The following is a 57,671-nucleotide window of genomic DNA, read 5'->3' as shown; positions in this document are numbered from 1 at the left end:
TGATCGGCGAATCGGCGGCGAACACCTTGGCCAGCTGGCCGCTGCGTTCATAGTTGAGTGCCAGGGCCAACTCCAACTGGTCGCGTTGCAGCGGCAAGTTGGCCAGCGGCAGCAGTTGCAGCCACAGGTCCTGTGCGCCTTTCCAGTCTTGCTTGGCCTCCAGGGCCAGGGCGCGCAGGGTTTGTTGGCTGAAGGCGAAGTAGTTCAGGCTCGACGGCACGCTGTGCGGCAACTGCTTCAAGGCGGCATCCGGTTGATGCTCGACGTACAGCGCGCTCACGGCTAACAAGTAGTCGTAAAACGCCGGTTCATCGGCAAACGCTGCTTTTTGCTTCTCAAGGTCTGCGCGGCTGAGGGCCGGCTGGTTGCCGCCACGCATGACCATCAGGTCGCTGACGAGTTGGATCATCGGCGTCTTGACCGTGTCGCTATTGACCATCAACAGCTTGAGGTCGGCCTCTTCGACCAATTCATCCACCGACACATTGCGCTGCTCGTCGGTAGCCTGAGTCAGTTGCCAGGCAAAGGCCTCGGCGAGTTTTTCGTTGTCGTCCGCCAGCCAGTACACCCGGCGCAGCAAGCCGCGCGCGGAGGCGCTGTACTCGCCCTGTGGATAAGTTTTCAGATAAGCGTCGAAACCCTTTTCGGCCTCGGCAAGCGCGGGTTTATCCACACGGTCAAGGTGCGGCACGCCGTCTTCGTCATAGGTGTTGGCCTGGGCCTGGTTGAGTGCGTTGCGCGCGGTCATGTACAGCGCGGTTTCTTTCAGCCAGGGCGAAGCGGCGTTCTGGGTGGCGACGAAGCCAGGCCCGGAGTCGGTGAAACGACCTGCGTAGAAATCGGCGGCGGCTTGCAGGTACGTGCGAAACAACTGACCTTCGGTCGACTGGATATCTTGCGACGGCTCCACCACCGGGCCTGTCCATTCACAGGTGGTGAGCAATTGCAGGCGCGCCTTCACCAGCAGATTGCGTTCGGCGGCCGGCATGTCGGCTTTGACCACCTGGCTGATAAACGCGGCGGCGCTGTTGTCGTCGTTGCTGCGGCAGCGGCTGCCCTCGCCATTGAGGAACGCATCGCCAGCAGCTTTAACGTCGTCGCGCTTGATGCCCAGCGGTTCAAGCAGTGCATCGAGCGGCGAGGTTTTGGGGGTGTCGGGCGTGCTGGCGGGCTCGGCTTCGCCACGCGGCACTAGGCGATACACCGGGAACGGCACCGGGCCAAAACCCTCTGCCAGGTCATCTTCGCTCAAGGCATTGGGCGTCAGCGGCGCGGCTTTCTTGTCGGCCAGCAACAAGCGCAGGTTGGCCCGGCTGTCATTGCCAGGGCTCAGGAATGGCAGATTGTTGCAGGGGTCCAGCGTGTCACGCGACACCCGCCAGTCGGGGTAACACGAGTCGTCCGAACTGGCCTGGGCCGGTAGGGAAATGCCGGCAAGCAGGGCCAGTGCCAGGGGTGACAAAAAACCGATGCGCATGACGTGTCCTTGATCCTGAGTCCTTGGAGGGTGCTAATCATAGCTTGATCCGACAGCCGCTTCGGTGAAGGCCTACACAAATTGCTGATTTGTCCGATTTTTGGCCGTGGCAATGCTCAGCGAAACCCAGGTGCAGTCGCAGGTCCATCAGGTACCAGTCAAGTGCTGCAGCGTGCCGCCCAACGGTTGTAAAACAGCGAGCGAAAACGGGGCTTTTGTCCTAGAGTGGCGCTTGTTTGCGCATGTGCAGGTTTTTCCCGGAAACGGGCAGTATCAGGGGAATTGAGGTGCGACGGTCTGTGGTAGAGCAAGACGACAAAGTTGGGGCATTTCACGCGGTCAATCGCCTCTCGGGCGCCTGGGAAGGCGCCGGTTGGCTCAGCCGGTTGTGGTGGGTGCCGATTCTGGCGCTGGCCATGGCCGTGCGTTTCTATGGCCTGACCGCTTCGGCGATCTGGGGCGACGAAGCGTCGAGCCTGCTGCTCAGCGAATACGCCATGGAGGACCTGTGGTTTCACGCCGCCCATGATGTGCACCCGCCGCTGTACTTCTTCATGCTGCGCGGTTGGATCGAGCTGTTTGGCGATGGTATCTGGTCGATTCGCGGCATGAGTGCTCTGCCCGGCGCAGCGGCGGTGGGGCTGGGCATCTGGCTCACGCGACAGCTGTCCACGCGTCGTGCGGCGGTGCTGGCCGGTGTGCTGCTGGCGTTGTTTCCGACGGCGGTGCGTTACAGCCAGGAAGTGCGCATGTACTCACTGCTGGCCGTGTGGTTGCTGGGCGCCACGCTGGCGCTGGTGTACTGGACGCGACAGCCCGAGCGCACGCGTTACCTGGCCGTCTATGTAGTGCTGATGGCGGCCGGGTTCTACACCCACTATTTCACCGCGCTGTGCGTGTTGGTGCACTGGGCATACCTGGGCGTGTTGTGCCGCTCACAGGCGCCCGGCCAACGCTTGATCATTCGCCCGTCGTGGTGGTGCGCCAATGCGCTCATTGTGGTGTTGTACCTGCCGTGGCTGCCGAACCTGCTGGACCTGACGCAGCACATTGAACAGCTCAAGGTTGGCGGTGATATTGGCTGGGAAGACCCGGTTTCGCTGATTTCCGTGCCGTCGATGGTCTGGCAGTTCATGCTTCAGGATGAAGGCATCGGCTTTTGGCCGCCGCTGTTCTGGCTGTTCCCGCTGCTGTTGATCGCCGTCGTGGGCATCGCGGCTTGGCGTGATCGTGAGCGGTATCGCCCGGCATGCCTGCTGGCGCTGTTTTTTCTGCTGCCGCTGTTGCTGGTGTACGGCGTCTCTTTCATTTCCCCGGTATTTATCGAGCGCTACCTCACGGTCTACGCACTCGGGTTGCCGATCCTGATGGCCCTGGCCATCGACCGCCTGCCCAAACGCCTGGCATGGTTGGGCGCGGCGTTGTTTGTGTTGTTCGTGGGTGTGGAACTGCTGGGGTTGAAGAACAACGCCACCGTGGATGCGCATGATCAATTCAACGTGCCGGTGGAGTTCGTTAACCGCAACTATCAGGAAGACGACCGCATCGTCCTCAGCGATATGCTGTGGTACTTGCCCTACGTGTATTACGACGAAACCGACGCCCAATTGCAGCTCTACACGCCCCCCAAACCCGACGGCACGCCGACCCGGCCGAACGCCTACGGTTTCGGCACGTTGGTGGATCAGGACGGCGGGCGTATTTACCTGGACCGTTTGTCGGCATTACCGGCCGATACGCACCGTGTGTGGCTGATCAGCAGCACGGAAATGCCGGATGAGTTCGCGCCGATTCCTGCCGACTGGCGCCAGCTTTTGCAGCAGGACGGCGGCGGGGCACGGGCGCGCTTGTTTGTGCTGTGTCGCGGGCCAGAGCCCTCGCAGCCCGAGGGTTGCCGTTAATCAAGCATCGGTATTAAGTACATGCCCGGAACGCCTGTCCCGGGCCAACCCCTTCGAAAACACTCAGCGGGTTTACGACTTCGTTGATGGCACAGCGGTGCGTCACGCGGTTGTTGGCCTGGCTGGCGCCTGGACTAGACTCACAGAAACCCTCTTCATAGGAGCCTGCCATGGAATCGCCAGTGCACAGCTTGCCGTCACTGTTCAAACAGCTGGGGCTGCCGGATGACCCGGTGAGTATCGAGCAGTTTGTGACCGTTCATTCACCGCTCAAGCCTGAGCTGCATCTGGCGGATGCGTTTTTCTGGACGGCCAGTCAGCGAGCGTTTTTGCGCGAAGAGATTTTGGAGGATGCCGATTGGGCGGAAGTGGTGGAGCAGCTGAGTGTGTTGTTGCGCACGGGGCGTGAGGGGTAAAAATATCGGCCTCAGCGGCGTTGGGATTTTGCCGACGGCTTGTACCGATGACCTTCAGGTGCGACGCCAACGCTGACCCAACGTGGGAGCCAAAGTGGAAAAACCAGCACACTCACTCAAACCCGCTTTACTTACCCACAGCACCCCGCGCCACCCATCAAAAATTTGTTTCAAAACTTGACTGCTTTGGATGCATCCACCATATTGATAGTTAGCAAACTAACTGTATGCGAACAATCCAGTGCCTCATACCCTCGAACAACTCCAGATGAACCTCAGCAGCAGCATGGTGGTGGGCGCCCGCAATTGGCGCAAAATCTGCCAGACCACGCTGGTGAGCTACGGTATTTCCGAAGCCTGCGCCGTGCCCTTGTTGATGATCGGCCGCTTGGGCGACGGTGTGCACCAAGTAAAAGTCGCCCAGGCCTCCGGCATGGAAAGCCCCTCGCTGGTGCGCCTGCTCGACCAGCTGTGCAGCGGCGGCTACGTGTGCCGGACCGAAGACGTGCATGACCGTCGCGCCAAGGCCTTGAGCCTCACCGAGCGCGGCCGCGAGCTGGTGCAAGCGGTGGAAGCGCAGCTGGTGCGCCTGCGTCAGGAAGTGCTGGCGGACATTGCCCACAGCGACCTTGAAGCCGCCCTGCGCGTGCTGCGGGCGTTCGAAGCGGCTGGGGTTGCATCGCCTTGAACGGATTTTTTACCGGTTTTCCGCCAGCCCGCGATTGGTTCTACGGGGTACGTACGTTCGCAGCGTCAATGATCGCGTTGTACATCGCCATGCTCATGCAAATGCCACGTCCGTACTGGGCGATGGCCACGGTGTATATCGTCTCGAGCCCGTTTGTCGGTCCTACCAGTTCCAAGGCGCTGTACCGCGCCATCGGCACCTTCATGGGTGCAGCGGCGGCGGTGGTGTTTGTGCCGATGTTTGTGCAGGCGCCGTACGTGCTGGTGGTGGTGATTGCGTTGTGGACGGGCATTTTGCTGTTCCTGTCCATGCACCTGCGCACCGCGAATAACTACGCGCTGATGCTGGCCGGCTACACCTTGCCGCTGATCGCGTTGCCGGTGGTGGATAACCCGCTGGCGGTGTGGGATGTGGCCGAGGCGCGCACCGAGGAGATCTTTCTCGGTATCGCCGTGGCGGCGGTGGTGGGCGCGATGTTCTGGCCGCGCCGCCTGATGCCGGTGTTCGATGGCTCGGTGACCAAATGGTTTGCCGATGCCCAGGTCTACAGCCTGCGGTTTTTGACGCGCAACGTGCAGCCGGAAGAGGTCAGCACCTTGCGCGGCGGCATGGTCGCCACCTTCAACACCCTGGAATTGATGATCGGCCAGTTGCCCCACGAAGGCGCGCGGCCGCAGACCGTGCGCAACACCAAGGAACTGCGCGGGCGCATGATTCACTTGCTGCCCGTGGTGGATGCGCTCGACGACGCACTGTACGCCGTCGAACACCGCGCGCCGGAGTTTCTCGACCGACTCACGCCGGTGCTGGAGGCAAGCCGGCAGTGGCTGGAAAGCACCGTTGAAACCGCCCCGCTGGAAAGCTGGCGCGTGCTGCGTGATCAGGTCGATGCCCTGCAGCCCCAAGGCGAAGCGCTGGATGATCGCCACACGTTGCTGTACTCCAACGCGCTGTATCGCCTCGGCGAGTGGATCGATCTGTGGCAAGACTGTCGCAGCCTGCAGGCCGCCATCCAGTGCGAAAGCCAGGACACCTGGCGCGCGGTGTACCGCCACTGGCGCCTGGGCCGGCTGACGCCATTTCTCGACCGGGGCTTGATGTTCTATTCGGCGTTTTCCACCGTTACCGCGATCATCGTCGCCTCAGTGCTGTGGATTTTGCTGGGCTGGACCGACGGCGGCAGCGCGGTGATCCTGGCCGCCGTGGCCTGCAGTTTTTTTGCCTCGATGGACGACCCGGCGCCGCAGATCTACCGGTTCTTTTTCTGGACCGCAATGTCGGTGCTGTTCGCCAGTCTTTATCTGTTTCTGGTGCTGCCTAACCTGCATGATTTTCCGATGCTGGTGCTGGCGTTTGCCGTGCCGTTTATTTGCATCGGCACGCTCACCGTGCAGCCGCGTTTCTACCTCGGCATGCTGCTGACGCTGGTCAATACCTCCTCGTTCATCAGCATTCAGGGCGCCTATGACGCAGACTTCCTGAACTTCGCCAACGTTAACCTGGCCGGCCCCGTGGGTTTGTTGTTTGCCTTTGTGTGGACGTTGATTGCGCGGCCGTTCGGCGCCGAACTGGCGGCCAAGCGCCTGACCCGTTTCAGTTGGCGCGACATCGTCACCCTGACCGAACCTGCGACCCTCGCCGAACACCGGCACATGGCCGCGCAAATGCTCGACCGCCTGATGCAGCACCTGCCGCGCCTGGCCCTCACCGGCCAGGACACCGGCATCGCCCTGCGCGATTTGCGTGTGGCGCTGAACCTGCTCGACCTGCTGGCCTACTCGCCGCGTATCTACGGCGTGCCTCGGGTATTGCTCAACCAGGTGGTGGAAGGTGTGGGCGGTTACTTCAAGGCCTGCCTGAAGGCGGGTGAACGCTTGCCCGCGCCGAGCGGTCTGCTGATGACCCTGGACCGCACGCGCCGCGCCCTCAACGGGCAAGGCCTGCAAGACGAAGACGACACCCGCCTGCATCTGCTGCACGCACTGGCCGGCTTGCGCCTGTCGTTGCTGCCTGGCGTGGAATTTATTGGCGGCACCGAAATGGAAGCGCCGCTGCCTGATGGAGCGCCTTTATGATCGGTGATCTGGATATCAGCGGGGTGTTCCTGCCCACGCTGCTGGTGCTGATGGGCATTACGTACGTGTTGTTTCTGGTGGTGCACGGGCTGTTGACGCGCATTCACTTCTATCGCCTGGTCTGGCACCGGGCATTGTTCAATGTGGGGCTCTACGCGCTGTTGCTGGGCGCGGTGGACTCACTCAGTCGATATCTGATGACATGAAAAAACCTTTTTTGACCATCGGCCGTGTTGTCCTGACGTTATTGATAGTGACCTTCGCTGTCGTCGTTGTGTGGCGCATGGTCATGTACTACATGTTTGCGCCCTGGACCCGTGACGGGCATATCCGTGCCGACATCGTGCAGATCGCCCCGGACGTGTCCGGGTTGATCCAGCAAGTCGACGTGCGCGACAACCAGTTGGTGACCAAGGGCCAGGTGCTGTTTGCCGTGGACCAGGACCGCTTCAAGCTGGCCCTGCGCCAGGCCCAGGCCGCCGTGGCCGACCGCCAGGAAACCCTGGCCCAGGCCAACCGCGAGTACAAGCGTAACCGCGGTCTGGGCAACCTGGTGCCAAGTGAGCAACTGGAAGAAAGCCAGTCCCGCGTGGCCCGCGCCCAATCGGCCCTGGCCGAGGCGCAGGTGACGGTGGACGCCGCCCAGCTCAACCTCGACCGCTCGGTGATCCGCAGCCCCGTGGACGGCTACGTCAACGACCGTGCGCCGCGCAATCAGGAGTTCGTCACCGCCGGGCGCCCGGTGCTGTCGGTGGTCGACAGCAACTCCTTCCACATCGACGGTTACTTTGAAGAGACCAAGCTCGACGGCATTCACGTCGGCATGGCCGTGGATATTCGTGTGATCGGCGACAACGCGCGCTTGCGTGGCCATGTGCAAAGCATCGTTGCCGGTATCGAAGACCGTGACCGCACCAGTGGCTCCAACCTGCTGCCCAACGTCAACCCGGCGTTCAGCTGGGTGCGCCTGGCCCAGCGGATTCCGGTGCGCATTGCCTTTGATGACGTGCCGGCGGACTTTCGCATGATCGCCGGGCGCACAGCCACGGTGTCGATCATCGATGACAAGACCGCCGCCAAAGACAACGCGCAGCAGGGAGAAACACCATGAAACCGGCGGCGTTGCTGGCCACGGCTGGCTTGGGTTTGCTGCTGTCGGCCTGCCAGGTGGTAGGCCCGGATTACCAATTGCCGGACAAGGCCGCTATCAACCGTGGCGACCTGCAAGGGCAGATCGCGGGCGAGGGCCACAACGTGGTGTCGGCGCCGGTGCCGGCGGACTGGTGGAAGCTCTACAAAGACCCACGCCTGGATGAGCTGGTGCGTCAGGCCATGGCCTCCAACACCGACCTGCGGGTGGCTGCCGCCAACCTGCAACGCGCGCGTTTCCAGACCCAGGAGGCTGAATCGGCAGGCGGCTGGAGTGCCGGCGCCAAGGCTGAGGCCCAACGCTTGCAGGAATCAGGTGAAGCGTTTTTGCTGACTGAAAAAGTCCCGGTTGGCAACATCGGCAGCGCCAGCATCAGCACCTCTTACCAGTTCGACCTGTTCGGCACCCTGCAGCGCGGCATCGAAAGCGCCCAGGCCACCACTGACGCCGCCCAGGCCGCCGCTGACATCGCGCGCATCACGCTGGTAGCGGATGTGGTGCGCTCCTACACCCAGGTGTGCGCGGCCAACGAAGAACTGGCGATCGCCAACGAGTCCCTCGACCTGCAGGCCCAGAGCACCAAACTGACCCAGCGCCTGCGCGACGCCGGGCGCGGTGATGAAACCCAGGTGACGCGTTCGCAAACCCAATACAAATCGTTGCGCGCCGACATGCCGCGCTACGAAGCATTGCGCCAGGCGGGCTTGTTCCGGTTGTCGATGCTGCTGGCCAAGCCGGTAGACCAACTGCCAGCGGGCACCGGCACCTGCGCCGAGCTGCCGCACATCGCCCAGTTGCTGCCGGTGGGCGACGGCGCGACCCTGCTCAAACGTCGCCCCGATGTGCGCCAGGCTGAGCGCCAACTGGCCGCCGCCACCGCGCGTATCGGCGTGGCCACCGGCGCGTTGTACCCGGACATCAGTATCGGCGCCACCGTGGGCACAGTGGGTCTGCTCGATGACTTGGGCACGCCGGCCACCAACCGCTGGGGCTTTGGCCCGTTGATCAGTTGGTCGGTGCCGACCAACGGCGCGCGTGCGCGCATTCATGAAGCCGAAGCCGCAACCCAGGGCGCCCTGGCGCACTTCGACGGCGTGGTGCTCAATGCCATCCGCGAAACCCAGACCGGCCTTGCGCAATACACCGCGCAGTTGCAACGCCGCGACGCGTTGGCCGATGCCGGCCAGTCTGCCAAGGAGGCGTCGGAGCAGACGCACCGCTTCTTCCAGGCCGGGCGCGCCTCGTTCCTGGCCGACCTGCAAGCCACGCGCACCTACACCGATGTGCGCGCGCAGCTGGCGGCGGCGAACACCCAGGTTGCCATGAGCCAGATCGATCTGTTCCTGGCCTTGGGCGGTGGTTGGGAAAGCGGACGAACGCAAGCGTCACAGGCCAGCAAACCCTGAGCTAAAAGCTATGCTTTGTCAGTGAGTCGCGGTGGCGGCTCACCTGACACTGCTCGCGTTTGCTCATGGGGATTCCAATAATGAAAAACCCTTATGCTCCCGCTTTCTGGTGCGTGTGCTTCGCACTGGTGTTGTTATCGGCTGCCTATTTCTACGGCGTCATGCTTGCCCATCAAATCGACAAGGCCATGGTGTTTCTCGACAGCGCGTGCCTGGTGATTGGCACGTTGTCCATTGGCGTGGTGGCGTGGGCGTCGTATCAAAATCAACGGGTGAAGAAAAAACTGCTCGAACAAGGCAAGACCCGCGTGGCGATCTGGGACACCAAAGTTGCCTTGCGCCGCGTCGAAACCGTGTTCGACCGCTATTTCTGGGGCAGCTACTGGCAGCCTGGGCGGACCTTCCAGGAAGTCATGGGCGAACTCACCGGCACCCCGCTGGAAAAAAGCCTCGAAGCCCTGAAAAAACAGTGTGTGCTGCTCGACCAGCAGGTAGCCGACGGTAGGCATTGGCTGAATAACGCACGGGAATTGTCCGACGTGGCCAACGCCATGGCACGCGAGCGCTACCAACTGGACTTCTGTAACCCCAAGGCCGACACCCCGGGAAACGCTGTCATACACCGCGAATTCGAGGTGTTGGTGTACACCTGGACCGCCCGTTTGAAGAGTTTTGATCATCAACTCGATGAGATTGAATTGGAGTACTCGTGAACCAACGGTTGACCTGACCCCTCTGAAAAGCTGGGCCGTTCGCGGCCGCCAGTGCTAATCTTCCCCCGTTTTCGGCGGGTTTGAGCCAACCCCTCTTGGGGGTTCAAGGAAGACAGCCCACTTCTCACAGGATTTGATCAGGTCACTTCATGAATAAGCCAGCAGTTGTTCTTTTGGGTTTCGTTGTCGCCGTCGGCGTCGTCAGTGCAGGCGGCGCCTGGTACACCGGTAAGCAACTGGAGCCGGTGCTGCAGACCGCGATCCAGAACGCCAACAAAGAACTGCAGACCTCCATGGCCGGCGTTGACGGCAGCGTGAACCTGGAGCTGGTGTCCCTGGACCGTGGCCTGTTCAGCAGCACCGCCCACTACCGCCTCAAGGGTCAAAGCAGCGTATTCGGCGAAGAAAACCCGAACCCTGAGCTGCTGTTTGTCGACCACATCGAACACGGCCCGCTGCCGTTTTCGCGTCTGGTGTCGCTGAAATGGCTGCCGGTCATGGCCACCAGTCACTATGAGCTGGAAAAGAACGCCACCACCGAGAAATGGTTCGCCGCCAGCAAAGACGTGTCGCCGCTCAGAGGCGTGGCCAATATCGGTTACAACCGTTCGGTCGATGGCAACGTCGAACTGCTGCCTCTGGAACTCAAGGACGACAAGTCCTCGGTGAGCTTCTCCGGCGCCAACCTGGACTTCGACGGCACCGCCGAAGGCCAGAAGGTCAAGGCTGAAGGTTATATGAACAGCCTCAAGGTTGCGGTGATCGATGCCAACGGCGCGCCTTTTGAAGCCGAACTGTCCGGCCTGACCGTGGCCAGCAACCTGGAGAAGACCACATTTGGTTTCTACACCGGGCAAAACACCGTTGAGCTGACCGACACCAAAGTGACCTTCGGCCCGCAGAAAGCCGTGCTGACCCTCAAGGGCTTCGAGCAGAAAGACACCAGCGAGACCAAGGACAACAACCTGGCCGGCCGCGTCGATTACAAAATCGATGAGATCGGTTACCAGGGCAAGCCTGTCGGTTCGGCCGCCATGGCCCTGAGCATGAAAAACGTCGACATCCCGGCCATGCTGGTACTGACCAAGCTTTATCAAGACAAGATGCAACCGGTGCAAGCCGCCGCCGCTGCCGGCCAGCCCGTACCTGAGCTGCAACTGACCGAAGCCGAGCAGACCCTGGCCGAGGCCAACGTCAACCAGGTGCTGGCTGCCAAGCCACAAGTGGCGGTGGAAAACCTGTCGTTGAAAACCACCCACGGCGAAAGCAAATTCAACCTGGTGGTCGACCTGACCAAGCCGGCCTCGATGGAGCTGCCGCCGGTTGAACTGGGCAAGCAAGTCATCGCGCTGCTGGATGCCAACCTGACCCTGTCCAAGCCAATGATCGGTGACGTCGCTGCACTGCAAGCGCAAGTGGGCGGCGTGACCGACCCTAAAGCCATCGAGCAGCAATCGCAGATGGCGGCCGAGATGGTCAGCGGCATGGCCGTCGGCACCCAGTTGGCTACCCTGGTGGGCACGGATGTGGTCTCCAAGCTGCATTACGCCAACAATGAAGTGACCTTCAACGGCCAGAAGATGACGGTTGAGCAATTCATTGGGTTTGTGATGGCCAAAGCCGGCGCGGTCAGCGGCGCGCAGTAAGATTTCTTACATCAGTAAGAAATAAGTAATGGGGGAGCAGGGTTGCCTGGGGCAGCGGTCAAACAGTCGGCATACGGGCCGGTGGTGACCGGTCAGCCCAGGCAAGTCTGCTCCCCCATTGGCTTTTCTGTTGCCGGGACAATTCTGAACAATTGTTCCGAATTGGACTTTTCCCTACATTCATAGGGGATAGTTCCTACAGGAAAGCTAGGCCGGGTCATCAGACGCCGGCACCCTGATGCAAACCGCTCAGGACCACCTATCGTTACAGCTTTCCGCGTGTAAGGAAGCTCACGATATGTTGCGAAACCTACCCATCAGTGCTTCAGGCCGGTTGCGACTGCTCATCGGGGCTGCCTTGTGCAGTCAATTGCTGATGCCCGGCCTCGCCCTGGCCGATCCGGCCTACGACGCGTTGATTATTCAGGCGCGTAACGGCAACTTCACGCCGGCCCTTACCCAACTGCGCCAATTACCTGCCGAACGCCAGACGCCAGGCCAGATCAGCGATCACATTGTGATTGCCGGCTGGGCCGGGCAAGACGCCGAAGTGCTGAAGGTGTACGAGGCGCAAGGTAAGAATCGCAACCTGACTACCCAGGCGCTGGCCACGGTTGCCCGTACCTATCGCAATCAAAAGCAGTGGCCACAGGCCCTGGCGGTTTATCAGCAGGCGCTGCTGCGTGAGCCGAATAATATCGACCTGCAACTGGGCCAGGCCCTGACCCAGGCCGACGGTGGCCAAACCAACGAAGCGGTGCAACGCACCCGCGCTTTGGTGGCGGCGCAACCCAATGACCCCAACCGCCGCATGGCCCTGGGCTACGCGCTGACCCGCGCGGGCTTGAACTACGACGCGCTGTTTGAGTTCGACCAGGCTTTTATCCGCGCGGGTGACAAACCCGAAGTGGTGCGCGAATACATCGTCGCCCTGCAAAAGGCCCGTTTGCCGGAGCCGGCCCTGCGCCTGTCGGCCAAGCATCCAGGCGTGCTCGATGTTGTGACCCAGCGCCGCCTGGAAGGCGACCTCGCCGCCGAACGTGTGCGCATGGCCGAGTACGCCACGCGCACCGAGAAAGAACGTTATGTGGTCGCTGATCGCGCCCTCAGCGACTACGACACGCTGCTCGCCCGCTGGACCCCTGACCAGAGCGCCCATGACGACGTGGTGCGCTGGCGCATCGACCGCCTGGGCGCCCTCAAGGCACGCGCGCGCACCGCAGAGGTGATCCGCGAGTACGAAACCCTCACTGGCGAAGGCGTGCAGTTACCGACCTACGCCTTGCGCTGGGTGGCTGCGTCCTACCTCGACCAGCGCCAGCCGGAAAAAGCCGAGCCGTTGTACCGCCAGGCGCTGACGGCACCGGATGCCGATCCCGGTGACCACGTCGAAGACAGCACCGCATTGTTTTACGCCTTGCTCGAAAGCGACAAGGTGATGCAAGCGCGCGAAGTCGCCAATAACCTGGCCACCAACCAGAAGCCTCGCGTTGAACTCAAGGGCTTGCCCATCGGCAACCCCAACGACAGCTGGATGGACGCGCAGCAACTGGCGGCCCAGGCAGGCACTTACGGCGGTGACCTGCCAGGCAGCGAAACCGGGCTGGAAGCCCTGGTGGCGAAAGCCCCTGGCAACATCGGCCTGCGCCTGGCCCAGGCCGATATGTACCGCGCGCGTGATTGGCCGCGCCGCGCCGAAGGCTCGCTCAAGGAAGTTGAAACCCAGGCCCCGCGTGATATCGGCCTGGAAGTGTCCCAGGCCTACACCGCCATGGACCTGCAGGAATGGCGGCAAATGGACGCGCTGACCGATGACGTGCTGGCGCGCAACCCCGACAGCCGCCAGGTGCAGCGCCTCAGCCGCCTGCGCGACGTACACGACATGGCCGAACTGCGCGTCGAAGCCTACACCGGCAAAAGCTACGGCGGTGGTGGTAACAATGATGTCGGCGCAGTGGCGGGCAGCCGGGACTGGGGCATCGAAAGCGTGCTTTACAGCCCGCCCATCGATGAAGTCTGGCGCGTCTTCGCCGGCGCCGGTTACGCCACCGCAGACTTTACCGAAGGCACCGGCCAGCATCGTTTTCAGCGCGTCGGCGTCGAGCAGCGCACCCGCGACATGACCCTGGAAGCCGAGGTGTCCAACCACTCCTACGGTTATGGCTCCAAGCAAGGCGCGAGCGTGTCGATTGCCCGCGACATCAATGACAACTGGCAGTACGGCGGCAGCCTCGGTTACCTCCTGGCGACCACGCCGCTGCGCGCATTGAATGCCGATGTCACGGCCAACGGCGGCAGTGGCTTTGTCCGCTGGCGCGAGAATGAGAGCCGCGAATGGAAGCTGTCCCTGAGCCCGTCGCATTTCAGTGACGGCAACAACCGGCTCGAAGCGCTGCTTACCGGTCGCGAGGGCATCTACAGCTCGCCGCATGTGCAAGTGGACCTGGGCCTGGAGGTCGGCGCCAGCCGCAACACGAAGGAAGACGTGGTGTATTTCAACCCGAAATCGGACTTCAGCGTGTTGCCCACCATGACGGTCAATCACGTGCTTTATCACCGCTATGAGACCCAGTGGAGTCAGCAGTTCCAGGTCGGTGCGGGCACCTATAGCCAGCGCGATTATTCCACCAGTGGGGTCGGCCTGATCGGCTACGGCCAACGTTTTCGCTGGAACGACGTGCTGGAAACCGGCGCCAACCTGAGCCTGATCAGCCGCACCTATGACGGCGATCGCGAACGCGATCTGCGCCTGCTCGTCGACCTCACTTACCGTTTCTAAAAGAGCCTGAACATGACTGTCCTCAGCCGTTGTTTATTGGTCCTGGGTGTATTGCTGGCCGGCGCCTGCGCCCAGCAACCTGCGCCCTATACCCCACCCGCCGAGCGGCCGACACCTGCGCGTGAAGCGCCGTGGCCGAAGAACCATTTCCTGGGCATTGCCTATCACGACATCGAAGATCGCGACCCCGATCAGGCGGTGGTGGCGGTGCGCACCGAACGGTTGGTCGACCAACTGGCCTGGCTGCGCGAAAACGGCTACCAGCCGGTCAGTGTCGATCAGATCCTGGCAGCGCGCAGCGGTGGGCCGCAGTTGCCGCCCAAAGCCATCCTGCTCAGCTTCGACGACGGCTACTCCAGCTTCTATACCCGCGTGCTACCGATTTTGCGTGCCTATAACTGGCCGGCAATCCTGGCCCCGGTCGGCTATTGGATCGACACGCCGCTGAATAAACCGGTGGATTTTGCCGGCACACCGCGCGCGCGTTCCGACTTCCTGACATGGGAGCAGGTGCGCGAGATTTCCAAGTCGGGCCTGGTCGAAATCGCCGCCCACACTGACGCCAGCCACACCGGCATTCTGGCCAACCCGCAAGGTAACCAGGAGCCGGCCGCCGCAACGCGGCGTTATGACGCCGCCACTGGCACCTATGAAACCGAGGCGCAGTTCCAGGCGCGGATGCGCGCCGACGTCACGGCCATTACCCACAAACTGCGCGCCGTCACCGGCAAGGCGCCGCGTGTATGGGTGTGGCCTTACGGCGCCGCCGACGGCACCTCGTTGGCGGTCGTCGGCGAACAGGGCTACCAGATGGCCCTGACCCTGGACGACGGCCTCGACGACCTCGCCAACCTCAAAAGCAGCCCACGTTTTCTGGTGGCCTCCGACCCGGACGGCGAGCACTACGCCAACGCGATTGTCGGTACACAGGCGCGGACCTCGATGCGCGTGCTGCACGTGGACCTGGATAACGTCTACGACCCGGACCCGGCCCAAGAGGCCCGCAACCTCGACCAGCTGGTGCAGCGCGTGGTCGACATGGGCGCCAGCACCGTGTTCCTGCAAGCCTTCGCCGACCCCAAGGGTGACGGCCTGGTGCATTCGCTGTACTTCCCCAACCGCCATCTGCCAGTGCGCCGCGACTTGTTCAACCGCGTCACCTGGCAACTGCGCACCCGTGGCCACGTGGCGATCTACGCGTGGATGCCAGTGCTGAGCTTTGCGCTCGACCCTTCGTTGCCGCGTGTCACGCGAATGGACCCGAAAACCGGCCAGGTCGGCCTCGACCCGGACCAGTACAAGCGCCTGTCGCCGTTTGACCCGGCCGTGCGCCAGCAGATCGGTGAGATCTATGAGGACCTGGCGCGCAACACGGCCATCGACGGCGTGCTGTTCCACGACGACGCAGTCCTTTCTGATTTCGAAGACGCTAGCCCCGCTGCGCTCAAGGCCTACGCCGCCAACGGCCTGCCGGGCAGCATTGCCGCGCTGCGTGCCGACCCTGCCGTGATGCAGCGCTGGACGCGTTTCAAGAGCCGCTACCTGATCGACTTTACCCAGGAGCTGGCCGCCAAAGTGCGCGCCATCCGTGGGCCGCAGGTGCAGACCGCGCGCAATATCTTCGCCGAGCCGATGCTCAACCCGGCGAGCGAAGCGTGGTTCGCGCAGAACCTCGATGACTTCCTCCAGACCTACGACTGGACCGCGCCGATGGCCATGCCGCTGATGGAAGGCGAGACGCTGAAAAACTCCAACGCCTGGCTGGAAAAACTCGTGGCCACCGTCAAGGCTCGTCCCGATGCCTTGCAGCGCACCGTGTTTGAACTGCAAGCCAAAGACTGGCGCACCAAAGACGCACCCGATATCGACGGCGCGCAGATGGCTGAATGGATGGGTGTGCTCAAACGCCAGGGGGTCAGGAGTTTTGGCTACTACCCGGACAACTTCCTGGAAAACTCGCCGGACCTGAAGACGGTACGTCCGGCCCTGTCCAACCAATGGAACCCTTGACCATGTTCGACAGAATCCTGGCTTTATTCGTGTTGGCGCTGGTGTTGGGTGTGCCCCTTGGCCTGATCTTTCTGGTCACCGGGCAGTTCCTGATGGACTTCGTGTTTTTCTACCCGCTGTTCATGTCGGCATTGTGGATCGCCGGCGGGCTGTACTTCTGGCTGCACTGGGAGCGTCACTGGCCGTGGAAGGAAGACACACCGGCACCGACCCTGGCCGGCAACCCGCTGATCTCGATCATCATTCCTTGCTACAACGAGGGCGATAACGCCGCCGACACCATTCATGCGGCGCTGGACCAGCTGTACCCGAACATCGAAGTGATCGCCGTCAACGATGGCTCCAAAGACAACACCGCCGCGGTGCTTGATGCCCTGGCGCTGGAACACCCACGGCTGCGCGTGCTGCACCTGGCGCAGAACCAGGGCAAGGCCGTGGCCCTGCGCATGGGCGCGGTGGCCGCGCGCAGTGAGTACCTGGTGTGCATCGACGGCGATGCCTTGCTCGACAAAAATGCGGCGGCCTACATGGTCGCGCCGATGCTGGATAACCCGCGCCTCGGTGCCGTGACCGGCAACCCGCGCATTCGTACGCGTTCGACCTTGATCGGCCGGGTGCAGGTGGGCGAGTTCTCTTCGATCATTGGCTTGATCAAGCGCACCCAGCGGGTGTTCGGCCGCATCTTCACGGTGTCGGGAGTGGTGGTGGCGTTTCGCAAGAAAGCGCTGGACCGCATCGACTACTGGAGCACCGACATGATCACCGAGGACATCGATGTCAGTTGGAAGCTGCAACTCGATCACTGGGCCATCTTCTACGAGCCGCGTGCCCTGTGCTGGATCCTGATGCCCGAAACCGTCAGTGGCCTGTGGAAACAACGCCTGCGCTGGGCCCAGGGCGGCGCCGAAGTACTGTTCAAAAACATCCGTGGCATCTGGCAATGGCGCCATCGTTACCTGTGGCCGCTGTTGTTCGAGTACTGCTTGTCCACCGGTTGGGCCTTCACTTTCCTGCTCTCGGTGATCTTCTGGGGCCTGGGCAAATTCATGGTGCTGCCGCAGGCGATTGCCGTGGATTCGCTGGTGCCGCCGGCGTTTACCGGGCTGGTGTTGGCGATGGTGTGCCTGCTGCAATTTGCGGTGAGCATCCTGATTGATCGGCGCTACGAAAAAGACCTGTGGAAAACCCTGTTCTGGACCGTGTGGTACCCGATGGTGTTCTGGCTGGTCAGTTTGCTCACCACATTGGTCAGCTTTCCCAAGGTGCTCTTCAACCAGCACCAGAAGCGCGCGCGCTGGGTCAGCCCGGACCGCGGTATTAAACCTAGCGAAGAGGAGGCGTGACGATGAAACTGGTCAGAACTCGCCAGAACACAGTGATGTGGATCATCGACGTGCTGCTCACCTTGCTGGCCTGGGCCGGGCTGGTCTGGCTGCTGGCACGCGGGATCGGCGCAATGCTGGAAACCCATGGCGGCCCGCGCATTGAGGCGCCGATTTTTGCGGCGCTCAACACCTTGCAGATCTACCTGTGGATCGCCTTGTTCAATGCGGTGATCCTGATCAGTTGGGCACGCTATCAACAGCGCCGCGGGCGCAAGTTTGCCCAGCGTCGCGCCGAAGCCAACGCGCTCAGCGATAAAAGCCTGAGTGAAAGTTTCAACTTGGGCGACGGCCACCTCGAGCAGTTTCGCAAGTCGGGCGTGCTGGTGATTCACAACGATGACGAGGGCGGCGTAGAAGATGTGAAGGCCCATGTTTCGCGCGATGTTGAGCGGCCAGGGCTGACCTTGGTGCCAGGGCAGGAAAAAGACAAAGGCGCAGGCTGATTGCCCCCAGCTCTGTGGCGAGCGGGCTTTGTGGCGAGCGGGCTTGCCCCGCGTTGGGCTGCGAAGCAGCCCCAAACCTGACGCACGATGTTCCTGACGTAACGCGGCGACACTGACTCGGGGACGCTTCGCGCCCCAACGCGGGGCAAGCCCGCTCGCCACAAGCGGCGTATCCCAGACTAATCCGATAAATGGGATCCAATTCACAAAGCATCCGCGAACTTTTCTGTATTCCTCTGCACTAACCTAACTCGGCATTTAATTGATGGCTAAATAATGGCATCTGCTGGGTTGTTTGCCCAAGGGTTATCAAAAACAGTGGCCGCTTGTCGGAATAAAAGTTTCAACAACAAGCGCTGTCGCCGTTTTATGATTATTTGTTGTTATTAATCAATATGTTGCGGTTGCAATAAGTACGAATGTTCGACAAGTCCAGCTTCTTGGGCTAGCGCGAGTTCGATGTTAGTTTGCCGCCCCTTGATTTTCGATGGATCGAACATGTCTTTGTTATTGCCACGGACTCGGTATTTGCTGTGCGCTTTCCTGCTCGCCTGCCTGGGCCTGAACAGCGCCACAGCCGCTCCCACGCCAGGGGATCAAGACTTGATCCGCGACCGGCAAAATCGCCTGCTCGAAGAGCAGGGCCGGCGCCTGCAAGAACTCCAGGACCTGCCCGGCAAAGAGGCCAAGCCCCAAGCCCCGGCGACGCCCGCTGACACCCGCTGTTTCCCGATCAAAGACATCGAGCTCAAGGGCGCCGACAGCCTGTCCGCTGCCGACCGCACGCTGTTGCTCAAACCCTATGTGGGCCAATGCCTGGGCGTCTCGCAGCTCAATGAGCTGCTTAAAGTCATCACCGACTATTACATCGCCAAAGGCCGCGTCACCAGCCGTGCCTACCTGCCGCAACAGGACCTGTCCAGCGGCCACCTGCAAGTGCTGGTGGTCGAGGGCAAGCTCGAAGCCTTGAGAAGCGCCGAAGGCAGCAACGTGACCGATCGCGAGCTGGCCATGGCCTTTCCCGGCAAGGTCGGCGAGGCGCTGAACCTGCGCGAGGTCGAGCAACTGGTCGACCAGCTCAACCGTCTGCCGTCCAAACAGGCACAAATGGAACTGACCCCCGGCAAAGACGTGGGCGGCAGCGACGTGGTGGTCAAGAACACCGCGCAAAAGCCGTGGCGCGCCAGCCTGTCGCGCAATAACGACGGGCAAAGAAGCACCGGCGAGCAGCAATGGGGCGCGGGCCTGGAGTGGGACAGCCCGCTGGGGCTGGCCGACCAACTGGTGCTGCGCGGTGGTCATGACGCGATCAGCGACCACCAGAAAACGTCGAAAAACACCATGCTCTACTACAACGTGCCGTGGGGCTGGTGGAACTTCAGCTACACCTACAGCGAGAGCGATTACCGCGCGCTGGGTTACACCGACACCTTCAAGTTCAAGCAGTCGGGCGATAACGAAAACCACCAACTGCGCGCAGAGCGCGTGATTCACCGCGATGACGTGAGCAAGACCTCAGTCAACGTCGGTCTGGCTCACCTGCGCACCAACAACTACATAAACGACGCCCACCTCGAAACCAGCAGTAACCGCCTCAGCGAACTGCAATTTGGCATCAACCACGGCCGGCGCATCGGCAATGCCTTCGTCAACGTTGACCTGGGCGTGCAGAACGGCATCGGTGCATTTGACGCCCAGCGCGACGACCAGCATCGCGATCAGTACGGGCACCTCACGGCCACTCCCGATTACCGCAAATACACTGCCACCGTCAGTTATCTGCAGCCGTTCAGCCTGTGGGGCGAGTCGTTCAGCTTTACCAGCTTGGCCACCGGGCAACGCAGCGAAGACGTGCTGTTCTCGCCGCAACGCATCAGCCTCGGCGGCTCTTCTTCGGTACGCGGTTTCAAGGATCAGCAACTGTCCGGCGACAGCGGTGGCTACTGGCGCAATGAAGTGCGCTGGGCCCGCCCGGTCACGTTGGAATGGCTGCGCCCGGCCTTCGCCGAATACGGCACCAGCCTGGGTTACGACCAAGGCGTGATCCGCAACGACCGTTACAACGACGACTACCACGGCCGCGTTTCAAGCAACTCCGTGGAGCTGTTCGCCCGGGGCAAATACGTCAGCACCAGCGTGACGTTTGCTCACTCGTTAGAAAGGCCTGGGGTCGTGACGGAGCGCGAAGCACCGATCTACTTCCGCATGGATTTCTTCCTGTAATTCAACGCCCTGCTGCAACGAGAATCTGAAAATGGATGTTCGCCACTTTGCCTTTCTGGCCCGCCAACCTTCTGCTGCCCTGAAGCGCCGGGACGCGTTCCTTGGCCTGCCCAAGCGCGGCCTGGTGCTGATTCTGGCCAACGCGCTGTTCTGGCAGCCGTTGCTCGCCCAGGCCGAAGGCATTGTGGTCAGCAACCCGGCCACCAGCGTCGGCCAGGCCGGCAATGGCGTGCCGGTGGTGAACATCGCTGCGCCCAATGGCAGTGGCTTGTCCCATAACCAGTTCAAGGACTACAACGTCGGCCCCAACGGCGTGATCCTCAACAACGCCACCGGCGCGGTGCAGAACACTCAGCTCGGCGGCTACATCGTCGGCAACCCGAACCTCAAGGGCGGCGCCGCCAACGTCATTCTCAACGAAGTCAACGGCGGCAGCCCCAGCCAGCTGCGCGGCTACACCGAAGTGGCGGGCCAGTCGGCCAAGGTCATCGTCGCCAACCCGTACGGCATCACGTGCAGTGGCTGCGGTTTTATCAACACGCCCAACGTGACCCTGACCACCGGCAAACCGGTGATGGACAACGTCGGCCGTTTGGACCACTACCAAGTCGACGGCGGCGCCGTGACCATCGACGGCGAGGGCCTGAACGCCAGTAACGTCGACCGCTTCGAAATCATCACCCGCTCGGCCAAGATCAACGCCCAGATCAACGCACGCGAGCTGGCCGTAATCGCCGGGCGCAACGACGTCGATGCCAAAAGCCTGAAAACCACCGCACGCGCCGACGACGGCAGCGCCAAACCCGAGCTGGCCATCGACTCCAGCGCGCTGGGCGGCATGTACGCAGGCGCGATCAAACTGGTGGGCACCGAAGCCGGCGTGGGCGTGAAGCTCGACGGCACGCTGGCAGCCAGTGGCGGGGATATTCAGCTTGATGCCAATGGGCATTTGAGCATGGCGCAGACCGCCGCCAGCGGCGCGGTCAACGTCAAGGCCGCGAGCCTGGATGCCAAGGGGCCGGTGTACGCCGGCACGGCACTGGACGTGCAAACCCAAGGTGATCTGACCAACCGCCAAAGCCTGGCCGCCCGTGACCGCATTGCGCTGTCCAGCGGCGGCACGTTGACCAACAGCGACATTATCGAAGCGGGCGTCAACGCTGATAACACCCGCAACGCGGCGGGCGACGTCAGCCTGCGCGGCAAGACCGTCAACAACACCGGCACCAATGTCATCGCCAGCCGTACGTTGAGCGTCGATGCCCAGACCCTGAACAACCAGGGCGGCACCCTGAGTGCAAAACAGCGCACGCAGATTACGGTAGGCACGGTCGACAACCAGAACAAAGGCCGCATTCTGAGCAATGCCGGTTTGGCCCTCACGGCCGATCGCCTGCAGAACACCCAAGGTGGGCTGGTCACCAGCAACGGTCCGCTGACCGCGGTTGTCGGTGAGTTGCATAACCAGGGCGGCGAAGTCTCCAGCCTGGACACCGCAGCGCTGACGGTCACCACCCTCGACAACGTCGCGGGGCTGGTCACGGCGGGTAAGGCGTTGAGCCTTAACGTCGGCAGCCTGAACAACCAGGGCGGTCTGGTCACCAGCCAAGGCTTGGTCAGCGTGGCCGGTAACAGCCTGGACAACCGTGAAAAAGGCTTGGTCGCCGGCGTCGAGGGTGTGCAGGTCACTGTCGCCAACATCGACAACCGCAACGGCGAGCTGTCCAGCCGTGCGGGCGTGCAGGTCACCGGTACGCAACTGGATAACAGCGATGGCGGGCTGGTGATTGCCGGCAGCGGCGCAGGCCTGACTGTCGATCAATTGCTCAACCGCAACCAGGGCCTGATCAGCAGCGAAGGGCTGTTGAGCGTCACGGCGCGCAACGTGGCCAACAACGGCGGTACGCTGTCCAGCGCCGGCCCGCTGACCCTCAACGCCTTTGGCGCGGTAGACAACCAGGGCGGGCGGCTGGTGACTGACGCCCGCCTGATCCTCAACAGCGCGAGTCTCGACAACAGCCAAAAAGGCACCCTGAGCGCACGCCAGGCCGCGCAGATCACCACCGCCGACTTGAACAACCAGCAAGGCGGCCAGATCACCAGCGCCGAGGCCCTGACCCTGGACCTCAACCGTGGTCAGCTCAATAACCAGGGCGGACTGATCAACGCGCCGCTGCTGATGCTCAACAACCTCAAGGATGTGCATAACCAGGGCGGCGAGATTTCCAGCAGCCAGGCGTTCACACTCACCGCCGACAACCTGGACAACAGCGGCGGCAAACTGCTGAGCAATACCGCGCTGACCTTGCGCATCGGCCAGGCCCTGGCAAACGTCAAAGGCATGATCGCCGCAGCGTCGGTCGACGCGCACGCCGCCAGCCTCGACAACAGCGGCGGCACACTCACCAGCCGTGGCGACACCGTACTCAACATTGATGGCCGCCTGACCAATCGCGACCAAGGCCTGCTCAACGCAGGCGCTGCCCTGACACTCAACAGCGCCGAGCTGGATAACCAGAATGGCTCACTGCTGGGCAGCGCAATTGCCCTGGACTTCGGCAACGCCACCGGCGACCTGAACAACACCGGGGGCCTGATCACCACCGCCGGCAATCTGACCATCAACCATCTGCGTGACCTGAGCAACGGCGGTGGCGAACTCTCCAGCGCGCAAACCCTGAACCTCAGCGGTCGCACGTTGAACAACAGCAACGGCAAGCTGATCAGCAATAACCTGCTGCTGCTCAATGCCACAAACCTGATCAACCAGAACGGCTTGATGTCCGGCTGGCAGGGCCTGACCGTCAGCGGTACCAACCTCGATAACCGCAACAACGGCACCTTGTCGAGCCGTTATGGCGACCTTAATGCCACGCTGACCGCCAGCCTGCTCAACAGCGGAGCGGGTGCGCTGGTGAGTCAAAAAGCGCTGTACGTGACCGCCGCCGAGCTGGACAACAGCAACACGGGCGTACTCTCCAGCGCCGCCGGCCAACGTCTCGACGTGGGCGGTTTGCTCAACAACGCCCAGGGCGGCGTGATCGACAGCGGCGCAGCCCTGAACCTGAACGCGCAAAGCCTGGACAACAGCGCCGGCAGCATCAGCGGCGGCACCGCCACCACCCTCGACCTGCTCGCGACCCTGACCAACACCAATGGGAAGTTGGCCAGCGGTGGTCCGTTGCTGATCAGCCGTGCCGCGCAGATCAACAACCAGGGCGGCCAGATCGCCAGCCAAGGTTTGTTGACCCTGCTGACTGGCGGCCTGGATAACCGCAACCGTGGCACCCTGGCCGCCAACGACCGCTTGAGCCTCACCGCCAGCGGCCTGGTGCAGAACGGCAACGACGGCTTGATCTACAGCCAGAACGCCGACCTCAGCCTCACGGCCAACCGCGTGGAGAATGGCAAAGGCACCGTGCAAAGCCAGGGCGGCATGACCGTCGACGTGGCCGACGCGCTGGACAACCAGAGCGGCAAACTGATCGCCCAGGCGGGCGATTTGAGTGTCAACGCCGCCAGCCTCGACAACCGTGGCGGCACCCTTGCCAGCCTCAAGGCCGCACTGCAAACCCGTGTGGTCGGTGTGCTGCGCAACGGTTATGACCTCAACAACAACCGTCAGGGCGGCGTGATGCAGGGGCAAAGCCTCAACCTGCAAGCCGGCAGCGTAGACAACTATGGCGGGCGCATCGCGGCGCAGGGCGGCAACGCACTGGTGACCACCGGCAATTTCGACAACCGCAACGGCGGGCTCTATGCCAAAGGCCTGATGCGCGTGGTCGGGCATGACGTTGATAACAGCGGCGACAACGACGGCCAGATTGCCGGTCAACAGATCGACCTGGACCTGAGCGGCGCACTTAACAACCGCCTGGGCATCATCGAAAGCGAAAGCACCCTCAAGGTGCGCGCTGCCAGCCTCGACAACCAGACCGGGCGCCTGCGTGCCCTGGGCACGGCGGGCACCACCGAATTCGCCATCGGTGGCCTGTTCGACAACCGCAACGGTGTGCTCGAAACCGCTAACAACGACCTGACGCTCAACGCCGGCAGCCTGCAGAACCTGGGCGGCAACGTACTGCACGTGGGCACCGGCAACTTCGGCATTGCCCCCGCCAACCTCAACGACGTGGGCGGCAGCCTGGTCACCCGTGGCGACCTGACCATTAGCCAGGGCCACTGGACCAACAGCAGCGTGATCCAGGCCGGGCAACTGACAGTCAACGTCGACACCCTCGACCAGACCGCCACCGGCCAACTGCTCGGCGCACGACGCTTCATCGGCAGCGGCGCCAACTGGAACACCCAAGGCCTGATCGCCAGCGACGGCACGCTCGACCTGACGTTGAGCGGCGCCCTTAACAGCAGCGGGCGCATCAGCAGCCTCGGCGACCTCAACCTCAGCGCGGCACAGGCCACCCTGAGCGACACGGCAAGCATCGCCGGCGGCGGCATCACTACCGCCAACATCGCTGGCACGCTCAACAACCGCGGGCGCATCACCGCCGCCACCGACCTGGTGCTTAACGCGGGCGCGATCAACAACTACGCGACCCTGGGCAGTGGCCAGCGACTGACCGCTACCACCGGTGCGTTACTCAACGACCACGGCCTGATCTTCAGCGGCGGCGACATGAGCCTGCGTGTCGACGCGTTGAACAACAGCTACGCCGACCTCTACAGCATGGGCAACCTGAGCGTCGACCGTGACGGCAAGGGCGGCCTGGCCAGCAGCATCATCAATAGCTCGTCGAGCATACAGAGTGATGGTGACCTGAGTCTGGCAGCGGCAGTGATGCGAAACGAGCGCGCGGTGCTGACAACCAACGACGGCGGCATTTATACCGCTTCGATCACCGAAATGCCCTGCCGACGTGGCGCCGAGTACGCTGGCGACTGCGAAGGCCCGAAGGTCAACCACTTGTGGGAGGTTGTGCAGCGCGACAAGCTGGAAGTACTCCAGGCCAGTGCGGCATCGCTCATCAGTGCGGGAAAAAACATCACCCTTACCGGCGGCCAGTTGCTTAATTCAAGCAGCAGCATCGGCGCCGCCGGTATGATTAACATCACGGTCAACAACTTGACCAACACCGGCATCGAGACTGGCGAAACCGAAACCTGGCGCTTGTTCCGCTCCAAGCGCACCCGCGACGCGAGTGACTGGTATGCGTTGGCGGCAGACTTCAACCGCAAGTACTCGGTTGGCGGCGCCGCCTACAACCCCAATGATCTGGGTGGCCTGGAAGCAGCCATGGCCGCTTTCATCGGCACCACTGAACAGGAAAGCGTCTCGCTGCGCCGCGTCACCAAAATTGCTACGGGCGACCAACGTTACGCCGGTATCATCCAAGCCGGCGGCGCGGCCAATGTAATAACCCAGAACAATATCGATAACACCGTGGTGCGTCCGGGCTACACCTATGTGGGTGCGGGCGCCAAAACCGCGACAGATGCCACGGGCGCCAGTGGCGCAGCCGGTTACTCGACGCGCGTCACCCTTAACCAGCAACTGCCGCCTGACCTCGCCCAACAGCAGATCAACCCGCTGAGCCTGCCCGGCTTCACCTTGCCCAGCGGGCAGGGCGGGCTGTTCCGCCTCAGTGGCGAAAGCGCCAGCGCGCCGGCCAGTACCGGCCCGCAAGGCTGGACCCTCGGCGGCGGCGGTGTAGACCGCACGCCGGTTACCGGCCCGGTCGTACCCGGCAGCGGCACCTCGGCCGACGGCGTGGTGATCAACCGTGTGCAAGGCCTGCCAGACAGCCAGTTCGTCTCCAACCCACAGAAATACCTGATCGAAACCAACCCGCTGCTGACCAACCTCAGCCAGTTTTTAAGCTCTGATTACATGCTGTCCAAACTGGGCTACGACCCAGACCAGGCCCAAAAGCGCCTGGGTGACGGCCTGTATGAACAACGCCTGATCCAGCAAGCCGTGATCGCGCGTACCGGCCAGCGCTTCATCGATGGCCAGACCAGCGACGCCTCGATGTTCAAGTACCTGATGGACAACGCCATCGGCACCAAACAAGCGCTTAACCTGGCCGTAGGCGTGAGCCTCACCGCCGAGCAAGTCGCGGCCCTGACCCACGACATCGTGTGGATGGAAAACGCCACCGTCGCTGGCCAGCAAGTGCTGGTGCCCGTGCTCTACCTGGCCCAGGCCAACAACCGCCTGGCGCCCAACGGCGCACTCATCACCGGCAGCGACCTGAACCTGGTCAGTGGCGCCGACCTCAACAACGTCGGCACCCTGCGCGCCACCAACAACCTGGCTGCCAGCGCCGGGCGCAACATGGTCAACAGCGGCCTCGTGCAAGCCGGCAACCGCCTCGACCTGCTCGCCGGCAACAACCTCACCAACCGCGCCGGCGGCATCATCGCCGGGCGCGACGTCAGCGTCAGCGCAGTGAATGGCGATGTACTCAACGAGCGCACCGTCACCAGCCACCAAAGCAGCAGCGGCTACCGCACCGAGCGCACCGACTTCGTCGACAACGCCGCCCGCATCGAAGCCGCCAACACCCTCACCCTGCAAGCCGGGCGCGACGTCAACAGCACCGGCGGCGCCTTCAAAAGCGGCGCCGACCTGGGCGTTCAAGCCGGGCGCGATGTAAACCTGGCCACCGCCGAACAGCGCAATGCCAACACCGTCAGCACCAACATGCGCAGCAGCAGCGCAAACCAGTACGGCACCGTGATCGAAGCCGGGCGCGACTTCCAGGTGGTGGCTGCGCGCGATATCAGCGCCATCGGCAGCCAGTTGAATGCCACGCGTGATCTGGCGCTGGTGGCCAAGGGCAATGTGAACCTGGCGTCGGCGGCGAATGAACAGCATTCGGCGTTTAATTCCAAGAAGGTCACCAGCCAGGAAGACCACGTTCAGCAAGTCGGCACATCGTTGGTTGCCGGTGAGAACCTCTCCCTCAGTGCCGGCAACGACCTCGTGGTCAGCGCCAGCCGTGCGAGTGCCGGCAAGGAAGCCTACCTGTACGCAGGCAATGACCTGGCGCTGAACGCTGCGCAAGACAGCGACTACAGCTATTACCGCAAAACCAAAACCAGCAAAGGGTTGCTGTCCAGCACCCAGAAAACGCGCATCGACAGCAGTAACCAGATCAGCCAGCAGGGCTCTTCCATCAGCGCTGATACCGTGGTCGTGCGTGCTGGCCGTGACATTGGTACTACCGCCAGCGATGTGGTTTCCACCAACGCCACCAGCCTGATTGCCGGGCGCAATGTGGTGATTGATGGGGCGACGGAAACCTTTGAACAAAGCCATTCGTCCTCGACCAAAAAATCGGGCTTGATGAGCAGCGGCGGCATCGGCGTGACGTTGGGCTCAAGCAGCAACCAGAACACCTTCACCAGCAGCACCGAAACCACCCGGGCCAGCAACATCGGCAGTGTGCTGGGCAGTGTGGATATTCAGGCTGGCAAAGACCTGACCATACGCGGTTCTGACGTGGTTGCCGGTAAGGACATCAGCCTGGTTGGGCAAAATGTCAGCATCCTGGCTTCCGAGAACAACAACCGTAGCGAGCAGATCTCCAAGAGCAAAACCAGTGGTTTGACCCTGGCGTTGTCCGGCACCGTGGGTAGCGCGGTGGACTCTGCTTATAAGACCGCCAAGCAAGCCAAGAGCGAGGACGACGGCCGCCTCTCGGCGCTGCAAGGTGTGAAGGCGGGGTTGACGGGGGTGCAAGCGTGGCAGGCGGCGCAGCAGAATGGTGGCATGACCGGCGCTAACGCCGCGGAATTTGTCGGCATCGCCATCTCGCTCGGCTCGCAAAAATCCAGCTCCAAACAGACCCAGGAGCAGACGGCAAGCCAAGGTAGCAGCCTCACCAGTGGCAATAACCTCAGTATTGTAGCCGCCGGTAACGGCACGCCTGGCGCAGATGGAGACATCCGCGTTCAGGGCAGCAAGCTCCAGGCCGGTAATGAAATGCTGTTGGCAGCAGAGCGTGATATCCGCCTGGAAGCAGCCGCCAACACACAAAAACTCGATGGCAAGAACAGCAGTGGCGGCGGGGCCGTAGGCCTTAGCTTTGGGGCGAGTTCCAATGGTGCTGGCCTTAGCATCTTCGCCAATGCCAACAAGGGCACCGGCAGTGAGAAAGGCAATGGCACAACCTGGACGGAAACGACGCTGGATGCGGGCAAGCAAGTCAGCCTGATCAGTGGGCGAGACACCGTCCTCAAAGGTGCACAGGTCAGTGCAGATCAGATCAAGGCCGCGGTAGGCCGCGATCTTATGCTGCAAAGCCTGCAAGACACCGATGACTACAAGTCCAAACAAACCGATGTCAGCGGTGGCGCAAGTTTCACGTTTGGCACCATGACGGGCAGTGGTTCGCTCAGCATCAGCAAGAGCAAGATCGACTCCAACTATAAAAGCGTGCAGGAGCAAACCGGCCTGTTCGGCGGTAAGGGCGGCTATCAGATTGATGTGGGCAACCACACGCAACTTGATGGCAGCGTGATCGCCAGCACTGCAACAGCGGACAAAAACCGCCTGAGCACCGGCACCCTCGGCTGGAGCGTTTTAAAGAACAAAGCCGACTACACAAGCCAGTTGCAGAGCGCCAGCGTCAGCAGTGGCGCAAGCAGTGCGAACGCCTTCATCAGCAATATGCCTTCCGGTAGCTTGATCGCGTTCAATCATGGCGACAGTGACAGCGGCACCACGTCATCGGCCATTTCCAACGGCACCCTAGACATTCGCGACCCTGCCAAACAGCAGCAGGACGTGGCAACGCTGAGCCACGATGTTGAACACGCCAACGGCAGCATCAGCCCCATTTTTGATAAGGAGAAAGAGCAGAAGCGCCTGCGGCAGGTGCAGTTGATTGCGGATATTGGTACTCAGGCATCGGACATCGTTCGCACGCAAGGTGCCATTAACGCGGCCAACGCTCAAAAAGATCCTGAAGCGGTAGCGGCTGCGCGAGACAAGCTTATCCGTGAGGGCAATACCCAGCCGACGGAGAAAGAGATCGCCGCACAGGTGACCCGTACTGTGATGCAGCCGTACGGAACTGGGGGCGATTATCAACGCGCCGCCCAAGCGGTGACGGCAGCTTTGCAAGGACTGGTAGGGGGTGACATCGGCTCAGCCCTTACGGGTGCGTCGGCGCCCTATCTGGCGAACCTCATCAAGCAATCAACGCAGGGTAACGATACCGCCCGAATCATGGCCCACGTGGTATTGGGTGCTGTGGTTGCACAAGCCCAAGGAAACTCGGCGGTTGCCGGTGCCGCAGGAGCCGGTACGGGGGAGTTGATTGCGGCGCGGTTGTATCCGGATATTAAAACTGAGAATTTGAGCGAGGAGCAGAGACAGACCGTATCGGCGCTTTCGACATTGGCGTCGGGGTTGGCAGGCGGACTTGCGGGAGGTGACCTGAGCGGTGCAATTGCCGGTGCAAAGGCTGGCAATAATGCAGTTGAGAACAACTCGATGGGTGATATAGGTATTGCGTTATCTGAGGGTAAAACACTTGAACAAAAGGCCGGAGAGCACGTCAAGGCTGAAGACGAGCGATACAAGGAGCAAAACTGTGCAGGAATGAGCGCGGATGCGTGCTCGGCTCAAATGTATGCTGAACGTCGCGAAACACTTGCTTATACCGTGGCGGGTGTTGGAGCTTTAGCCGGAGCAGTGCTGCTCGGTCCTGCATTGTTAAATTCCTGTGCGATGAACCCAGCTGTTTGTACCGAACTGTCATTAACAGCAGTTGAATTGCCCTTTGGTGCCGCAACGGCTGGCGGTACGGCGTTAGGTGTGGGAGGCTTTGGCAGTCTGGCAGCGAAGGAAGTCGCTGCCACAGCCGACGCAGCGGCGGCTGCACGAGTTGCCGAAGGTGCAAAAGCGGCAGGTGAAGTCGTGCCTCCCGCGCCTGTGGTTACTTCTGGTACGACTCGGACAGGTGTTGTTCGTACAAATGCCGCAGACTGGAGAGTACTACGTGATAACTGGGATGACCTTGGATATGGCCAAATCTTAAGTACTGAAAATCGGGCCGCGATTGCTAAAGGGAAGACTCCGAAGGTCGATGATGCATGGGTTAAAGTTTTTCCTGAAGATGCAGGGCTAAAGGGTGAGAGAATACCTATGCATCATGTTCAGGGTTCGCCACTTACTGTGCCCCTGCCTGATACACGGCATTTGGACGCGCATATGCCAGGAGGATTTAGATATAATCCGGGCGGTCCAGGGTCAGCTCTCCCGGCATACCCTCCGAAAAAAGGAGCTGATTAATGCATTCCATACCGCTAGAGCTTGCGAAGCAAAAGTTAATTTTTTACGTGGCTCAGGATTTGGACCAGTCTATTAGATCTAATGTGCAGCAGCTTGTGAGTGAGGTTGCTGCGTCAAGAATATGGAGCGTTACTCCGCCAAGCTTTATTGACGAGATAGACGAGAGTGGTACGGAAGTAGTAGGTGGGATTTTGGAAATTTATTCGGCTTTGCCGCCAAACCTACTTCCTATTGAGATGGACTCAAAAAACCTAGATGACGTAGAGGCGCTGGTAGGCGCCGTAAAAAAACTATCTGAAAATGAAAGTCTTTCCTTTGAGTTTCAGTTAGATACTACTTATGTTGGCGCTATTGAGGACGGTGTTATTGATCGAGTCCTGCTGGACGGTTTGCTAGTACCGTGGCGAAATCACCTCAAAGGGAAAATTTGAGTTGGTGCAAAAGACATAGGAGAAGCAGCTGGTTCTGCTGTGAAGCCTACAGTTGATTTGTTTGGTGGGAAAAATGCGCAAACACCGGGAGCCATAAACGTTGATATAAGTGCGGATATTCAGTCTGGTATCCGCGCGGATGCAAGGCAGCTACCTTTTAAAGACGACTCAGTGGGAGAGATTGTTGCTAGCAATCCATTCATTCCAAAAGAAGCGGGAGGTACCTTCTCTATGATGGATTATTTGCCGGAAGCAACTAGAGTAGTTGAGCCAGGTGGAAAAATTTTCATCAACGCGAACGCCGCAAACCCTTATGGAAAGCTTCCCAGTGCATCTGATCTTGAGTCTTTGGGAGGAAATAGGGGTCAGACCACGATTTTGTTTTTTAAAGTTCAGCAGAGTTGCTCTTTAAAAACATGATTTATTTTTTGTAATTATTCCAGTCTGTTGGCCTGTTGAAGGGCGGCTAAGCTGTAAGCTCCTATCCAGTTAGGGGTTTATATGGCTCGCCGTCCTAGAGTGTTACTGCCGGATATCCCGTTGCATATTATTCAGCGGGGAAACAATCGGTCTGCGTGTTTTTATTCAGATGAAGACTATATTTTTTACATTGATACATTAGCCGTGCTTGCTGAATTGTATGGCTGTAAAGTTCACGCATTGTGCTTGATGACAAATCATGTTCATTTGTTGTTGACTCCCAGCTGCTGCGCAGGGGCCAGCCTGCTTATGAAGGGGCTGGGGCAGCGCTACGTTCAATATGTCAATCGAACATATCAACGAACGGGCACGTTGTGGGAAGGCCGTTTCCGCTGCTGTTTGGTTCAACAAGACAACTATGTTTTAGCTTGCTATCGATATATCGAAATAAACCCTGTTAGAGCCGGTATGGTTGCTCATCCGGGCGACTATCGCTGGACCAGCTATAGGGCAAACGCACAGGGCGAGCTGTCAGGCTTTATAAGCCCGCATGCGGTTTATAACGAATTAGGTAGCGGCACCGCGCAACGAGCCGAAGCTTACCGGTCTATATTCAATGAACGACTTTCACCTGGGCTGATAGAACAAATTCGATCTTCTACAAACGGAAATTACGTTTTGGGCGATCAGAAGTTTGCGTCCGAGATCGCGCAGGCGTTAGGTAAAAGAGTTTCGCAGGGCGTGTCAGGACGCCCGAAAAGTGTCAGTTAAAAGAATAGAGGAATAGTGGTCTGACCCCTATTCCCCTCAGGGTCTGTCCCCTATTTCCCTCAGCTCAAGGCGCGACGGTGGAGTAGTGCCCGTCGCGATCAGGGCGGCAGATGTTGGTTGAAACGGGCTGGGTTTCCTGGAAGGAGCCGGCGCCGCTGAGTGTTACCAGCTCGATAGAACACTTGGCGGAGTAGAAATTCTGCTTGTGGAATTCGATGCTTGCTTCGTAATCCTTTCCGGCCTCTGGGACGAACTGGATGGTAGGTGGGTAGCAGTAACCGTTTTCGGATTTATACCCGATGTCGACCAGAACTGGCTGGTGGGCGGGGATGACGAATTCGTCGTAGCCCAGCCGGTCGGTTTTCACTGCTTCGGTGTGCGCGGTGGCGGGCATGCCGATCACGCGGTTTTGGTAGTCCTCGGCCTTCATGCCAAGTAGGTCGGCGGTGCGCCAGAGGATGTAGCTTTGTTTGGGATCATGGGCGCGAGTAGCAATGCTTCCCTGTAAGCGACCATTTTCTGGATGGTTGTAGTAGGCCTCACAGGTTTTACCGGGGACATAGATGGCGTACTTTTCCGGTGCAGAATAGATGCGGATGCGCGCGCTGGTAGTCGGATCGTACTTGGCCGCTTCAGCTTCGTTACGCAGGTTCGTCTTATCGTAGCTGGTGCACCCTATTAGAAGCAGTGCGCTTGCGGTGAGTGTGAGTAATTTCATCGTGTAACAACCCTCCTTGTCGTTTCTGTAATCAGCATCTATTTGATGCGAAAGACCTCGATCTTACATGTGCGAGTCTTCCGGCCCAATCTCCCAAGAAGGAAAAAGCCGCAGATTTATTTAATCTCGTTGGAGTGATTTTCTTCTCTACCACCCACATACAAAACGGGCGACGTCTAAGCCGCCCGGCTTTCACTCAAGATGGATCGGCATTGAGTCTACGACTGATGACATCCAGCAAATCACACCCATCGCGCAACGGAATGGCCAACAATTGCGCGAAGTCTTGAAGCACCACGGCATCGCTGCTGAGCTGTTCGCGAAAGGCCAGGTTTTCCAACAGTTGCGTGACGGCTCGAATCCGGTACACGGCGGCGTCGTGGAGCACGTCGAGGGGCGCACAGGTGTCGATGAGCAGAGCGGGGACGGTACTGTCGTGACCCGTCAGGGGCATGTATTGGTTCATGGTGAAACCTCGGTCAGTAGAGTGAAGCAGTCACCTATCGTCGCCAAACGAATGGGTGACAGCTGTACGCAGGTTGGCGAACCGGGACCGAGTTCCGGCAGACCCGAAGGTCTCCCACGCACAGCTGCCATAAAGCAGCGATGCGGGTACGGAAGCCCCTGCAAGCAAGCAGAAAGCTTTCGCATACGGTCAACGGATCGCCAAATCCGATCGCCCTTGTTGGGCGACGGGCCGGACTATAAGCCTCGCACCCAAACCCACGCAAGGCATCAACGCCCTGACTCAAACCCCTGCGTCCTATCCCCAACCCCCACCGACGCCAACGCTTCCCGCCGTCTGCTCACGGGTATTACGCAAATCCCCAGTCGTTTCGGGAAGCGTCCGACCGCAAAAGGAACCATCTCCCTCAAGCCCGGGTCTTTACCCCGCCCACCCGCAACCGGTCGGGCTGCATGGACTGCAGCGTTTTCAAAATACATTAAGGATTAATGTGAACCTCACCTCCCCAACCCCTTTTCTGCCACCACCGGCTGCGGTGCGTTTGCTCGCGCCTGCGTTTCAGGAAAGCACCTTGGGAGCATGCACTCGGATCAAGTGATCCTTCGCTCAGCACACCTACGGCCGCCGGGCTTATTGGCGGCTTTGACTGTAGTTCATGGAGTTTGAAATGAAGCGTAAGCCGTTCCAGAAAACCCTGTTGGCGTTGATGGTCAGCGCAGGCGCCGCGCACGTTGCTGCGGTGGAATTTGACGTCAGCAGCGGCCAGAACACGTGGAAAGGCCAGGTGTTCAACGAGCCTGTGACCTTGGTCGGTTCGCGCAATGTGGTGGCCACCCAGCGTTATGTCGATGGGGCGAGTGTTGCCGAGACCGATATTCAGGGCTCGCTGATCAACCGCGCCGACTACACCATCGATGGCAGTGGCCTCAACATTCGCGGGTTCGTGGTGGATGGTGCGATTGACTCAGATCTCAGAGCCCGTGGCGGCATTATCACCGGCGATGTGGTTCAGTCCGGTGTGATCAGGCTGACCAACCAGACCTGGGCCGAAGGGTTTGAGGTAGGCGCCGCCACCGTCGGCGGCAACGTGATCAACACTGGCACCATCATCACCGTCGACGTGCCGGGTTCCGGTCCCGAGAGCGATGGCGAGGGGATCTACCTCAACGGCACCACCGTAGGCGGCGATGTCGTCAACTCCGGCCTGGTGGACGTGACGTCCTACTACGGCTTCGGCCTGATCCTGGACACCCACAACAATTTGCCGGTGACCGTCGGCGGCAAGATTCTCAACTCCGGCACTATTCGCGTCACCGGTGAAGAGGCGCTGGGCATTGAGGTTGAAACCGACACCAGTGACCTGCGCATTGAAAACAGCGGGTTGGTGACGGTCAATGGCGGCCTTGCCAGAGCGGTGCGGTTCGACTCCGGTACTTACGACTATCTGCTCAACACCGGCACCCTCGAAGCCAATGGCGCCAACGCGGTCGCTGTCAGCCTGCGGGGCGCGACCTTTACCTTGAACCCACAGACGGGCGCGCGCGGCATCGTCAACCGTGGCCTGATCAAGGCCGACAGCACGGCGATCCTGGTGGACGCGCGGTACCAAACCTCGCCTTTTGAAATCAACCAGCAAGCCGGCGAGATCCGCAGTAACGCCGGCACCGCCATCGACGCCGCCAACCTCGCCACGCTGAACTGGACCGGCGGCAAAATCACCGGCGACCTGCTCAACTTGAGCGCGGTGAATGTCGCGGGCCAGGCTGATTTCGTCGGCCAGCGCATCATCGCGCCGGTCTTGGTCAACGCCGGTTCGTTGAACCTCTCTGCGCCGGGCACCACGATCACTGGCGACCTCAACGTCGCCAGCGGCGCGGGCATTGATATGCACTTGGCCGACAGCGTGGTGCCGACCACGCCGTACCTGACGGTCAACGGCACGGCCAATTTTGCCCAGGCCTCAAAGCTGACCGTGAGCGCCAACCCTGGCGACTTCACGCGCACCAACAACGGCACCCAGTACACACTGCTGCAAGCCAGCAGCGTGCAAAACAACGGGCTGTCTGTTGCCAGTTCTTCATCGCTGCTCAACGTGCTCAGCTACTCGGCGGATGCCCAAACGGTCAAGGCTGTCGTCGCAGTTAAAGACAACCAGCAAGTGCAGCAGGAACTTACCGGTGCGGGTGCCACCGCCGCAGCGGCGACGGCGGTCAATACCTTCAAGAACGAGGTGCTCGGCGGGCTGAACCAGAACGACCCCGTGTTCCAGTCCCTCGCCAACGCCGGTACTGCGCAACAGCTTGCTCAGGTGAGCGAGCAGCTCAAGCCAGACGTCAACCGTGGCGCGCTGGATGTGGCCTTGTCGGGTCAAACCGTGATCAACGGCGCGATCTTCAACCGCCTCACTGATCAGCGCGAAGGCCATCAAACCGGTGGCGTGTGGGTGCAGGGCCTGAGCAGCAACATGGACCAGGACGGCCGTGGCGGCAACAACGGCTACTCGGCCAACAGCAGCGGCATGGCGGTGGGTGTGGACGGTCGCTTGAACGACACCACCCGCTTGGGCGTGGCCTACAGCTACCTCAACTCCAACATCCATTCCGACCTGGGCAACAAGACTGACGTCGAGGGCCACGCGCTGTCGCTGTATGGCAACTGGGCGCTGCAAAACTGGTTTGTCGACGGCAGCCTCAGCTACGGCCACAACGACAACGACAGCAAGCGCCATGTGGCAGGCACCACGGCCAAGGGCAGCTACGACAGTAATGTATTGGCGGCCAGCGTGATCGGCGGTTATAGCTTCAAGCCGTCGCAGGCGGTGGTGATCGAGCCGCGCGTGGCGGCGCGTTATGCCAACGTGCGCATGGATGGCTACGACGAGAAGGGCTCTTCGGCAGCGCTGAGCACCCGCTCGCAACGCTATGAAGTGGGTGAGCTGGGCGCCGGCCTGCGGTTGGCAGGCAACCTGCCGATGGGTGCTGGCAAGCTGCAACCGGAAGCAACCCTGATGGCCTATCACGACCTGATGGGCGATCGCGTCGCGCAAACCTCCAGCTTCGTGGCGGGTGGCTCGCCATTCACCGTCACCGGCGCTTCGGTGGCGCGTGACAGTTATGAAGCCAGCGTGGGCGTGAACTACCAGGTGTCGGACTTTACCGTGGGCGCCAGCTACACCCGCCAGGCGCGCAGCGGGTTTGACGCCGATGGCGTAATGCTCAAGGCGCGGTATGCGTTCTAAGCCAACACCTTAACCCTGTGGGAGCGGGCTTGCCCGCGATAGCGGTAGATCAGTCGATACTTGAGGTGACTGAAACACCGCCTTCGCCAGCAAGCCCGTTCCCGCATGTGGATTTGAGTACGCGGGCGCGTTCTGCTGTCAGAACAGCTTGCGCTGCACCGCCTCGTCCAGTGTGCTGCGCGTCAGCGCTTCAACCACTTCACCCGTGTTCGCCTGGAACGGGATGCCCAGGATCAGCACCAGGTGCATCCAGGTGCGCACGGATTCGCTTTTGCTGACCCGGCCCAATTCTTTGCCGTCCTTGTCCTTGAACACCGTTTCCATCGTGAAGGTGTTTTTCGCCGTGGACGGAATAATGAAAAAGGTGACACCGGTAATGATCGCCGAGGCCATGCTGAACTGTTCGTTGTTATACAGCTTGGCGTCGGCGTAAATGTCCGAGTCCACTTTGTCAGTGCTTACCCGCGCAAAGCGGTTGGACTGGCGGAAGGCATCCGCCACAGCTTTTTCCCACAGCGCTGCCGGGGCGCCGGCGGCGGCGTTGGCGGGGCCGCCGTTGACCTGGTTCAGCGCTGTGGTGCGCACGAATGCGCTGGGTTTCTGCGCTGGCGCGTTGGCGGTCGGCGGCCAGGTCTGCACCGGTGGCAGTTCGTGTTGCGAGTAGGACACGCAGCCGCTCAGCAAGATCGCGACGAGGACCAGGCTGTGCTTGATCAATCCTTTCATGTGTTGCTCCTTGAATTCAGGGTTTGGCCAGTTTGGCGGTAGCGGTGTCGAGCAGTTGCGCGACCAGTTTGTTCAGCTGCTGGGCGCCCATCGACGGTGCCCAGTATTCGCCGCCATACAGACCGACGTTGTGTTCGAACTTGAGCGCTTGCTCGGCCGTGGCCAGTTCTTTGCCGTTGCGGTCGACGATCACCAGGTTGCCGGCCACGTCGAAGCTGTCGACGTAGATCGGCCCGTTGACCCAGATCCAGATCGTCAGCGTCAGCAGTGCGCCGGGTATGTAGGCCGGGTGCGGCGCGCGATGGCCCTTGAGCGAGGTCATGTTGAATTTGAGCACCACGTCGTTTTCTTCCAGGCGCGTGGGGTACTCGGTGACCTGCTTGAAGTAACCTGCCGCGCGCACGTACTGGTTGAGCTGGGCCGTGAGCGAGCGGCTGATCGCAGTTTTGTTGGCCTCGTTGACGTCGGCGGCGTTCACCGTCACGTCAGCGATTTGTGCACTGCGCGGGCTGCTGGCGGCAGCCGGGTGGAGCGGGGCACCGATGGGGCCGGTGACGGTGTAGGAGACGCAGCCGGTCATCGACAGCGTCGCGATCAGGGCCGCAGCCCTCAGGAGGGTGTTCAACACGCAATATCCCTATTTAATGAGCAAGCCAAGCCAGTGTCTCGACCGGTGGCTGTGTAACTTGAGGTGGGCGCGCAGCTTAGCAGGCTGCCGTTGGGCGGCGAACTTCACTGTGGCGGCAAAACCGCTTGAGTACATCGGGCAACCCCGTAAAATGCCGCGGCACTGGCTACATCGCATTTTTCAAGGACGAATCAAGCAATGCGCACTTCTGTTTTTCTCCCCGTCACCTGCCTGATGGCTGGCTGCACTTTCCAGTCGGACCGCTGCGCGCCGGTCATCCTTGCCAAGACACCTACCTGCTGGCCCGACACGTTTGATGTTGAGGTGCTGGGCAAGGTCGCGCGTTTTTTCAGCAAGTTCTGATCGCCGCGACCGCGTAGTTGACGTACACAACAGTCCCTCCCGCGGGTTCACCCGCTGCAACCGCGGACCTCTCACCCTAGGAGCACCCTGTGAAAACACTGTCCAAAATCCTGCTGTCTGGCCTCACCGCCGCAGCGCTGCTGACCGTGGCCGGTTGCGCCACGGAGAGCAACCGCGCGATGCCGGTGGAGCAAGTCGCCAGCGCCAACGTCGCCTACTCCGGCGTGCGTGTGCCGATTGCCGTGGGCAAGTTCGATAACCGCTCCAGCTACATGCGCGGCATCTTCTCCGATGGCGTCGACCGCCTCGGTGGCCAGGCCAAGACCATCCTGATCACCCACTTGCAGCAGACCAACCGCTTCAGCGTGCTGGACCGCGACAACATGGGCGAAATCTCCCAGGAAGCCGCGATCAAAGGCACCGTACAAAAGCTTAAAGGTGCTGACTACGTAGTGACCGGCGATGTGACCGAGTTCGGCCGCAAAGAGACCGGCGACCGCCAGCTGTTCGGCATTCTCGGCCGTGGCAAAACCCAAGTGGCTTACGCCAAAGTCGCGCTGAACATCGTCAACATCAGCACTTCCGAAGTGGTGTATTCCACCCAGGGCGCCGGTGAATACGCGCTGTCCAACCGTGAAGTCATCGGCTTTGGCGGCACCGCCAGCTACGACTCCACCCTTAATGGCAAGGTCCTGGACCTGGCCATGCGCGAAGCCATCAACCGCCTCGTCGACGGCATCAACGCCGGCGCCTGGAACCCGCGCAACTGATCAGCAGCACCTCAAGGAGCAGTACGCGGATGAGCAAGGCAGTGAAGTTGGCGCTGATGCTGACAACAATCGCGACGGTCGCCGGGTGCCAAACGGCGCCCCAACCCCTGTATCAGTGGGAAAGCTACCAGCCGCAGGTTTATGAGTACTTCAAGGGCGAGCCCAAGGAAGCGCAGGTTGAGGCGCTGGAGCGCGATCTGCAAAAGATCAACGCCAGTGGCCGCAAGGCGCCGCCGGGTTACCACGCCCACCTGGGCATGCTGTACATGACCATGGGCAAGGATGACCAGATGGTGCAGGAATTTCGCACCGAGAAGGCACTGTTCCCCGAGTCTGCTTCCTACATGGACTTTCTGCTGAAAAACGCCAAGACCGGAGTCGCCACCAAATGAGCCTGTTAAAACTCACGGGCGCCTTGCTGGCCCTGGCCTTGCTCGGCGGTTGCGCAGCGCCCAAGACCATCGATTACACGGCATACAAACAGGCGCGGCCGAAGTCGATCCTGGTACTGCCGCCGATCAATGAGTCGCCGGAGGTGCAAGCGTCCTACAGCATGGTGTCGCAGGTGACTTACCCGCTGGCCGAAGCGGGCTACTACGTGTTGCCGATTGCCCTGGTGGACGAAACCTTCCGCCAGAACGGCCTGACCACCGCCAACGACATCCAGGGTGTGGCACCGGCCAAGCTGCATGACATCTTTGGTGCGGATGCGGCGCTGTACATCACCGTCAGTGAGTACGGCACCAAGTACATGCTGATCTCCAGCGACACCTCGGTGACGGCCTCGGCCAAACTGGTCGACCTGCGCACCGGCACCACGCTGTGGACCGGCTCGGCGCGGGCGTCGAGCGAGGAAGGCAACAACAATGGCGGCGGCCTGGTGGGCATGCTGATCACGGCGGCGGTCAAGCAGGTGATCAACAGCTCCACCGACGCCGCGCACCCGATTGCCGGCATCACCAGTGCGCGCCTGCTGTCGGCGGGGCAACGCACCGGGATTCTGTACGGGCCGCGTAACCCGAAGTACGGCACCGACTGATCCGGGTACGGAAAACACTGCAGATCCAATGTGGGAGCTGGCTTGCCTGCGATAGCGTCACCTCGGTTTAACTGAAAAACCGAGGCGTTTGCTATCGCAGGCAAGCCAGCGTCTACACAGATGCACAGTGATCGAGGTGTTATCCGACTCCGGTTTAACCCGAACCCTCCACACCTTGCGTCTGACCTTGTGAACGGATCATTCATTCACGAGGTTCAGCCATGTCCCGTCCGCTGCTTTTCCTGCGCCCTGCTGCCCATGGCTTTACCGTTACGTTGCTGGTCGCGTTGGCCGGTTGTGGGTTGTCTTCTTCGCGTGATGCCGCCAAGCCTGAGCACGCTGCACCTGTCGCCGAACTGCAACGCGCGCCGGTACAGGGTGCGCTGAGCAAACGCATGCCGATGCCGGCGCCAATGGCCATGCGCATGGTCAGTCAGGATTCAGCGGCGATGGCCTACCGCAGCGAACCCCGCGAGCGCTACGCAAACCTGCCGGACAACCCGGTGCACCGCGTGGCCGAAACCCCCGTCTCGACCTTCAGTGTCGATGTCGACACCGGCAGCTATGCCAACGTAAGACGCTTCCTCAACCAAGGCCGTCTACCGCCTGAAGGTGCTGTGCGATTGGAGGAAATGGTCAATTACTTCCCCTACGACTACGCACGCCCCACCGACGGCTCGCCGTTTGGCGTGACCACAGAGATCGCCGCCACACCGTGGAACCCGCACACTCAGCTGCTGCGCATCGGCATCAAGGCGTCCGACCGCACCGTCGCGGAGTTGGCGCCGGCCAACCTGGTTTTTTTGGTGGATGTGTCCGGTTCCATGGACCGCCGCGAAGGCTTGCCCCTGGTGAAAAGCACCCTGAAGTTACTGGTGGACCAGCTCCGCGACCAAGACCGCGTGTCGCTGGTGGTGTATGCCGGTGAGTCCCGCGTAGTGCTCGAACCCACGTCTGGCCGCGAAAAAGCCAAGCTGCGCAATGCCATCGACCAACTCACGGCGGGCGGCTCAACGGCCGGCGCATCCGGCATCGAACTGGCCTACCAGATGGCCCGCGCAGGCTTTATCGACAAAGGCATCAACCGCATCCTGCTGGCCACTGACGGTGACTTCAACGTGGGCATCAGCGACTTCGACAGCCTCAAGCAGATGGCGGCCGAGCAGCGTAAAAGCGGCGTGTCGCTGACCACCCTGGGCTTTGGTGTGGATAACTATAACGAACACCTGATGGAGCAATTGGCCGACGCGGGCGATGGTAACTACGCCTACATCGACAACCTGCGCGAAGCGCGAAAAGTACTCGTCGACCAGCTCAGTTCAACCCTGGCCGTCGTGGCGCGGGATGTGAAATTGCAGGTGGAATTCAACCCGGCCCAGGTCAGCGAGTACCGACTGCTGGGCTATGAAAACCGCGCCTTGAAACGTGAGGATTTCAACAACGACAAGGTGGATGCCGGCGAGATCGGCGCAGGGCATACCGTGACGGCGTTGTACGAAATTGTCCCGACGGGCCAGAAAGGCTGGCTGGAACCGTTGCGCTACGCCGCTGCGCCAGTGGCTGAAAACAAACCGGCTGAGTTGGCGATGCTGCGCGTGCGCTACAAGCCTGCGGCGGGCGGTGACAGCCAATTAATTGAGCGGCCCATCGGCAACCAAGCGACCAAGGCCAGCGACGACCTGCGCTTCTCGGCAGCTGTGGCTGCCTTCGCCCAACAGCTCAAGGGCGATGGCCGCTACACTGGCAGCATGAGTTTGCAGGACACCGCCGCACTGGCCCGCTCGGCCCGAGGCGATGACCCGTTCGGGCTGCGCAACGAGTTCGTGCAACTGGTGGAGCTGGCGCAGAGTCTTAAGCATTAACGACACTCAATGTGGGAGCGGGCTTGCTCGCGAAAGCGGTGGATCAGTCGGTATATCTGTTAACTGACACTGCGCATTCGCGAGCAAGCCCGCTCCCACATTTAGAACGATTTCGATTGTAAGAAAGGAGTTCGCCCACTACATGGCCGTACCCGATGATTCACCCAGCGACGAAGCGCTGCTGGCCCGCTACCGAGCCGGTGACGGCGCCGCGTTCGAGCTTTTGTACGCGCGCCATCGCCAAGGCTTGTACCGGTTTCTGGTGTCCCTGAGCAACAAGGTCGAACTGGCCGAAGAGGTGTACCAGGAGACCTGGCTTAGCTTGATCCGCAGCACCACTCAGCCACAAGGTCGGGCGAGCTTTCGGACGTGGTTGTTCCAGATTGCCCGCAACCGCTTGATCGATCACTGGCGCAAGCACGGTATCCACAACCCGCTGCACGACAGCTACGATGAGCAACTGCACGCCCAGCCCGACGACAGCGCCGGCCCCGAGCAGCAACTGAGCCTGAGCCGCGACCAGGCGCGCCTCGACGCGGCGTTGCAAGACTTGCCCGAAGACCAGCGCGAAGTCTTCCTGCTGCGCCTGCACGGCGACCTCGAAGTGCCGCAAATCGCCGCCCTCACCGGTGCCCCGCTGGAAACCGTCAAAAGCCGCCTGCGCTACGCCCAGCAGAAACTGCGCCGCCTGCTGGCCGAGGAGATACCCGCATGACCGACCCACGACAGACGCCCGACGACGCGCTGCTCCAGCATTTTCGTCAACACAGCCTGGGCGAGCCGCCCGCGTCCCTCGACGCCTTCATCCTCGCCACCGCCCGCCGCGAAGCCCCAACACCGCCGCCGAGCCTGTGGCAACGCTGGCTGAACGCCTGCCGCCAGCCGCGCTGGCAGATGGCTTTCGCCACCGTCGCCGGCGTGGCGCTGATGATCGGCGTGGTGATGCGCTCACCCGTGCCGCAACCGGAGATCTCCACCGCGACCTTCTCCGCGCCCCACCCGCAAGCAGCGCGCCCAGTGGTCCAAGCGTATTCAGTGCCCGCACCCATGACCCGCATGGCTGCCGCACCGCCGGTTCAGGCTGAGGCGGCCGGCGCAATGGCGGATGAGCCGGCCGCGAAACTCAGCAAGCGTGCGTCGGTTGCGCTGCCATCGTTGGAGCAGGGGCTGCAGGAGATCGTGGAGCTGCGCCGGGCTGGAGAAACCAAAGCGGCCGATGAACAGCTGCTGGCGCTGCATAAGCGCTTTCCCAAGGAAGACCTGCCGGCGCGGTTGGAGGCGTTGCAGAAGCGTTAAAGTGGCGCTCGTAAAAAAGCCCCAGGTCTTTCGGTCTGGGGGTTTTTTGATTGTATTGGCCCGGCGTCGTTTGAACTGGGCAGTGAGAGGCCTATATTTGTTGGGTCTGCTTGGTGGTGCTTCGGTTGGGCATACACGTGGGCATACGCGGCGCTTCCTTCTGCCCACTTTTTCGTGGCATCCCCGTGGGGCAAAGCAGCACAGAATCGTTACTTCTTCGTTCGACCTTCTGCCGCCAGTGAGGCGAGGGCAAGGGTGATGAATCCTGCATTCCATCCAAGGTTTCTAATGCCCCTCTGATGTTCTGTGCCACTTCTGTAGATCCTCTTTGCTCCACCCAGTTTGACAGCTCCTCGATAGCTGCCCCTGCGCCGGTTGGTTTTCATTCATGAGCTTGAGTAATGACGCAAGCAAAGGGGGGGCTTCCATGATGTTCTCCCGCCGTGTCGTCAGGTAGTCAATCTACCTCGAGCCAGTGGCATTGCATATCAGCTGTCCTCACCACCTGGTGATCAGAAATCACGCCGACCATCTTGATTCACTAGAGGCCAATAATGTGTTGTAGAGCCAATTTGGAAAGGCAGCATGAGATCACATGTCTAGCCCCCCTCCAAAACTGGTGTAACCGGTGTTACGAGTGTAACGCCCTTCACCAAACGTCCGGTTTCATTGGCTTTCACGGCTGTTACACACGTGAGCGACATAGCGTACATCCGATGTAACGCTGCCCGTGCGTGTAACGCTAAAGTCAGCAACCAGGTGTTGTGGGCAGGCACTTTACGCTCCACCCCATCTAGCGAATTTCGTCGGCTACGCCTTTCGATGAGAGGACATCACGTTTGCTGGGCCTGGACTTCAACCAGACTTAGGGCCAACTGCGGCGTTACCTGGAAGACATGTAGGGCAAGGTGTTCCGTCTCTATCTGTTGCTGGTGAACGACGCGGTCTCATGCCTTTGAAGGTCACGCCTCTGTAACGGAGAGGTAGGTAATGTCATGATTCGACGGAAATGAACTTCGCAGCCAGGCAAATCTATGACCGATACGCCGCAACATCAACTTCTCGCTGGGCTGCCTGGTGATGGCCCTCTTCGTCTCCAGTTCAGTGCAACCGGCCAAGGGCAGCATAGTGAGGGGATTGTTATCAGGTTCTTGCCTGAAGGGATGCCTTCTTGGGTGGGTAACTTCCAACCCGGTTTTTGCCGCTTCAACTGTGTGTTGAAAGTGGAGTCGAGTTTTCACGTGATCGTAGTTGCCGGTGGTCAGGGTTACATCGTGGACGTTCGTAACGGACTGCTCTTGAAGCACTTCGGTGGCGATATTGAGAATATGATCAGCATTCCAGAACTGGGTAGCACCCTCGTTTCAAATGGGCTGTGGCTTAGGCTTTTCAAAGGAGAGGCTGAGGTCTGGTGCACTGAGCGTTTGTCTTTGGATGGGATTAGGGATATCCAAGTTTCGCTCGCAGATGGGTTCATTACGGGTGAGGGATGGTACTTGGAGGACTCTTGGTCCCCGTTCAGAGTCTGCATTTCCACCGGTGAGGCCACAGGAGGAGCTTTCGAGTCACTTGATTTCAGCTAGTCAACCTCCCCATTCCCAGAGGATTAACGCCGGGGACCCTGACAGCATTCGAGGGACACGGGGCATGAAACCCGCGGGATCGAGTTAGTGGGAGTTATTGGAAGTTACTGAAGTTTCAATCGTTGAAATTGAAAGGATTTTGAAGAAAAGACGGCATCATTACCGTATTGGTAATGGTGCTCTCAGATGGTTCAATCAATGGGGCAAATGCACAGGTGAACTGGAGTTCACCAAGTTTACCTTCTCACTAAGCTGGCCAGCTTTCCGCTGATGCGATCAAGGGGAGCCTATCCCATACCCTCGAGATGATTAGGTCACAACGAATTCCTTGCCAAGAAACGACGCATTAGCAGTGGGCCCTGCCGCTCGCTGGCGGCGTTATCTGGAAGGGGAGCGGGGTTAGCCTCCGATCCCCCAAGAAATCCATCTGGCAAGTATAATTTGTGTAGTGATATCTATTAAGTATATGAATTTTCTGAGTATTTTTTGGTTGACGGGTTTTATTTTGCCGTACACACCCAGTGCCCCGACTACGTCTAACACGTCAGCATCTGTGACCTACTCGACAGCGAGCGAGGAAAACATATTTACTTAGGGCATAAATTAATATGGAGTTTTAGGAGCAGAGAGAGGCGGATTTGGCTGTAGCCTGCTGGATCTTTACCCTTAGGTTCACGTAGAGCGGCTTGAAAAAACAATGAGGGCAAAGGCCGCCAACGCGCCTGCTGGCTGCTCTTTTGTCCTTGACGCATAACGAATCATCAGTCTGATGTTTAGCGCGACGAACGGCCGCTTGCTGATAGCCTGATCTACAGCTCTTCCCCTTCCTGAAGCATTCCTGCACTATCTTGGATATTGATTGCAGAGTAGAAAATCAGCGGTAGATAGGTGGGCGAAGGGGACTGAGCTCTAGGCTACGATTAGTAAGGAAATCAAACCGTGGCGAAGGATAAAAAAATAGTTGTAGGGGCTCTGAATATCACTATGCAGCCGCATTCTCAGGCTAGATATGTTGAGCTGATACGCGCTGCCAGTAGACTTAAGAAACCAGCTAAAATTTATGGGGATCAGTATGGTCTTCTAGTTGGGGCAAGAAAGCTAGATACTTTGTCAGAAGTGTCTTCACTATCTGGAGATATTTATAAATTTGCGACTATCGACTTTGATAGTGAATGGTTTAATACTTCGACTAATCAGTTTGCTAGTTTGGATGAACTTGAGGATGTCAATCTTCCTGAATACTTGAAACCTAACTCATCAAGGTTTTCATACATATTTTATCCAAAAAATCATATATTGATATACGAAGGATACTATGATGGCAATACACTATCGCCGTTAAATGCTGTTCGATTTTTTGAGAATATGTTCAACGCGCAAAGTATCAAAAGGCGCTTTGGACAAATTGACGTAACGCATGAGCCGGAGAGTGACGCGCTTGATAAAGCGTTACAAATGGAACATAAAGATAAAATATCAATGATCATCAAAAGGCCTAATCCTGATGATTTAGCTGGTGCTGAGCGTGAAGTGCTAAAACGACTTCGGGCAATCAATGCAGAAAGACAAGAAATTTCTTATAAAGCTGCTAGTCCTGATGGGCTGGAGTTGGACAAAGAAGTAGAAACACTGGCAAGAGTTGCTGCTCGGAACGGAGACGTATATGTTAAAGGCAAAGATGCTGAGAATCGCCCGCAAGAGTTTTCAACTAAAAAACATCCTCTATTAGAAACTGACTATTATGATCCTGACTCGGAAATTTCGTTCTCTGTGTTCGCTGCGATTGCAGACCGTGTAAAGAATGAAATAGTCAGACGGTTATTACCCAAAAAATAGGTCCGACCTATGTAGGCAAAATATATGACAATGGAACGTTCAGAAAGCGCGCTGGCAAGGTATTGGCGTGCCTATGGTGGTCTGAAGGCATTGGTTCAGAGCCCTTATGTCTGGAGCGCCATAGCGCTCACAGCATTACTTTACCCTGCATGGTCGAGTCCTGGATGGTGGACTGACGTGATATCAGTCATGCCTAATCTTCTGGGCTTTTCCCTCGGGGGGTATGCTTTATGGTTGTCAATCGGGGATGATAGTTTCAAAAAGATTATTGTTGGTGTTGGAAGTCCAAGTGAGACGTCACCGTATATGCAGGTAAATGCTACATTTGCTCACTTTATAATATTGCAGCTGGCGGCTTTGATAGTCGCAATTATAGCCAAGACATTTTATTTTAGGTTGGAAGCAAGTAGTCCGTTGTATTTTATAACTCAAGTGGAAGGTTTTCAGGTCGTCTGCCTAATTGGGTATGCTGTTGGGTACTTCTTATTCATTTATGCGTTATTTACAGCTTTGGCAGCGACGCTCGCGTTATTTAGAATCTCCTCATGGTATGACGAGATGAACAAGTAGAAGGCCGAATAAGATTATAGCTCTCGTATGAAAAGCGAGGCGACTTAGACTAAGGAATGGTTAAAATGATTTTAACAGACGCCCAAAATAAAGCGGTCGAGATTATCGATGACAATCTCCAAATTATCGCATGCGCAGGATCTGGCAAAACTCAAGTAGTATCCGAAAGGATCATAAATATGCTAAGGCAGGACGGTGTCCTGCCTCGCAACATAGTAGCGTTTACTTACACAGAAAAAGCAGCTGCCGAGCTGAAGCATCGAGTTCTTAAACTCGCTAAAGAACAGCTCGGCTCCATACAGGGCATGGCAGAACTCTATATCGGTACAATCCATGCTTGGTGCATGCACTACTTGCAGGAACATGCTTTTGGATATCAAAAATACTCTGTATTGAATGAGGTTCGGCTCAAGCTGTTTATTGATCAGCGAAATCGAAAGATTGGTATGAGTGATTTATTGGCAAATGTTCAAGGCGTGGAGCGGCCCTTGAAAAGATTTGTTGATACAGGAGTTTATACAGCAACATTGGGTATCGCTAGGGAATGTGAGGCGAAGGATGGAATGGACTTTCCGCCCCACATAAAAGAAGCAATCTTAAAGTATGAGTCGGAACTCGATAAGCATGCTTATTTTGACTTTACAATGATATTGACTCGTTTTCTGAGTGAGTTGAAAAAAGATTCAATAACGCGCAGAAAAGTATCTTCGGATTTAAAGTATTTAATAGTTGATGAATATCAGGATGTAAATTTCATTCAGGAAAATATTATTAAAGAACTCTGCGAGATTGGTGTAAAACTTTGCGTTGTTGGGGATGATGATCAGACAATCTATCAGTGGCGCGGAAGCTCGCTGGATAATATACTGAATTTTAAAGATAAATATAACGACGTAAAGACTGTTACGTTGGATGATAACTTTAGGAGTTCAAAAGGGGTAGTTGAGGTAGCTCATGCGGCCATAAAAGAAATCCTATCAGCAAATAGGCTTCCAAAGAAAATGAACTCCGCTGGGCATCAAGTCTACGAGGAAAGCGACCTTCAGCTTGAGGAGTTCTCTTCACCGCAAGAAGAAGAGAGTTTCATTGTAAAAACAATAAATAATCTTCGCGGTAAGGCGTTTAAGGATAGAGCAGTTAGCGAGCCAAGAGGACTAGATTACTCTGATATGGCAATACTCTTGCGCAAGTGGAAGCCAGCAACACAGATTGCGGCCGCACTAAAAGCGGCAGGGATCCCATATTTAGTTACCGGCGTGGCGCAGCTTTTTGAGCAGGATGAGATCAGCGCTTGCACAGATATTTTCAAGTTCATCAATGGTGAGTTGAGTGAGGAAGAGTTAAAGAAGGCCTGGATGGGAGTCTCTTCTGCTATTAGTGAGAGCAAGCTGACATTCGCGATCAAGGAGTTATCAAAGGTTCAACCCGACAATAGCCGGTGGCACGAGCTTTTCAATTTGCAGGAAATATTCATAGATTTCCGACAGAATGCAGAAATTACTGAGGAGTCTATCGAAGGGGATTCAGGGCAAGGTCTTTCACGAGCTGAGGTTGTATTTTACAATATGGGAATGTTTTCCCAGGTTATCGAAGACTTCGAGGTTATACACTTTAGGGATAATCAGAAAGATAAATTGGATAACTTTCTTAAATTTCTGCAGTACTCAGCTAAAGATTACTATCCTGAAGGTTGGCTCAATAAATCAGTATCTACACCTAACGCGGTCACCATAACCACAATTCACCAAGCAAAAGGCCTAGAGTGGCCAGTAGTCTTTATTCCTAAGATGAACGCAAATTACTTTCCAGCCAAAAAAACTGGTGGTTTGAGTGTTTGGCATATTCTTGATTCTGAGCTGGTAAAAAATTACGAAGGTTTAAGGGGGACTATCGATGATGAGTTGCGTCTCCTATATGTGGCTCTTACACGAAGTAAAAAGTTTTTGTTTGTCACTAGGGCTCCAGGAGAAAGTAAGCAGGATAAAAAGGCTTCGAAATTTTTGGACTACTTAAGAACGACTCCTTATATTTTTAGGGCTCCAGCGTACGATTTTTCGGATAGGTCCATTGCAAATATTAAAGATGGGCGTGAACTAAGTAATATAGTTTTAAATTTTACTTTGCTAGAGGCTTTCTATAAATGCCCATATTCTTTTAAATATTACACTTTGTACGGGTTCAAAGAGCCTTTAAGCCCTCGTATAGGCTACGGTAAATCTATACATGATGCGCTTATGGAGATCCACCGTAGGGCGATGGATGGGCGCCCGCCAGCAAAACACGACCTCGATGAAATTCTTAGTAGGCACGTACATTTTCCTTATGCCATCCCTAAGGTTGTTACTGAGATGAGCGAAAAGGCAACTTCAGCGGTTAATGAGTATTATGATATGTACTCTGCTGAATTTCACAATATAGAATATGCAGAAAAGGATATCGAGTTAGATCTTGGTGATGGAATCATCGTTAATGGGACTATGGATTTAATTAAAAAGAGAGATTTAAACGGAGAAAAGAAAACTTATATAGTTGACTTTAAGTCCGAGTATCAAGAGGATCGTCATAGCGTAGGCGAAAAACAACTTTTGCTGTATGCTCTTGGTTATAGAGAATTAACCGGTGAGATAGCTGATTTTCTTCAGATATACGATTTCGCGAAAGGAAAAGAAAATAATATCAGGTTGAATAACGAGCAACTACATGTTGCTCAGGAAGAAATTATTGATGCGGCTGAAAAGATTCGCGGTAATGGCCTTGATGAGCGTTGCGGGAAAAAGGGGTGTCCTTGCCGATTTCAAAAGAGGCCTCTAACAACCTAAGTTCTTTATATGCATTTATCAATAGCTCAGCAAGCGCCTCCCCCAGTAAAGGGGGAACTGCGTTCCCCACCTGAGTGTAGCGAGGACAGCTAGTTTTTCTTTGAGGTCCTCCAGTGGTGTATTGGCCCAAAAGTTCAAACCAATCGGGAAATGATTGGATGCGGGCCATCTCTCTAACGGTGAGAATTCGAGGTTCACTGTAATGGAGGAAGTCGTCCGGTAGGGTCGTCATTGTTGCCGACGGCCTATCGGGGCACAACGGAGTTAGTGAATGTTTTTTAATGCCATATCGCTCTCTTTGCTCGGAGGTTAAGTTCCTTCCACGAGCGCATTCATCTAGAATAAGAGCGAATCTTTGAGCGACATCTGATCGGTGCCTTGGCAGCCTAAGGCTATTAGGTACGTATTCATGAGGTACGCCTGCACGCATCAGTTTTATAAAGCTTGAAGACGGTGTTTGTTCTTTATAAAGAATTTGTTTGAAACCTTTCACCGTGCCATCAGTGCTGTCAATAAGCTCTTTGCCTTGCACTTTTAAGTCATCGATTGCGTCGCGTGTGATTTGTTGCTTATTGGGGTCCAGTCCACGAGAAGTATGAAAAAATTCCCTTGATTCTGAAAGCTTTGTAAAGGGGTCCCATTTGAATCCCAAATCTTTACGGGTAGCGATTAGGATAAATCTTGGTCGTAGCTGTGGAACACCCCATTCAGCACTCACGATAACGCGAAACTCAACTTTATAACCTTCTTTCTCTAATCTACGTTTTACTACTTGAGAGTAAGGTACAGACGTTTTTCCGGCTCCAGACTTTTTGAATGGAGCATTAAAGCCTCTAACATTCTCCAGTAATAGGAATTTCGGTTTAACTAAGCGCACAACTTCAATGTAGCGCTCGGCCATACGGTTGCGAGGATCTTTTGGGTTTCTTTTCCCTGCTGGCGAGAAACCCTGGCAAGGAGGTCCCCCTGCGATAAGATCAATCGTACCTTCTAAACTAGCCAGATTTTCTCTATGGTTTTGCAGCAGAAGCTCAACGTCATGTTCGGATTGAGGCAACCAGGATGGCCAGTCATACTCAAAACGACCACTATCGATTAAATTATGGCTATACGTTTTGAACGCGTCCGCAGTTCGTTCGACAGCGAAAATACCTTTCCAGCCAGCTGATAGCAGGCCAAGGGATAATCCTCCGCAACCGGAGAATAAATCTATAAAAACGGGAGGTTTTTTCACAGGTGTTTCCAGGCTGGATTGAGCAGTCTATAGGGCATTTTACTGATACCCGAACTCTTGTCCAGGATGATATTTTTCATGCTGTACCATGCACCGCTTGACTTCGTCGGGCGTGGATAGAATCGATCTTGGCTTCGGGCCCATAGACCCTGAAAGCGATACCGAATGCAAACCAGTGACAAGCAGTTACGATGGAAAAGTCGTTTATTCGCTGGTCGACTGCCTACTGTACCCCACACTACAAAATAACACGCAGTACAGGTCGAGGATTATCAGAATAGCGTAATAGCTTTCCAACATAGCTCAAGGATTGGAGTTTTTGAGACACGGCAGTTTCGTTTTGTAAGCAGCCTGCTAACGCAGGCTGCTTCGGGGTCATGCTACGAGTAGATCTGCCAAGGAAATATTGCGAGCGAGCGCTACCAAATCGGAGCGTTCAAGTTTCGAATGGAAGGGGCCGAAGCGAGGCACATCTAGCCCGGACAGCCCATCTCCCATTCCGCCTTTTTGGTGGCTGACGGCAAGTATCCGGGCGCCCACAGCGAGCAGTTGCTCGGTCACCGCGTTCCATGCAAACCCAACCGTGCTCAATGCGGCTGTTTTAGATTCATCTCCTCGTTGGCGAGCATTCGTGATTTGAGCCTCAAGAGTATCAAGCTCGACTTGCAGAGCACCGAGGATCAGGTCTTGCCTCCTGACCTGCTCGTCCGTTATTGCCCGCTGCTTAGCGGCCTTTTGCATTTCGCCGCTTGCTGATTTTTCCCCTTCGGCATCACCGCTTGCGAGGCATTTGGCGTAGGACGTTGCAACATCGCGCTCGGCTTGTTGTGCCTTTTCCAGGGCTTGATCGGCTTCTGATTGAATTGTCTGAAACCGGCCGTTCAGGTGCGATTTTTTCCGTTCCAGCGCTTCGACTTCAACGGTCGCATCGGTCATCGCTTGAATAGCGTCAGCTTTGATCTGACCAATTTTTTCCAACCTTTCCAGGTGTTGAAGCTTGCGATCAATTGATGCCAATTCACCGGGAATCGCATCTATGCGGGCTTTGACGCTTGATAATTTTTCCATAGCCTCGCGGCTTTCAGGGCTTCCAATTACGTTGCCATTCGCGCTGAATCCGCTGGGTGCGTTGCGCCATTCGGCCTCCAATTGTGGCAGGCTTTCTTCCAATGTTTCCAGTTCTCGAATCAAGGCGGTTTGTTGCTTTTTTAGCTGGTTCATGTTGCGTTCTTAAAGGCGAAAGGGTGATTGGTTTTTTTTCGTTGGCGGGCCAGGCCAAGGTGAGCCTGCATTCCTCATGGAGCGGCCGTTATTAAGCTGCCTGGGCGCCGTGATCACCTTGTTCTGGCAATGCGACAACCACATAGCAACGCTGCAAGCCAAGCCCCGGTAGTCGCACTGCGGTCGAAGCTTTGCCATCCTTTCCAGGCTCTATAACGCCTCGTCGCAGGAGCTCTTTGTTAACCGCACTCAGGTTCATGCCTCGGAAGATTTCTGAGCGCCATGCTTCCGGCAGCACGTAGTAGGTGTTGGTGGTGTGCAGGGCATGCCGTGTTCCATCGTCTTGCGAAAGCCCAGCCGATCAATCGTGCGTGGGCCGTGCTCATCAATCTTGGCGGCGGCGGATTCCCAGCGGGTAAAGCGGCTTTCTCCAAAGCGCTCGATCACCTGTCTCAGTCGCGCCAAAATCGCATCGCCCTCGAAATTACCGGCGCCGCCACGCTCGGCTAGCCACGCATGCAGACATACACGTGCAGCGGTCGTGGCTGTGCCGTCCGGCCAGCGGGTGACTCCGAAGGCGGTGGCTAACTCTCCGGCCGCTGCGGCGAGGCCGAAGCGAAGGGCGGCGCGTTGCGCCTGTCCACTGGCCAAGGCGGGCAGGTTTTGGGTGATGAACTGTTCCACCGTGCGGCGAACGATCAACGTCCATCTGAGCATTTCCCCAGGAGCACACAGCGCGTGCAGGAAGGCGGTAAGCGGTATGCCGTAGTATTTGGCGACACGCGCCTTGAGCGCATCGGAGAGGGCGGCAGCGACCTCAAAACCGTTCAGCACATCGAACATGCCTCGGCTCTTGCTGGCATCTGCTGGTACCGCAAGCATGCGCACCTCCATGCCCGCTTTCAGCTCCTTGTTTGCATCCGCCATGTGCTGCGCCAATGTCTTCTCACCGGTCGAGAGAAACAGCAAGCGCCACTCCTGCACCTGTCGGCCCGCTTGTCCTCGATCATTCGCCCTGGCCTTGCCGGTGCCGTTGCCGAGCATGTACACCGTCTCGCCAATAATGCGCGGGTCGCACATGCCGATTTCATCCAGTACCAGGAGACCGTCTGAGTGTGCGGCGGCGATGGACTCCAGGGCGTTATCCGTGGAGCGCCACGAGCGCACCAGACGAGGCCCACCATAAACCGAGGCTGCGACTTGCAAGTGAGTGGTCTTGCCGCCGGAGCTGTCGCCGTAGAGGTGGAAGCCGCCCGACTCATGTCCGAGCATGTTCAACAGTGGGCCTGCAAAGGCCACAGAGACGACAAACGCTAAGCGGTGGTTGCCAACGCACAGTGCGCCGAGTTGCTGATGCCATCGCTGCAGAGTGCGCGTTTCGCTATGGGTGTGAACTGCTCACAGTCTTACCAGCCCAGGCGCGTTACCAAACGTGCTACCGGTCGCCCACAAAAAAGCCCCAGGTCTTTCGACCTGGGGCTTTTTCGTCTGTGTCTGGTGCACCCGGCGGGATTCGAACCCACGACCCCTGCCTTCGGAGGGCAGTACTCTATCCAGCTGAGCTACAGGTGCAACGCGGGCGCCATAATACCCATCTGGGTCGGATGCGTCCAGTTGCAGGATCGCAGGGGGCTGATTCGGGGCAGTGTCACACCTTGGTGGGGTTAGTGAATGTCTCACCACATTACTCAGGCGAGTGAGACGGTGCAAGCCACGCGGGGCAAAGAGGCTAGGACGACTTTTTCAAAAGTAGTTCGGGGTCGACGTTAAGCGCTTGGGCTATCCGTTCGATGTTGTAGATCGTGCAATTTTTTTCGCTCCTTTCCAGCATTCCCACGTAGGTTCTATGGACTCCGGCACGTTCAGCAAGAGCCTCCTGAGAGAGGCCAAGCTCAAGTCGTCGGAGCCGGACATTTGCGGCGAAGATTGCAACGAGTGCGCATTGATTTGGTGATATCGGCATTCACCAAATTTCGCTTTTTGCATACCATGATTCGACATACTATGATTAGCATTTCCGTGTGCGCAGTACCCAATGCTGCTCGCAGAATTCCAATCATCGAAATGCAAGGAGCTGCATGTGCTAACCGTTCAGTCACTATTGGTCCGGTTTATCCCCGCACCTGATCCGTCACGGGAATCAACCGAAAGAGCGCGAGGCGCTCAGGTATGAACGGCTGGCGAAGGCTTTGGGTCGTAGGTTGCATCGCGCTAGTCCTTGCTCCGGTGTATGTGTATCGCACCTACATACCAAGTGATGAAAAGCTGAATCGAGATCATCAGGAGCGTATTGAGGCGCAGCTAGCTGATATCAGGATCATTGAGGAACCCGTGCAGGTTTCGAACCGCCTGGTTCGTGATGCTTTGATGCAGACCCCGGTTTCTGAACGCCTAGCCAAAATTGATGAGAGCAATGCTCAACATGCTGAGTTCATGGCGAAGGTGAGCAAGCAGCGTCCGGTTACTGTCGCTCAGCTCGCTGGAGCTTGGATCGTTTTATGTGGACTGCTCTATCTCTTTGGATGGTGCATCGCTTGGGTAGCTAGGGGTTTAGGTAAAGGGGCCGCCGCATGATTGCTGATTCAAATGGGCATAAAACACCTGACGGTTGCGAAGTGCGTGGCTCGATGGGCCCATGCAGAGCAAGAGGATTCTCATTTGACGCATCTCTGAGATGTATTGCGTTGCTGATCACTACTGCCGCTATGGTCACTGGATGCAGCTACGGCCTCACTCAGAAGGGCATCGACAACTCGTCCGAAAGAAGCACGGTCACAGTGAAGGGCTCAGTCCGTCAGGTTTACCAGTCGCTCGCTCAGGAGATGCAGGGACCAGGTTGCCCTCCGATTCATTCAAGTAAGCTTTACGGCAATGGAGACGGTTTCGTCGTTTATTTTGGCGAGAACTTCATTGGGCACAGCTACATTTGGGACGGCGCTTACGGAAAGCAGGATGGTGATACAGTCAAGGTGACAATACGGGATCAGAGCTACACGCCCCAGACTGACTTTATAGACGAGATCGCTCTTTTCTTGAAAACCGGATCGTGCCAATAGCCTTTCGGTCTTGTAGGCGCTTACCTAAGTCTAAGTATGCCAGCGCCAGCGCTCGACACGCCTCTCGCAATAGGGCTGCGACCTTCGGACGTGCTGGCGGTATCTTCACTATCCTGCACACGCTGATGGTCATGTGCTAAAAATCCCATCGAGCGTTTCGAGACGTCGGAGGTAAAGAATCCTTAGCTCCAGACTTGTCACCACTGCCTCCACGGCATCCGTCACTTCCCCCTGATGGTTCGTTACGGATATTGCCGAGAGAGGAAGGTATGGGTTGCTTGGCCTTTAGCAGTACCGTTGGGTTCTAACGATATGGCATCGAGCTCACGTATACGTCCACTGCCACCCCTAGGTTAGCGGCTAGCCCCATTACCTCAATTGCATGCTTCGGGTCTGCTTTAGGCCCGTAGTACAAAATAGAACCATTACAAATCAATCCGGGATTGCCCTCAACGAACGCCCGTCGCGGATCCCGTTCGTCAAATATAACTCCCTCTGCGGTTGAGTAGCTCGCTGCATGGACGATCGAGCGAACCTCCTTCTCGGAGGCGTACTCTGACGATTTGAACAGGAACAGAAGCGGGTGAGTAGCCTGGATTACCTCTTCTAAGTCTTCCATCGCGAGTTTAAACGTCGCTCGTAGTGAATTGAGACGTTTTATCAGCGCTTCCCGAAGCTTGCGTATGGGGCGCTCTGCTGAGACCGTACCGCCTCCTCTCGATTCTGTTCCGTAAACGACTTGAAAAAGTTGCTGAGGGAAGATTTCAATGAGGTTATTAAGTGGCACGACGATACATGCGCCAGTGCCATTCTCGCCGTAGAATCGCCAATGATTGAGCGAGTCACTTGAGTCCTCGGCACCGGCCTTTATGTGAGTAATTGTCCAGCACGAGAGAAACGTCGCTTTACGGTAGGCAGAATAGAGCAACCTAGATTCACGCAGCTTGGTTAGACGCTCAACGAAATCAGCCTTATGCTGATGGTTGCACCCTTGCGCAGCGGCGATCATCACATCAACGAGATAACGGCCCTCCTCCGGGTCATTCATGTAGTCCCCGTCGAACTGACGCATTTTGTTATCGGAAGCACAGGCTAAAAGAAATTTCGGGGTCTGCGCAGATGTATAGTGAGCAGCAAACTTTCCGTCTGTATCTGTCACACGAAGCTGATCAAGCAAGCCTTTGACTTGATCGCTGTATTGCTGAATGTTCATACCTATATCTTCCATGAAAACGTTCGGTTACCACAATTTACCTGAGATGCGGTGGTTCCGCTCCACGTTTCGCCGTTTTTTGCTTACTGGAATAGCCCAAATGAAGGAGCAGCGATTTAATGAGCAAATCCGGAGCCTAACCTGAACCCGTTCATAGATATCCCTGGTCCGTTGATCGATCTCACGCAAGAAGTGCTCGCCGTCATTGTTGTTCAAGAGAGTGCGGTCCTGGGTCATGCTAGTAGATGCTGCTTGGAGCGCCTGCCCTGAGCTCAGGGACCGTTAAGCCATCGAGCTTGCCTGCATGCCACCTTTTCGCTTCTCGTCTCAACGCGGACGATATGAACGTCGGCTTTCCCTCGGGTAGTTCGTATTCAGCAGCGAGCAGAGGATTGAGCTCCACAGTAAGCCCATTTTTTACCGCATACACGCACCACTGCCTCGCCGACGACTGAGGGTCTGCTCCTATTTTTTCGCCCGGTGTTTTGAACATCAGGTCTGAGTCCGCCTCTCCTTTGATTGCGCGAAGTTTCATTCGAAGTTCCGTTTTTCCCGGCTTAGAGAAGCCTACCGGACCAATCATCAAGCCATGCAGGTGCCAACGTCTCCGACTGGAGTTCTCCGCCAGCGCTTTCGGTGCCTTTTCGATGCCGTACAAAAACTCAGCTTGCGGATCAACTGTTCTACGAATCAGCCGGGTCATCTGGTCGCGAATGTATTCGAGCGCGGTGCTGTCACTATTGTCGAGCCGGGCACTCAGATTTTTGTTGAGTATCAAAGTGAAGGTCTTCAGCTCCCATGATCTGGCCTTTGCCATCTCATAGAGTGGTGCAGA

Annotated in this window: 42 protein-coding genes, 1 tRNA gene and 2 pseudogenes (2 of these 45 only partly in view); 32 read left to right on the top strand and 13 right to left on the bottom strand. The window is 58.1% G+C overall.

Annotation, left to right across the window (positions count from 1 at the left end):
* Positions 1 to 1,477 carry the 5' portion of a PA5441 family protein gene (locus AC19YS_RS06110; protein ID WP_500601201.1) on the bottom strand. The gene continues 689 nt to the left of window position 1, outside the view, so the window shows 1,477 of its 2,166 coding nt (coding positions 1-1,477); the start codon lies at positions 1,475 to 1,477; its stop codon lies beyond the left edge, outside the window.
* A gap of 287 nt (positions 1,478 to 1,764) precedes the next feature.
* Between AC19YS_RS06110 and AC19YS_RS06105 the strand changes: the two genes are divergently transcribed.
* The 18 genes from AC19YS_RS06105 (at position 1,765) to AC19YS_RS06020 (ending at position 32,198) form a co-directional block, all read left to right on the top strand.
* A complete protein-coding gene (locus tag AC19YS_RS06105) occupies positions 1,765 to 3,378 on the top strand; it encodes a glycosyltransferase family 39 protein (protein ID WP_500601200.1) in 1,614 nt (537 codons plus the stop codon).
* Positions 3,379 to 3,548: 170 nt separating this feature from the next.
* Positions 3,549 to 3,794: a DUF2789 domain-containing protein gene (locus AC19YS_RS06100; RefSeq protein WP_500601199.1), complete on the top strand. Its 246-nt coding sequence runs from the start codon at positions 3,549 to 3,551 to the stop codon at positions 3,792 to 3,794.
* A gap of 268 nt (positions 3,795 to 4,062) precedes the next feature.
* Positions 4,063 to 4,482 carry a MarR family winged helix-turn-helix transcriptional regulator gene (locus tag AC19YS_RS06095; protein ID WP_119738340.1) on the top strand — a complete coding sequence of 140 codons (420 nt, stop codon included), beginning with the start codon at positions 4,063 to 4,065 and terminating at the stop codon, positions 4,480 to 4,482.
* Positions 4,479 to 6,557: an FUSC family protein gene (locus tag AC19YS_RS06090; RefSeq protein WP_106577318.1), complete on the top strand. Its 2,079-nt coding sequence runs from the start codon at positions 4,479 to 4,481 to the stop codon at positions 6,555 to 6,557. Before AC19YS_RS06095 ends, AC19YS_RS06090 begins: the two co-directional genes overlap by 4 nt.
* Positions 6,554 to 6,763, top strand: coding sequence for a DUF1656 domain-containing protein (locus AC19YS_RS06085; RefSeq protein WP_016969155.1), 210 nt, complete (start codon positions 6,554 to 6,556; stop codon positions 6,761 to 6,763). Before AC19YS_RS06090 ends, AC19YS_RS06085 begins: the two co-directional genes overlap by 4 nt.
* Positions 6,760 to 7,668, top strand: coding sequence for an efflux RND transporter periplasmic adaptor subunit (locus tag AC19YS_RS06080; protein ID WP_119738338.1), 909 nt, complete (start codon positions 6,760 to 6,762; stop codon positions 7,666 to 7,668). The genes AC19YS_RS06085 and AC19YS_RS06080 overlap by 4 nt, the downstream gene beginning before the upstream one ends.
* Positions 7,665 to 9,113, top strand: coding sequence for an efflux transporter outer membrane subunit (locus AC19YS_RS06075; RefSeq protein WP_169367941.1), 1,449 nt, complete (start codon positions 7,665 to 7,667; stop codon positions 9,111 to 9,113). The genes AC19YS_RS06080 and AC19YS_RS06075 overlap by 4 nt, the downstream gene beginning before the upstream one ends.
* Before the next feature lie 80 nt (positions 9,114 to 9,193).
* A complete protein-coding gene (locus tag AC19YS_RS06070; protein ID WP_119738334.1) occupies positions 9,194 to 9,826 on the top strand; it encodes an NADH:ubiquinone oxidoreductase subunit N in 633 nt (210 codons plus the stop codon).
* Positions 9,827 to 9,975: 149 nt separating this feature from the next.
* The gene (locus tag AC19YS_RS06065; RefSeq protein ID WP_500601197.1) at positions 9,976 to 11,472 is read left to right on the top strand and encodes a YdgA family protein; all 1,497 of its coding nucleotides are present in this window, start codon (positions 9,976 to 9,978) and stop codon (positions 11,470 to 11,472) included.
* 298 nt (positions 11,473 to 11,770) lie between these two features.
* Positions 11,771 to 14,251, top strand: a complete 2,481-nt coding sequence (pgaA, locus tag AC19YS_RS06060; protein WP_500601195.1) for a poly-beta-1,6 N-acetyl-D-glucosamine export porin PgaA — start codon at positions 11,771 to 11,773, stop codon at positions 14,249 to 14,251.
* Between the two features lie 12 nt (positions 14,252 to 14,263).
* Positions 14,264 to 16,261, top strand: a complete 1,998-nt coding sequence (gene pgaB, locus AC19YS_RS06055) for a poly-beta-1,6-N-acetyl-D-glucosamine N-deacetylase PgaB (RefSeq protein WP_500601194.1) — start codon at positions 14,264 to 14,266, stop codon at positions 16,259 to 16,261.
* 2 nt (positions 16,262 to 16,263) lie between these two features.
* A complete protein-coding gene (pgaC, locus tag AC19YS_RS06050) occupies positions 16,264 to 17,604 on the top strand; it encodes a poly-beta-1,6-N-acetyl-D-glucosamine synthase (protein WP_106577325.1) in 1,341 nt (446 codons plus the stop codon).
* Positions 17,605 to 17,606: 2 nt separating this feature from the next.
* Positions 17,607 to 18,089, top strand: a complete 483-nt coding sequence (gene pgaD, locus AC19YS_RS06045) for a poly-beta-1,6-N-acetyl-D-glucosamine biosynthesis protein PgaD (protein WP_106577326.1) — start codon at positions 17,607 to 17,609, stop codon at positions 18,087 to 18,089.
* Between the two features lie 498 nt (positions 18,090 to 18,587).
* Entirely contained in the window at positions 18,588 to 20,312 is a 1,725-nt protein-coding gene (locus AC19YS_RS06040; protein ID WP_500601191.1) for a ShlB/FhaC/HecB family hemolysin secretion/activation protein, read from the top strand.
* Between the two features lie 31 nt (positions 20,313 to 20,343).
* Complete coding sequence (locus AC19YS_RS06035) at positions 20,344 to 30,576, top strand: hemagglutinin repeat-containing protein (RefSeq protein WP_500601190.1); 10,233 nt, start codon at positions 20,344 to 20,346, stop codon at positions 30,574 to 30,576.
* Positions 30,576 to 31,007: a hypothetical protein gene (locus AC19YS_RS06030; protein ID WP_200624214.1), complete on the top strand. Its 432-nt coding sequence runs from the start codon at positions 30,576 to 30,578 to the stop codon at positions 31,005 to 31,007. The genes AC19YS_RS06035 and AC19YS_RS06030 overlap by 1 nt, the downstream gene beginning before the upstream one ends.
* A gap of 39 nt (positions 31,008 to 31,046) precedes the next feature.
* Entirely contained in the window at positions 31,047 to 31,427 is a 381-nt protein-coding gene (locus tag AC19YS_RS06025; protein ID WP_325167551.1) for a hypothetical protein, read from the top strand.
* 81 nt (positions 31,428 to 31,508) lie between these two features.
* Positions 31,509 to 32,198, top strand: coding sequence for a transposase (locus AC19YS_RS06020; RefSeq protein WP_200624215.1), 690 nt, complete (start codon positions 31,509 to 31,511; stop codon positions 32,196 to 32,198).
* A gap of 64 nt (positions 32,199 to 32,262) precedes the next feature.
* On the opposite strand, the gene AC19YS_RS06015 is transcribed toward AC19YS_RS06020, so the two are convergent.
* A complete protein-coding gene (locus AC19YS_RS06015) occupies positions 32,263 to 32,916 on the bottom strand; it encodes a hypothetical protein (RefSeq protein WP_124416139.1) in 654 nt (217 codons plus the stop codon).
* 196 nt (positions 32,917 to 33,112) lie between these two features.
* Complete coding sequence (locus AC19YS_RS06010) at positions 33,113 to 33,370, bottom strand: hypothetical protein (protein WP_200624296.1); 258 nt, start codon at positions 33,368 to 33,370, stop codon at positions 33,113 to 33,115.
* Positions 33,371 to 34,049: 679 nt separating this feature from the next.
* Here AC19YS_RS06010 and AC19YS_RS06005 point away from each other — a divergent pair.
* A complete protein-coding gene (locus AC19YS_RS06005; protein WP_500601188.1) occupies positions 34,050 to 36,620 on the top strand; it encodes an autotransporter family protein in 2,571 nt (856 codons plus the stop codon).
* Between the two features lie 138 nt (positions 36,621 to 36,758).
* On the opposite strand, the gene AC19YS_RS06000 is transcribed toward AC19YS_RS06005, so the two are convergent.
* Positions 36,759 to 37,346, bottom strand: coding sequence for a hypothetical protein (locus AC19YS_RS06000; protein WP_200624217.1), 588 nt, complete (start codon positions 37,344 to 37,346; stop codon positions 36,759 to 36,761).
* Positions 37,347 to 37,362: 16 nt separating this feature from the next.
* Entirely contained in the window at positions 37,363 to 37,974 is a 612-nt protein-coding gene (locus AC19YS_RS05995; RefSeq protein WP_124416142.1) for a hypothetical protein, read from the bottom strand.
* Between the two features lie 198 nt (positions 37,975 to 38,172).
* Here AC19YS_RS05995 and AC19YS_RS05990 point away from each other — a divergent pair, with 198 nt between their 5' ends.
* The 7 genes from AC19YS_RS05990 (at position 38,173) to AC19YS_RS05960 (ending at position 43,304) form a co-directional block, all read left to right on the top strand.
* A complete protein-coding gene (locus tag AC19YS_RS05990; protein WP_500601186.1) occupies positions 38,173 to 38,337 on the top strand; it encodes a hypothetical protein in 165 nt (54 codons plus the stop codon).
* A gap of 89 nt (positions 38,338 to 38,426) precedes the next feature.
* Positions 38,427 to 39,107, top strand: coding sequence for a CsgG/HfaB family protein (locus AC19YS_RS05985; RefSeq protein ID WP_010214228.1), 681 nt, complete (start codon positions 38,427 to 38,429; stop codon positions 39,105 to 39,107).
* Between the two features lie 29 nt (positions 39,108 to 39,136).
* On the top strand, positions 39,137 to 39,499 hold the full coding sequence (locus AC19YS_RS05980) for a DUF4810 domain-containing protein (protein WP_106577341.1): 363 nt from the start codon (positions 39,137 to 39,139) through the stop codon (positions 39,497 to 39,499).
* Positions 39,496 to 40,146: a DUF799 domain-containing protein gene (locus tag AC19YS_RS05975; protein WP_106577342.1), complete on the top strand. Its 651-nt coding sequence runs from the start codon at positions 39,496 to 39,498 to the stop codon at positions 40,144 to 40,146. The genes AC19YS_RS05980 and AC19YS_RS05975 overlap by 4 nt, the downstream gene beginning before the upstream one ends.
* Positions 40,147 to 40,367: 221 nt before the next feature.
* Entirely contained in the window at positions 40,368 to 42,008 is a 1,641-nt protein-coding gene (locus AC19YS_RS05970; protein ID WP_500601183.1) for a vWA domain-containing protein, read from the top strand.
* A gap of 142 nt (positions 42,009 to 42,150) precedes the next feature.
* Positions 42,151 to 42,723: an RNA polymerase sigma factor gene (locus AC19YS_RS05965; protein WP_106577344.1), complete on the top strand. Its 573-nt coding sequence runs from the start codon at positions 42,151 to 42,153 to the stop codon at positions 42,721 to 42,723.
* Complete coding sequence (locus AC19YS_RS05960; protein WP_500601181.1) at positions 42,720 to 43,304, top strand: hypothetical protein; 585 nt, start codon at positions 42,720 to 42,722, stop codon at positions 43,302 to 43,304. Before AC19YS_RS05965 ends, AC19YS_RS05960 begins: the two co-directional genes overlap by 4 nt.
* A 209-nt stretch (positions 43,305 to 43,513) precedes the next feature.
* Here the strand turns inward: AC19YS_RS05960 and AC19YS_RS05955 are convergent.
* Positions 43,514 to 43,733 (bottom strand): annotated as a pseudogene (locus AC19YS_RS05955) (hypothetical protein).
* A gap of 605 nt (positions 43,734 to 44,338) precedes the next feature.
* Here AC19YS_RS05955 and AC19YS_RS05950 point away from each other — a divergent pair.
* The 4 genes from AC19YS_RS05950 to AC19YS_RS05935 all read left to right on the top strand — a co-directional run bounded on the left by AC19YS_RS05950 (position 44,339) and on the right by AC19YS_RS05935 (position 50,112).
* On the top strand, positions 44,339 to 44,887 hold the full coding sequence (locus AC19YS_RS05950; protein WP_500601179.1) for a hypothetical protein: 549 nt from the start codon (positions 44,339 to 44,341) through the stop codon (positions 44,885 to 44,887).
* A 939-nt stretch (positions 44,888 to 45,826) separates the two neighbouring features.
* Positions 45,827 to 46,723, top strand: coding sequence for a DUF4747 family protein (locus AC19YS_RS05945; RefSeq protein ID WP_500601178.1), 897 nt, complete (start codon positions 45,827 to 45,829; stop codon positions 46,721 to 46,723).
* Between the two features lie 24 nt (positions 46,724 to 46,747).
* The gene (locus AC19YS_RS05940) at positions 46,748 to 47,293 is read left to right on the top strand and encodes a hypothetical protein (protein ID WP_500601176.1); all 546 of its coding nucleotides are present in this window, start codon (positions 46,748 to 46,750) and stop codon (positions 47,291 to 47,293) included.
* Positions 47,294 to 47,358: 65 nt separating this feature from the next.
* Complete coding sequence (locus AC19YS_RS05935) at positions 47,359 to 50,112, top strand: ATP-dependent helicase (protein ID WP_500601174.1); 2,754 nt, start codon at positions 47,359 to 47,361, stop codon at positions 50,110 to 50,112.
* On the opposite strand, the gene AC19YS_RS05930 is transcribed toward AC19YS_RS05935, so the two are convergent.
* The 5 genes and pseudogenes from AC19YS_RS05930 to AC19YS_RS05910 form a co-directional block, all read right to left on the bottom strand.
* A complete protein-coding gene (locus AC19YS_RS05930; RefSeq protein WP_500601172.1) occupies positions 50,012 to 51,346 on the bottom strand; it encodes a DNA cytosine methyltransferase in 1,335 nt (444 codons plus the stop codon). The genes AC19YS_RS05935 and AC19YS_RS05930 overlap by 101 nt on opposite strands.
* Positions 51,347 to 51,721: 375 nt before the next feature.
* Positions 51,722 to 52,567, bottom strand: coding sequence for a hypothetical protein (locus AC19YS_RS05925; RefSeq protein WP_500601171.1), 846 nt, complete (start codon positions 52,565 to 52,567; stop codon positions 51,722 to 51,724).
* 91 nt (positions 52,568 to 52,658) lie between these two features.
* Positions 52,659 to 53,947: pseudogene (locus AC19YS_RS05920) on the bottom strand (DUF927 domain-containing protein); the annotation flags it as partial.
* Positions 53,948 to 54,062: 115 nt separating this feature from the next.
* Positions 54,063 to 54,139: transfer RNA gene (locus AC19YS_RS05915), tRNA-Arg, on the bottom strand.
* Positions 54,140 to 54,296: 157 nt separating this feature from the next.
* Positions 54,297 to 54,530, bottom strand: a complete 234-nt coding sequence (locus tag AC19YS_RS05910) for a helix-turn-helix domain-containing protein (RefSeq protein WP_073453901.1) — start codon at positions 54,528 to 54,530, stop codon at positions 54,297 to 54,299.
* Positions 54,531 to 54,736: 206 nt separating this feature from the next.
* Between AC19YS_RS05910 and AC19YS_RS05905 the strand changes: the two genes are divergently transcribed.
* Positions 54,737 to 55,141 carry a hypothetical protein gene (locus AC19YS_RS05905; RefSeq protein WP_500601169.1) on the top strand — a complete coding sequence of 135 codons (405 nt, stop codon included), beginning with the start codon at positions 54,737 to 54,739 and terminating at the stop codon, positions 55,139 to 55,141.
* Entirely contained in the window at positions 55,138 to 55,623 is a 486-nt protein-coding gene (locus tag AC19YS_RS05900) for a hypothetical protein (protein ID WP_500601167.1), read from the top strand. Before AC19YS_RS05905 ends, AC19YS_RS05900 begins: the two co-directional genes overlap by 4 nt.
* A 304-nt stretch (positions 55,624 to 55,927) precedes the next feature.
* Here AC19YS_RS05900 and AC19YS_RS05895 read toward each other — a convergent pair whose 3' ends face one another.
* Positions 55,928 to 56,836 (bottom strand): DUF2971 domain-containing protein, encoded by a 909-nt coding sequence (locus AC19YS_RS05895; protein ID WP_073453906.1) that lies wholly within the window; start codon positions 56,834 to 56,836, stop codon positions 55,928 to 55,930.
* A 238-nt stretch (positions 56,837 to 57,074) separates the two neighbouring features.
* Positions 57,075 to 57,671, bottom strand: partial view of a hypothetical protein gene (locus AC19YS_RS05890; RefSeq protein WP_073453908.1) — the 3' portion only. Its footprint extends 357 nt past the window's final position; only the last 597 of its 954 coding nucleotides appear in the window; its start codon lies off the right edge, out of view — the gene reads right to left on this strand; its stop codon occupies positions 57,075 to 57,077.

The organism is Pseudomonas sp. MF08831 (genome assembly GCF_059862645.1).
The sequence above is the reverse complement of the archived record's forward strand: the minus strand, read 5'-3'. Positions and strand labels throughout refer to the sequence as shown.

Bases quoted from the DNA above. Each gene is read 5' to 3' on its own strand.
- AC19YS_RS05980 (WP_106577341.1), top strand. From the start codon at position 39,137: ATGAGCAAGGCAGTGAAGTTGGCGCTGATGCTGACAACAATCGCGACG.
- AC19YS_RS05895 (WP_073453906.1), bottom strand. From the start codon at position 56,836: ATGAACATTCAGCAATACAGCGATCAAGTCAAAGGCTTGCTTGATCAG.
- AC19YS_RS06030 (WP_200624214.1), top strand. From the start codon at position 30,576: ATGCATTCCATACCGCTAGAGCTTGCGAAGCAAAAGTTAATTTTTTAC.
- pgaD (WP_106577326.1), top strand. From the start codon at position 17,607: ATGAAACTGGTCAGAACTCGCCAGAACACAGTGATGTGGATCATCGAC.
- AC19YS_RS05950 (WP_500601179.1), top strand. From the start codon at position 44,339: ATGACCGATACGCCGCAACATCAACTTCTCGCTGGGCTGCCTGGTGAT.
- AC19YS_RS05940 (WP_500601176.1), top strand. From the start codon at position 46,748: ATGACAATGGAACGTTCAGAAAGCGCGCTGGCAAGGTATTGGCGTGCC.
- AC19YS_RS06095 (WP_119738340.1), top strand. From the start codon at position 4,063: ATGAACCTCAGCAGCAGCATGGTGGTGGGCGCCCGCAATTGGCGCAAA.
- AC19YS_RS05910 (WP_073453901.1), bottom strand. From the start codon at position 54,530: ATGCCGATATCACCAAATCAATGCGCACTCGTTGCAATCTTCGCCGCA.
- AC19YS_RS06100 (WP_500601199.1), top strand. From the start codon at position 3,549: ATGGAATCGCCAGTGCACAGCTTGCCGTCACTGTTCAAACAGCTGGGG.
- AC19YS_RS06040 (WP_500601191.1), top strand. From the start codon at position 18,588: ATGTCTTTGTTATTGCCACGGACTCGGTATTTGCTGTGCGCTTTCCTG.
- AC19YS_RS06005 (WP_500601188.1), top strand. From the start codon at position 34,050: ATGAAGCGTAAGCCGTTCCAGAAAACCCTGTTGGCGTTGATGGTCAGC.
- pgaC (WP_106577325.1), top strand. From the start codon at position 16,264: ATGTTCGACAGAATCCTGGCTTTATTCGTGTTGGCGCTGGTGTTGGGT.
- AC19YS_RS06000 (WP_200624217.1), bottom strand. From the start codon at position 37,346: ATGAAAGGATTGATCAAGCACAGCCTGGTCCTCGTCGCGATCTTGCTG.
- pgaA (WP_500601195.1), top strand. From the start codon at position 11,771: ATGTTGCGAAACCTACCCATCAGTGCTTCAGGCCGGTTGCGACTGCTC.
- AC19YS_RS05965 (WP_106577344.1), top strand. From the start codon at position 42,151: ATGGCCGTACCCGATGATTCACCCAGCGACGAAGCGCTGCTGGCCCGC.
- AC19YS_RS06015 (WP_124416139.1), bottom strand. From the start codon at position 32,916: ATGAAATTACTCACACTCACCGCAAGCGCACTGCTTCTAATAGGGTGC.
- AC19YS_RS06035 (WP_500601190.1), top strand. From the start codon at position 20,344: ATGGATGTTCGCCACTTTGCCTTTCTGGCCCGCCAACCTTCTGCTGCC.
- AC19YS_RS06075 (WP_169367941.1), top strand. From the start codon at position 7,665: ATGAAACCGGCGGCGTTGCTGGCCACGGCTGGCTTGGGTTTGCTGCTG.
- AC19YS_RS06010 (WP_200624296.1), bottom strand. From the start codon at position 33,370: ATGCCCCTGACGGGTCACGACAGTACCGTCCCCGCTCTGCTCATCGAC.
- AC19YS_RS05960 (WP_500601181.1), top strand. From the start codon at position 42,720: ATGACCGACCCACGACAGACGCCCGACGACGCGCTGCTCCAGCATTTT.
- AC19YS_RS05900 (WP_500601167.1), top strand. From the start codon at position 55,138: ATGATTGCTGATTCAAATGGGCATAAAACACCTGACGGTTGCGAAGTG.
- pgaB (WP_500601194.1), top strand. From the start codon at position 14,264: ATGACTGTCCTCAGCCGTTGTTTATTGGTCCTGGGTGTATTGCTGGCC.
- AC19YS_RS05970 (WP_500601183.1), top strand. From the start codon at position 40,368: ATGTCCCGTCCGCTGCTTTTCCTGCGCCCTGCTGCCCATGGCTTTACC.
- AC19YS_RS06085 (WP_016969155.1), top strand. From the start codon at position 6,554: ATGATCGGTGATCTGGATATCAGCGGGGTGTTCCTGCCCACGCTGCTG.
- AC19YS_RS05925 (WP_500601171.1), bottom strand. From the start codon at position 52,567: ATGAACCAGCTAAAAAAGCAACAAACCGCCTTGATTCGAGAACTGGAA.
- AC19YS_RS06020 (WP_200624215.1), top strand. From the start codon at position 31,509: ATGGCTCGCCGTCCTAGAGTGTTACTGCCGGATATCCCGTTGCATATT.
- AC19YS_RS05905 (WP_500601169.1), top strand. From the start codon at position 54,737: ATGAACGGCTGGCGAAGGCTTTGGGTCGTAGGTTGCATCGCGCTAGTC.
- AC19YS_RS05990 (WP_500601186.1), top strand. From the start codon at position 38,173: ATGCGCACTTCTGTTTTTCTCCCCGTCACCTGCCTGATGGCTGGCTGC.
- AC19YS_RS06070 (WP_119738334.1), top strand. From the start codon at position 9,194: ATGAAAAACCCTTATGCTCCCGCTTTCTGGTGCGTGTGCTTCGCACTG.
- AC19YS_RS05975 (WP_106577342.1), top strand. From the start codon at position 39,496: ATGAGCCTGTTAAAACTCACGGGCGCCTTGCTGGCCCTGGCCTTGCTC.
- AC19YS_RS05935 (WP_500601174.1), top strand. From the start codon at position 47,359: ATGATTTTAACAGACGCCCAAAATAAAGCGGTCGAGATTATCGATGAC.
- AC19YS_RS06065 (WP_500601197.1), top strand. From the start codon at position 9,976: ATGAATAAGCCAGCAGTTGTTCTTTTGGGTTTCGTTGTCGCCGTCGGC.
- AC19YS_RS06080 (WP_119738338.1), top strand. From the start codon at position 6,760: ATGAAAAAACCTTTTTTGACCATCGGCCGTGTTGTCCTGACGTTATTG.